This window comes from Fervidicoccaceae archaeon (assembly GCA_038734945.1).
In the GTDB taxonomy this organism is placed as follows: domain Archaea; phylum Thermoproteota; class Thermoprotei_A; order Sulfolobales; family Fervidicoccaceae; genus ARK-14.
Map to the genome: position 1 here is coordinate 342983 of JAVYOA010000002.1, position 57135 is coordinate 400117.

Here is a 57135-nt window from a genome sequence, read left to right on the forward strand (position 1 = left end):
GGCGAACTCATACTTAAACAGGACAGGCTCATAGTTACTGTTAAAAGAGAGGTGGAGCTAAAGATTAAAGACCCAATATCATGGGACACGAACCTCTTAACCTTAGATGGCTTTGATGGTGAAAAGCATTACTCGATAAGCCTGAAGGAAATCTACACAATTCATAGAACCTATGAGCTGAAGAGAAGGATTATCCAGAAGCTACATGGAAAAATGAGGAAGAAGCTCCTGGAGAAGTACCGCTCGAGGGAGAGGAACAGGATTGACGACGCGCTGCACAAGCTGGCCAGGCAGCTCTCAGGCAGGACAAATATCTTTGAAGACCTGAAGAACTTCAAGGAGAGGGTGGCTAGGACGAAGAATAGGAGCATGAACAGGCAGAACAGCAAGCACGACTACATCAAACTGCAAAAGTATGTGGAATACAAATCTGCGTGGAATGGTTATGCTACCATATATGTGAAGGCGAAGGGCACCTCGAAGACCTGCTCCAAATGCGGGTACTACAACAAAGACCTAAGGGGAGCAGTCTTCAAGTGCCCAAAATGCGGACTTGTAATCGATAGGCAGAGGAATGCATCAATAAACATTTGGAAAAAGTTCCTTAGGATGTGGGGATTCATGGGTTCACCCCGAAAGGAGCTAACCCCGATGAGCCCTCCAATGAACCCTGAGGAGGACAAGAGGGATGAAGCTCAAGGACTAAGTATGGATTCCATACGTATCCACACTTAGTTCAGAACCCTCTATGTTTGGAGGATATTCTATTCTGAAAAGCTCTTCATCCTTCCTGCTCACAACTATATGGCTTGGAGCAATTTCCTCAATCTCGTAGTTTGGATAGAGAAGTACCTCCCTGCCACTGATGTTCTTCAAGAAAGTATATTTGAATTTTCCATTGCTGCGCTCTATCCACCCAGGATATAAGTATATATCTTCCACTGGAAATATGTCTTCATAGCCTACTTTTTTCTCTTTTCCTTCCACCCTCATTCTCTCCACTATTTCTACAACTCTCCTTTTTCTCACTTTTCCCTCCTTCAATCCAGTCACACATATTTCCTTATCTTGGAACTTGGATTCCAAGGGAGCAGCCCCAATGCAGATGCTCTTCTTTAAAAGAAGCTGGAGTTTTTGCAGAGCTTTATAAGCGATTCTTTTATTTTGGAGAGGGCAAATGGCAAAAAGGAGCATTTCCTCGATTTTGGTAGCAATCGCCATGACATTGATTATTCTTGGTATGTTCACAGCAATCTACAGCAAACTGGAATTTTCTACAAACGCTCTTCGGGAAAAAACTCAGAGCTCAATATCTATGGCCACAGTCCTAGCTCTCAGGAATGGAGATAGAAACTATGAAGTTATCATATACAATTACGGTGATAGAATCATTGAGAAAATGACAATAGCATATAGCAATGGCACTGCAATTGAGTATGAGAATGTCTCTTCAATAAAGCCAAAATCTCTGGTAACGCTGGTTGTCAGTGGAATCCCAATTTTCTATATGGATGCTGCTGGGGAAACAGGCAGAATAGAGGTGGTCAACTAGTGAGAACCAGGGCCCTTGCAGAAGCCATGGCCATAGTGCTAATAGCGATTGTCTCTCTCCTTTTCACCATTTTTCTGAGCACAGTGAATGAGAGAATCGCTGGAGAAACTGCGGAGAGAGCAGAAATGGTCAGCGATATGTCGCTCAGGAGCGTGGAGACTCTGTACTTAAGCTTAAGCGAGAGTCATCCGTGCATAAAGAGCAATTTGAGGACTCAAATAGTGGCGCTCATTTTCTTCAGTCCAAATACGACGGAGCTATACAGGCATGATTCCAACCCGATCGAGGTCCAAGTAGGCTCCTGCATTCAGCTGAGCGAAATAGAATCGAAATCTCTCAAAGGTGTATGGAAGCTTCTCGTGATAACTGTCCGCGGAAACGTCCACAGCTGGAACTCCACATTTCAGATTCAAGGTGTGAAGATTGAACCATAGGGGAATTGCGGAGGGAATTGGCGTCATTCTTTTAGCCCTGATGCTTACATCCTTCATCTCCATTTTAGCCTACGGAACGAGGCATGCAGAGAGCATAATCAGAACTGAGAGCAGCATCCAGTCAATATTAAGCTTGAGAAGAGCAGAGAGGATAGTATTTGGGGTAAATGGAAGCACATTGCTGGCAAAGAGCACTATTGAAACTGAGGCAGTTATGCTAGTAGTTTTCTGGAGCAATACTGTTTACTATTCCAATGAGAGCAGAATCCCTCTGCAACCTGGAGACTGGACTCTCCTTCCATTGCCACAGGAAGTAGCAGCTCTCATACTTTCATCAGGAAATGCTTCTCTAGGAATAATAACTCGCTACGGGAACTTCTTCGTTTTCACTCCGAATGATCTGGGCTCAATGAATGCATCGGTAAATCAAATTCAATTTCTGAGATCTGGGGTCCTGCAGAGGGCAGGGAGCTTCAGTATTTACTATGTTGGAAATAGCTCGGCAATATATTCCTCATATCAAGCGACTGTGAGCGGTACATATGTAAAAGATTATTCAATGGGAAATGTTTTTGCCTCGCTCTCTATGTCCCTCAGCTCCTTTACTCCAATTTGGTCCCCCATTCTCATATTCTATTCAGGAGATGTCTCCATAACTGAGAAATGGAACTGCAGCATTGTGAACGTGACTGTGGAAGATAGGGCTGGAGGAAAGATCAGCTTCTCTGCCTATGCTAATGGAACGCTTATCAATAAGAGCACTGTGAATACCACGCAGGGCAGGTCGCTCAAGCTATTTTTATTTGATTTCTCATCGCAGAAGTACTCGAGCTCAGACGTGAAGATATTCTCGCTTCCAAGCGGTCCTGAGGTCTATGTCGTTTCAATAGTTCCCGTTCTATTCTCTGGGAGCTTCTACATTTACGCTACTTCGATTCTAGATGGAAGCTTGCTTTCCCTCAGCTACGGATCTCAATCCTCCAGCTCAAGCTCCTATTTATCCCCTCCAGGGAACATGGCTACTCCGAGCTACATATATGCTGGATTTGTGAGCTTGATAGAGGGGGGATCTTACATCTATTATGATGGGAGCTTCAATTCCAGAACATCATCTCCCCACAGCATAAGCATTGAGCTGATAGACCAATCAACTCTTTCTGCCGCGATTGCTACAATCAATGTTGCTACCGCACTGCTTACAGACTACTATGGGGCTGGATATATAAGCTTCTTGGAACCTCCGGTGAATGTCAGCATGACTGGATTCAGCACTGTAATAAATGCGAAATCCTGGGATCTAAACAGGACTCCTGGAAGCTCAAACAGTTACTATCAAGCACAATCTAGCATAACTTTTCCTGGAAGCTGCAGCGCCCAGGTCCTGGGAAAGATCTCGCTCTCAATTTCGTTCACAAATGCGGGAGGAAGCGCTATTAATGGACCTCAGCCTAGTCCTCCACCCTACATCCCTACAGCACCTCCGTCGATATACTACATTCAGACTCCGATGCCAATGAATGGCACATCAATAGCAACGACAGTCTACTTATATGCTGAGAGAATTAACAGCAATCTCACTGCTAACTACATTAAAATAAATTTGGAGGACGGATCTTCTGAGAGCTTTTGGAACGTTCCCTTCTCGATTATTTCCTCTCCGATAGGAGAGGTGTATGGGATAGCAATACCTCTAGATGGAGATTCTCGATATTCTTTGAGCATAACTGTGCTCTTTAACGGACAGAGGCTGGCGTATGGAACATTCTACAATTATCTTGCTCCATCTAATCCTTGAAGGATTTTTTCTAGCTTTTAAAGCTCTCCTTCATCTTCTGGGGATGAAAAATGCATTTGCACTTCTACATTCTGAGCTTCTTCTTAAAGTTAGAGTCCCAGGTATTTACAGTATCTCCGGAGCCTCCTCCTGGAATAAGCGAGGCAATCATGAAGCTGCTTTCATGGTTAGCCTGGATAGGGTGGGTATCAGTTGCTGCTGCTTTAATTGCAGGGGGAATTAGCCTAGTCCTTGGCTACATGGAAAGAGGAAAGAGGCTGATTCTTGGAGCCATTCTTGGAGCCCTGATTCTGGCATTCTACAGCGCTATTATCTCAGGGCTCATAGGATAAATATACAGAGATTTTTTTGCCCTTTTTTAAGCCCCTTTTACTCTCTTGGAGGGATATACTTGAGAAAAATCTGCAGAGCAAGAAAAATGAGGGGGATGAGCTCGGAGCTCATAGTAATGATATCCGTGGTCCTCATAGCGATGGTAGCAGTCTTTGCTCTTAGAGGATGGCTCTCCACCCAGCTAGGGAGGATGGGCAACATAGACATGGCAGAGGCAACCTTCACCAGCACTTCAGTCAATCCAAGTAGCATGGTTATTGTAATTAATGTGAAGAATCTCCTTCCGAACCAAATAAGCATCATAGGATTTCAGATACTTCTCTCCAATGGAACTGTGCTCACTGGAAATTCAGCAGGTATTTCAACTTCGCCTGCCCTTCCAACAGCAGTAGCAGGAAAATCCGATGGACTCTTAACCGTGTTCCTGAACAACATGCAGAATAGCATTCTGAAGATCAGCGTGAATGTTCAAGACAATTCGACTGGACAGACACAGTGGATTTCTGCGGTTGGAAGCTAACTTCTCGGTCCTCATGGGGAGGCTAAAAATAATGGGGATCATCCTGGAAAGAAAATTTTTCTCTGAAAAAGAAAGGAAAGTAGGGACACTTTTTTGTAGTGAGGATAAGCACCTCCCCCCTGAAAGCTCCACCCCGCACGAAAATCTTCCTTTGAGGTATAGAGTAGGAGCATATGATGTTCAAATAGTGAGGAGCAACGGTGTTTATGAGTACCGCATATGTACAAAGAAGGAGCTGGGCGATCTTCATAATCTCATAGAGTCCAGGCTAGAGGAGATAATTCTCCTCATGAGAAAAGGGGCAGATGCAGGAGATGTTCTAACAAGCGTGCTCGGAATTCCTAGAGAAAAGGTCCCTGATGCCTTGTTTGTGCTCAGGAGCATTCTTGAATATGGGAAAATCCAGGCTCTGCTCGGCGATGCTCACATCCAGGATATAAGCATTGAGGGGGCTGATAGAGTATGGATAAGGCACTCGCTCATTGAAAAAATGGATGAGGATCAGGACTTCATTCCTACCAATATATTTTTTCAGAGCGTTGAGGAGGTGCTAGTGCTGCAGCAGATAATTGCAACGAAATGCAATGTCTACGTCTCCATGAGCAATCCCATTGTGGAGGCACAGCTTCCAGCTGCAGATGGAGGACATAGGGTTCACCTAGTCTTCCCATCTATATCTCAGAACAGACCTGAAATAGTAATAAGAAAGAGACTGCAGCGCCCTCCAAGCATTAAGAATCTCTCCGAGAGGGGGGTAATCCCAGATGCTGCTGTGGAGCTTCTAAGGGGAATAATTGCTGCCAGAGCTTCAGCAATAATAGCAGGACCACCTGGTTCAGGAAAAACTACACTTCTCAGAAGCATACTTCACTACTTGGTACCGAGAACATGGAAGGTCCTCGTAATTGAAGATACAGGCGAAATAGATCCGCCTCCAGGGTCTCCTTGGACAAAGTACACAACGTTTGAGCTAGGTTCAGTGAAAATAGATCTTTTCGATCTGGCCAAGGCCTCTCTCAGGGCTTCAGGAACAAAGATCATAGTTGTTGGTGAGACGAGAGGCTCTGAGGCACAAGTCCTCTCCCAGGCAATGCTTGTGGGATTGGGAGCGCTCACAACTTTCCATGGGTCCAGCCCAAGCGAAGTCATCTCCAGGCTCATGAGCCCTCCAATCAACTTGAGGGCTCCCCAGATAGGAATGTTCCAATATTTGTTCGTACTTGGATTTGGAAAATCTCCGAGAAGGCAGCTAAAGTCACTGTCGGAGCTAAGCTACAGCGTAGAGAAGAAAATGGTTGAGCATAGAGTGATTTGGTCCAGGGAAGTTGATGGAATGAAAATTGACCCCGAGGAAATGCTTCGTAGGAGTGAGAGGTGGAAGGAGCTTCTGAAGAGGTCAATGGATGCTTCACATGGTGGAGATGAAGTTGAGGATCTCGCACAAGCTTAGGGAATCCTGCAGAAGGCATCTGATATCACTGTATCCGGGAGTTGAGGAATATGCTGGAGCTAGGAGAAGGCTGAAAATCCTCTGCATTTTAACAGCGACTTCTCTTGTCATGATATCAATTGAGCTTGCTTTTAGAGCAAGCGCCTTCCCTCTCCTTATCCCCCTTCTCCTCTTTCCAATATTGACTGCACTTGAGATTTCTGCTGCTTTTGTGAGGAAAGCTCTGCTCAATGAAAGGCTTGAGCAGGAGCTTCCATTCCTGGTAGTTGCCTCTGCCTCTTTTTCCAGAACTGGGCTCGAGCTATCAGAGCTTCTAGAGCATGTTGCCAAGAGCAGCGTTTTCAGAGGAGCAAGGATGATAGGCGAGAAATACATAATTCTATCGAGATTATTTGGAAGGAATCAGGCCCTGAACTTTATCTCCAAAATTATTTCAGGAAAGAGCAGGTTCCTCCTATCGGAGTACAGCGTTTCTCTTTTAATAGGAACGTCAGTTCAGTTTCTCAGAGAGAGGGCAGGCGATATACTTAAGAGCTCAGAGACAATGGTTGACAGGGCAATCCAGCTCAGAGCAACAATTGCAATGATAGCAATAGTTCTCTATGGCCTATTTCCCAGCATCCTCATTGGAATGGCATTTATCCAGTCAATGAGCATCAGTGAGAGTGAAAACAGCTCTGGCTCCTTGGCCCTGCTCACAATGGGATTGACTTCCGCTAGCTTGCCTGCTGTTTTAGCTGCAATACCAGACTATCCTCTTTCCATGCTAGTTCTACTGTCCCAGAAGGCAAGCAAAATCTTTAGGGCTCTCTTCATAATTGGACTTATTGCTTTGATTTTGCCATCAGTGCTCCTCATCTATTTTCCGGAAGAGAGCTTCTCAGAGTTCGCTGTGATCTCTGCTGCAATCTCATGCATTCTCGGCATCCCATCTTTCTTTTATCCTCTTCTCTCAATTATAACTAGCAAGGTCGATCTCATAGCAGAGGAAATGTTGAACCATGCGAGAGTATGGAGGAGCCTTCACTTATTCAGATCCGCTGAGCTCGAAAGATTGGAAAGAAGGGATGTGAAGCCATGGATAGCAGAATTCATTGCTGAGATGCTGGAATTCTTCAGGGGCCTGGGAGACTGCAATCCCTCAATATTCGAGACTTTCGTTTCATTTATCAGTGAGAGCAGGAGAAGTGCTATGCGATTTACTATGAGTCTAGTACTCCTCATGATAGCTTCCATAGCTTCCCCTATAATGAATGCAATGATTATCAGAATTTCTCCAGCCCCCAATAGCTCTCTATTGCTATCAGGGTATGTGAGCACGATTGCCATGGGATTAATCGCGGGAAAGCTCTCCATAGGTAAAAACATGAGCACTTTTCTCCCGTCCATTTCCGCAATGCTCTATATCATTCTCGCCCCTCTCTGAGCATAATCTACCTGAATTTTCATGGAAGGGGATGGATTTTGCTTTTCAAGAAGCCAATGGTTTATCCCATCCAGAAAAGATTCTCTCATATTTTATCTGCGTGATCAAGATGCTCCTCGAGATATTTCCCAGACTAAAAGGGACAAAGCTCAACATCAACATCTTAGGACCAAGCTTCACATTCTGCATAATGAAAGATTCCGCTAAGCTCCACATACTGCTGGATACATCGACGTCGCCAAACACACTGCGAACCTACTTTGAATCTAGGCAGTTTAGCTACGATAATTTCCTGGAAGCACTAGGAAGATCAGTCTATGCATCTGAGGCAAGGCTCAAGAGAGAGGAAGATTTTTGGCTTGGCAATTTCAGCATCTCAGATCTTCCGGGAACTATGGATTCACTTGACTATCCATCTGCTGTGTGCTTATCTATCTCGAGGAGCTTGGAGCTCAGCAGGATTTTTTTGAAGCATTCAGCAGGACTCATCAAGAGGGCATCGAAAAACGGAGATTACTTTCTCAGATCACAGGCTGAAATCTTTCGAAATATTATGAATAGGGTCCTACTCTTGAAATTAGTTCTGCTGGCTGGGGGAAGAGAAGATATTAGAAAAATAGAGAAGCTGATTGATTCCCTTTCTATCGCTAAGCTCAGCTGGATGCGACACATTGTGAATACAAGTCAAGAAATATCGGAGCTTCTGAAGCCCCCCACAATTAGCCTTTTCGAAACTCTCATTGGGAAGACTAGAAAGATAACAGTTCTCGAGGAAAATTTGAGAGAGATGATTTTCCTTCCGGATCCCTCCATTTACAGAATAGACTTTTCCAGAGGTTCCCCTCTGCCCCTTCTCTCTGCAGAGAGAGTTGGAAAGAGAGCGTTCAGGATTGGTCTGCTTGAGAATGGAAAGGAGTTTAGATTGAGCGTTGAGGATCTCTACAGGCATACATACATAATTGGACGAACTGGCTCAGGAAAAACCAGCTTCATGAAGCTCCTAGTTCACAGGATGAATGATCTGGGCGATCTCTCGCTGATTGTCGTGGATCCTCACGGAGATATGGCTAAGGAGCTTGCCGAGGAAGCTGCAAATTCAAAATATTTCCATCCAATCAACAGCCCGTTTGGCATAAACCCCCTTGATTTGCCGAATATGAATAGCAGAGAGCACGCTGTTTCAATAGCTGTGGATGTTGCTCTAGAGATCTTCAGGGATGTGCTTAGACTCACTGAAAGCGCTGTGAATGTTAAATACATGCTCCAGGTGATCCTCAGAATTCTGTATGAAAAAAATGACTCGCCAACTCTCGCGCAGCTCTATGATATGATATTGGATCTTCATGAGGGGAAAATAGAGAGGATCACAAGCGATGAAAAATGGGAAAAGCAGCTCAGAGTTCTTCAGAGGATGCAGAGCCAGAGCTTCATCTCAGCTCTCTCGAGGCTGGAGCCATTTGCACATGACAAGCTCCTCCTTAGAATAACCAGCAGAACAACTGTTGATTTCAGCGAGCTCATGCAGCCAGGGTCTCTTGCTCTATTCTCTGTTCCCAAGGCTGACCTTGGAGAGCACCTAGCTAAGCTCATTGCATCAGCTATAATTATGAAGCTCTGGTTTCAAATTCTTGCGAGAGCGAGAAGTGATGAGAAGAGAACTCCCGTGTTCTTGGTTGTGGATGAATTCCAATTCATAGCTGATTTCCCGATTATTGATACTATTCTATCGGAAGCTAGAAAGTTCGGGTTGCATTTAGTGATGGCCCACCAACACACTGGACAGATCTCGAGGGAACTATTTCAGTCAATTATGACCAACTGCGCTGTGAAAGTCAGCTTCGCAGTCGAGGGGGAAGATGTAGCAAGACTCTCCACAATGGATGCTGCTTTTTCAGAGGCCATAGAGAGAAGCCTTGGCTCCCTCACTGTTGGAAAAGGCATTGTAAAAATAACTGGAAATTCTGGAGAGCAGCAGCCGCCTCCTGCAATCGTTACCTTTGATTATATTGAGAAATAGCGCTAGGAGAATTTTCGTTTCAGATTTTTCTATTGAACGTTAAAGAATGTCGTACTGCAGAAAAAGCAGTGCGTTTCATCTGAATGAGCAGATTTGACCTCCCCGCACTAAAGGATGAGGCTTTCGATATGTAAAGAGCCATTTTTTAAAAAACAACAATTTCTTTGTTTATCCAACAATTTCCCTTATTTCCTTGATGATCGTGTTCTCAATATGTTGAGTCCAAAGCATTTCAGGTATATCTATAGCGAGGAAGAGCCAAGTTAGAAGGATCGCTTCTGCAGCTGCTACCGCAATATTTTGGATCCACTTTCCTATTCCAATATGAATTGTGAAGTCATTTGGCTGCCCCGCTATTAGAATTGTGAATGCTCTATCTGCTGTTATAATATCACGCAAGATGCCTTCCTTCTTTGCCTGGATCACTATTCCTGCAGGAACAGTGGCCACCTGTGTTTTGTATCCATCGCTCTCTAATTTCTGAGCAATCTGCTGAGCTAACTGATTCAGATCCTTATTTTTGCCTTGGAATCTCAGCACCTTTTCTGAAACCAAATTTAGCACCTCATTGATAAATAAAACAGCTCTTCTATTGTTTAAACTTTTGCTTTTTTCAAAAACTTCAATTCTATTTCATTTTTTCCGATTTAGAAACTATATATATTCTCTCCAATCTTGGGAGTCTTTCTTCTTGGAATTGGTTTCTCAAAAGTGAATGCGGCGGCCGGGATTTGAACCCGGGATTGCCGGCGTGGCAGGCCGGCGTCCTAATCCAGGCTAGACGACCGCCGCTTCCAATAATTCTAGAATCACAAGAGCTTTTTAAATTAATTGCTTTTTCCGCAAAGACAATTAACTGCATTTGACCATGAACACACAGGAGGGATGACGGCATGAGCACTGGAAACTTCAACTACTATTGGAACTGGTTCGTAGAATGGATTGCTGATGGAGATGCCTCGCTCAGAGCTTCCTCAAGAGTATATGCATTTGAAAAAACTCCCTATCAAAGCGTTATGGTTGTAGAGCTTGTTTCCTTGGGAAAAACTCTGATAATTGATGGAAAAGTTCAGTCAAGCCTGTACGATGAGCACATATATCATGAGAGCCTTGTCCATCCACCTCTAATAACTCACGGCCTCCCCGAGAAAGTCCTAATTCTGGGAGGAGGAGAGGGAGCTACATTGAGGGAAGTTCTGAGGTACAGAACTGTCCGCGAGGTGCACATGGTTGATATAGACGAGAAAGTTGTTGAGTTCTCTAGAAACTTTCTGAAGGAGTGGCACAGAGGAGCGTTTGATGATCCAAGAACGAGAATCATAATAGCAGATGGAAGAAAGTTCGTTGAGGAAGCTGCTGCGAGGGGAGAGAAGTACGATGCTGTCATAATAGATCTGGTTGATCCATTGAGCGGAGGACCAGCAGTTAAGCTCTACACAAGAGAGTTCTATCATCTTATAGGAAAAATTCTTGAAGATGATGGAGTGATGGTCACACAGGCAACAAGCCCCATTCTATATCAGAGAATGTATGCTGTGATCCTCAATACTGTAGCTTCTGCTTTCTCAATAGCAAGACCTTATTTAACATACATCAGAAGCTACAACGGTCCATGGGGATTTGTCTACGGTTCCAATAAAAAAGATCCTCTTGCTTTACAACCAGAGGAAATTAACAAGAGAATTTCCTCACTGCTAAGCACCCCCAGCGAATTGAAATTCTACGACGGAGAAACCCATGAAGCTCTATTCAAGATAACAAAGAACATCAGAGATGGTCTAAAAAGCTGGAGAGAAGTTTCAACTGATGAATCCCCAAAGTACATTGACATCTAGTTTTTTGATGACAAAAATTCTTGGTTTTTTAGCAACCTTCCCCTGCTGTTTATTTTTTATAATGATTTAAGCTAATATTCCGTCGAAATCAATATAAAGCCTTCAACTTCTATAATATTAAATGGACTCTCCGGGAGCTCAGAGGCTCGCCGCGGCCTTAGCCCGGCGGCACAGCCGCAACATGGAGCGATTTGCTCCTAGAATGAGCGGGCTGTCTCCGGCTGCGGGAAAACTTCTGCCTCTGGGCGAGTACCGGGGACAGCAAAAATCTTATAAGCCAATTAGAATAATTCGAGTAATCGCAATCAAGATGACGGCTCGAGGAGACCCCGCAGGTGCGGGGAAAACTCGGGTCCGAGATAGGCTGCGCGAGAATCCCCAAAATCAGGTTGGGGGTGGCGCAGAATTCCACCAAGGGATTCATCCCCCCAACCTTGCGGCCGAACTCCGGTTGATCCTGCCGGACCCGACCGCTATCGGGGTGGCGCTAAGCCATGGGAGTCGCACATCCCACCGCTGTGGGGTGTGGCGAACGGCTGAGTAACGCGTGGCTAACCTACCCTCGGGACGGGAACAACTCCGGGAAACTGGAGCTGATTCCCGATAGGTGGGGAGTCCTGGAACGGTTCTCCACCGAAAGGGACTAGAAGGGGCTATCGCTTCTAGTCCGCCCGAGGATGGGGCTGCGTCCCATCAGGTAGTTGGCGGGGTAATGGCCCGCCAAGCCTATAACGGGTAGGGGCCGTGAGAGCGGGAGCCCCCAGATGGGCACTGAGACAAGGGCCCAGGCCCTACGGGGCGCACCAGGCGGGAAACCTCCGCAATGCGGTAACCCGTGACGGGGTCACCCCGAGTGCTCCCCTTATGGGGAGCTTTTCCCTGCTGCAGGAAGGCAGGGGTAATAAGTGGGGGGCAAGACTGGTGTCAGCCGCCGCGGTAATACCAGCCCCACGAGTGGTCGGGACGGTTATTGGGCCTAAAGCGCCCGTAGCCGGCCCAGCAAGTTCCTGCCTAAATCACTGGGCTCAACCCAGTGGCTGGCAGGAATACTGCTGGGCTAGGAGGCGGGAGAGGCCGGGGGTACTCCTAGGGTAGGGGCGAAATCCTATAATCCTAGGAGGACCACCAGTGGCGAAGGCGCCCGGCTGGAACGCGCTCGACGGTGAGGGGCGAAAGCTGGGGGAGCAAACCGGATTAGATACCCGGGTAGTCCCAGCTGTAAACGATGCGGACTAGGTGTTGGACGGACCTAGAGTCCGTCCAGTGCCGCAGGGAAGCCGTTAAGTCCGCCGCCTGGGGAGTACGGCCGCAAGGCTGAAACTTAAAGGAATTGGCGGGGGAGCACCACAAGGGGTGGAGCCTGCGGCTTAATTGGAGTCAACGCCGGGAACTTTACCGGGGGCGACAGCAGGATGACGGCCAGGCTAATGACCTTGCCCGACGCGCTGAGAGGAGGTGCACGGCCGTCGCCAGCTCGTGCCGTGAGGTGTCTGGTTAAGTCCAGCAACGAGCGAGACCCCTGCCCCTAATTGCTACCCATCCCTTCGGGGGTGGGGCACATTAGGGGGACTGCCGGCGTCTAAGCCGGAGGAAGGTGGGGGCCACGGCAGGTCAGCATGCCCCGAAACCCCCGGGCTGCACGCGGGCTACAATGGCTGGGACAGCGGGATCCGACCTCGAAAGAGGAAGGTAATCCCTCAAACCCAGCCGCAGTTGGGATCGAGGACTGAAACCCGTCCTCGTGAACGAGGAATCCCTAGTAACCGCGCGTCATCATCGCGCGGTGAATACGTCCCTGCTCCTTGCACACACCGCCCGTCGCTCCACCCGAGTGGGGAAAGGGTGAGGCCTTGCTCTTAAATGGGCGAGGTCGAACCCTTTCCCCGCGAGGGGGGAGAAGTCGTAACAAGGTAGCCGTAGGGGAACCTGCGGCTGGATCACCTCCTGGTGGCTACAGGAGGTTGGGGGGATATGACCTTGGTGGGACTGCAGAGCCACTTCTCGCGCGGCCTATCTATTTCCATGCAGCTCGAGACAATGTCTCGGGCGAAGGGCTGAGGGAGGAGAGATCATCCTCTCAATGCGGCCATGTACAGGAGCATCTGGACGCCTAATTGGGCGGGCCCTGTCCCAGGAGCGGCACTTAAGCCGTCTGGTGGATGGCTCGGCTCGGGCGCCGAAGAAGGGCGCGGCAAGCGGCGAAATGCCTGGGGGAGGCGCATGCAGCCGTAGAACCCAGGATTCCCGAATGGGACCTCCTAGCGTGGACTAATAGTCCACGCTGCTCCGTAAGGAGCGGGAACCCCCCGAACGGAAACATCTTAGTAGGGGGAGGAGGAGAAACCAAGAGGGATTCCCTGAGTAGGGGCGACCGAAAGGGGAAGAGGCCAAACCAAACCCCTGCGCGATAAGTGTGGGGGGATGTGGTGTTGCGGGCCCATGGCTGAGCCTTGAGCTCAGGGGGCCGACCTAGGATAGCCGAAGTAGGCTGGAAAGCCTCACCGTAGAGGGTGATAGTCCCGTAGGCAAAATCCTGGGGGCCTCTGCCATGGGCCAGAGTACCCCGGTCTGGTTTGACCGAGGGAAGCCGGGAGGCATCAGCTTCCAAGCCTAAATACGTCCCGAGACCGATAGCGAACAAGTACCGTGAGGGAAAGCTGAAAAGAACCCCGGGAGGGGGGTGAAAAGAGCCTGAAACCAGGCGGTTACACAGGATGCAGCCCTCAAGAGATGACTTCCTCCAAAGGAAAGCGGGGTGACCCGCAAGTACGAGGAGGGGGGATCGGGGTTGCATCTTCCGTCTTGAAACACGGGCCGGGGAGTTCACGGTTGTGGCGAGCTTAAGGGGTATACCCCCGAAGGCTCAGGGAAACCGACGGTCCGCAACCGGCTCTGCCGGTGAGGGACGGGGTCCCAAAGGGCCTGGAGTCACAGCCGTGAGACCCGAAACCGGGTGATCTAGGCGGGGGCAGAGCGAAGCCGAGGGAAACCTCGGTGGAGGCTCGAAAGGGTTCTGACGTGCAATTCGTTCCCCTGACCCCCGTCTAGGGGCAAAAGACCAATCTAACCCGGTGATAGCTGGTTCCCGCCGAAGTGGGTCTCAGCCCAGCCTCACTGGAGGTTGGCCGTGGGGTAGAGTTACTGATTAGGGGTGCAGTAGCCGAAAGGCTACGGCTCCTAGTCAAACTCCGAACCTGCGGCCGCCGAAGAAGGTGGGAGTGGGGTTTCCCAGGGGTAAGCCTGGGAGCCGAGAGGGGAACAACTCAGACCGAGGTTAAGGCCCCTAAGTGCCGGCTAAGTGCCATCGAAAGGGCGTCACCAGCCTAAGACAGTGGGGAGGTGGGCCCAGCAGCAGCCATCCTCTAAGGAGTGCGTAACAGCTCACCCACCGAGGCTGGTGGCCCCGAAGATTGGTCGGGGCTAAGCCGGCCGCCGATACCTCGGGGCACCCCTGCAATGCAGGGGTGATCCGGTAGGCGGGCGTCGGGGTGGGGTAGAAGTTGGGCCGTGAGGTCCAATGGACCCGCTCCGAGTGCGGATCCCGGTGGTAGTAACAGCGAAGAGGGGTGAGAATCCCCTCCGCCAGAAAGGGCCAGGGTTCCTCGGCAACGGTCGTCGGCCGAGGGTCAGCCGGTCCTAAACAGGCCCGTAACACGGTGCCTGTGAAAGGGAAACAGGTTAACATTCCTGTGCCGTGGAGGTAGGCTTCGCGGCAACGCAAGGCTCGGTCTCCGACGCTTCGGGGTAGACCGACAGGGGTTGCCACCCCTGCTAACCTGCCGTGGACCGGGGAGTACCGTCATGGTGAGAACCGGTCTAAGGGGGGAATGGCCTGCCTTGTGCAGGTTCGGTCAATCCCTGGAGCCCATGAAAAGGGGACCGAGAACGATCCTCCACGCCCGTACCGAGAACCGACACAGGTGCCCCAGGGTGAGAAGCCCAAGGCGTCTGGGGGGCAGCGCAGGCCAGGGAACTCGGCAAATTGGCCCCGTAACTTCGGGATAAGGGGTGCCTGTGGTTCTGGGCTGAAACCCGGATCCACAGGTCGCAGTGACCAGGGGGACCTGACTGTTTAATAAAAACATAGCTCACCGCTAGCCCGTAAGGGTGTGTACGGTGGGTGAATCCTGGCCACTGGCGGTCCGTGAAACCCGGGTACAACCGGGCGAAGCGCCGCTGAAGGCCGGGAGTAACTCTGACTCTCTTAAGGTAGCCAAATGCCTTGCCGGGTAAGTTCCGGCGCGCATGAACGGATCAACGAGGTCCCCACTGTCCCGGTCTGCGCCCCCGTGAATCTACCTGCTGGTTCACAGTCCAGCAACCTCCCGTAGGGAGAGAAGACCCCGTGGAGCTTTACTGCAGCCAGACGTTGTCCTATGGGCGTGGGAGCGTAGCGTAGGTGGGAGGCGTCGAACCCATCCTTTCGGGGATGGGGGAGCCGATCCTGAAACACCACCCTTCTGCGCCCGTAGGACTAACCCTGGCGCAAGCTGGGGGACAGCGCCTGGTGGGCAGTTCGGCTGGGGCGGCACGCGCGCGAAAAGATAACACGCGCGCCCAAAGGTCGGCTCAAGCGGGTCAGAAACCCGCTGTAGAGTGCAAGGGCAAAAGCCGGCCTGACCGGACCCTGGATAACAAGGGGTCCGGACGGGAAACCGAGGCCTAGCGAACGCTCGTGCCCCCACTGGTGGGGGCCGGGCATGACAGAAAAGTTACCCCGGGGATAACGGAGTCGTCGCGGGCGAGAGCTCCCATCGACCCCGCGGTTTGCTGCTTCGATGTCGGCTCTTCCCATCCTAGAGGTGCAGCAGCCTCTAAGGGTGGGGCTGCCCGCCCATTAAAGGGGATCGTGAGCTGGGTTTAAACCGTCGTGAGACAGGTTGGACTCTACCCACGGGAGGCGTCGGCCGTCTGAGGGGAAGATGCCCCCAGTACGAGAGGAACAGGGCATCGCGGCCTCTAGTCTACCGGTTGTCCGGCAGGGCAATGCCGGGCAGCCACGCCGTTAGGGATAACCGCTGAAAGCATCTAAGCGGGAAGCCCGCCCCGAGACGAGACGGCCGTTCCTGCACGGGGCAACCTGTGCAGGAGGAGGGCCCCCATAGAAGATGGGCTTGATAGGACGGGGGTGTAAGCCCCAAGGGACTTGTTCCCGAGGGGTGAGCCTGCCGTTACTAAAAGCCCGACGCCGCTTAGCTTCCCCTGGGAGCATGCAGGACCGAGAATAGATATGAGCGGTCCGCAGGGCTCGCCCAAGGTTCAGCCCAGGTGCTCCTGTACATGGCTGTTAGAACATAAATTTCTGCTATTCTGATATATACTAGGTCTTTTATTCGCTTTTTCTTTCATAAAGCTTGCGGGGATTCACTTGATTCCAACTCCCATTGAACTCATCAACAAAGTTCATCCAACTCCAATTGTAAAGCTTAGGAACAGGATTAATGATTCTGCTCTCTACGCTAAGCTCGAGTTCTTCAATCCGTTTTCGCAGAGCATAAAGGATAGACCCGCCAAGCGCATTCTCGAGGAAGCCATCAGCTCTTCTCTTCCAAAAAAGATCTATGAGGCAAGCTCTGGAAACTTTGCTATAGCTTTGACACTTCTCTCAAACGCATATGGCATTCCAGTTAGAATATACCTCCCCAAGGGCTCTCCAACGTCCACTCAGTCACTGCTGAAATTGCTTGGAGCTGAGGTAGTAATAACAGATTTTGATAGCATAAATCCTGAAATGATTGAAATGGTGAAAGAGGAAGCCGAGAGAGATGGTGCTGTGAATCTAAACCAGTTTGAGAACGATCTAAATCCTCAGACTCACTATGAGGAAACCGGAAAAGAGCTTGTGGAGCAATTGCTAGAGGAGGGGGTGAAGCCAACTCATCTCATTGTTGGTCTTGGGACTACAGGGACGCTTTGGGGTGTGGTGAGGAGAGTGGAGGAAGTGAGAGAGTGGCGTGGAATTAAGATAATTGGCGTTCAGCCAGCTAAGGGATCAAAAATTCCTGGAATAAAGAGAATAGAATCCAGGCCAAAGTGGATTGGAATGGTAGAGCTAAATGAGATCTTGGATGTCAGCGATCGAGAGGCTGCACTGGGAGCAATAGAGGTTGGCAGAAAAGAGGGATTGCCCATAGGGCTTTCCTCTGGAGCTGTTTATATTGCTTATAAGAAAATAGCAGAAAGAGAGAGGGGAGTTTTTGTGACAATATTTCCCGACTCCATCTACAAGTATGTTGAAGTTCTGCAGAAGCTGGTTGGTGAGGCATTAAGGTGATGGCATCAAAGCTTCTGAGGAGAACAGCCCTGGCAAATATAGGGGATCTTCTCCCCCATGAGATGATAAGCGAGCAAACAGTCAATCTAGTGCAGAAGATGATTGCTAGCGATGGAGCTTTCAAAGTTCCGGTTCTTGTTGACAGCGAGTTTGGAATAATACTCGATGGACATCACAGAGTTGAAGCACTTAGAAGGCTCGGAATAAAGCTGGCTCCTGTCTATATTGTGGACTATCGCTCAAACGACATACTCGTCTTCTCAAGAAGGAAGGAGATAATTGTAACAAAGAATGAAGTTATAAGAAGAGCCCTGAGAGGTGACCTATATCCATATAAGACAACTAGACATGTGGTTGTTGGGGGAAGCATGCCTTGCTCACTTATATACCTAGATGAGCTGAGAGGGGAGAGAGCCCCCCTGCCTATTGTGAGCTTTCAAAGGAAAGCTTTCTCATTGGGATGATGAACGTTTTAAGAATGCTATCTCCTGGATCAAGCCTAGCATAGCCCATGGGAGGGATCCAGTTTGGATAGATCATCCTTATTTCTCTCAGCGAGATGAAGACCTTGTACAGCCTCGGATGCCTAATTTCAATGGCAACAGCACTTTTTGATCCCTGAATGAACATCTTTGACTCCGGAGATATGCCCTCTGGATTCCTCCTTCTTACATATCTCCAAATTTCCTCTGGAGTGCCGATCCTTATTTTTCCTATAGTAAATTCCCCCCAGATCTCCTTTACCCTCCCACTCACATATACTATGGCCACGCTTCCCTCTTCCAGTCCTGTTCCCCTTCCTCTCCTTAGCTCAAACTTTTTTCTTCTATCGAATATTGCTCTTGCATACTCAGGCCGAACCGAAAACATGTAGAATGTGCTCAAAGCACATCGGCCTCCCAGTTTTTCAATTCAGATTCGCAATTTTCATTGACCCTCCTACCAAATCAAAGCTCCTTCCTTTATAATTTCATCCTCTCTCGCCATGAAGCTTAAATCTCCTGACCTCCATAGCTCTAGAGAAAACGGAGCTCATGGCTGCAAAATTTTAATTCAAGGAGTTTAATAAAAGTGGAGTGAATGATTGGAGGATGTGGATTTGAGCAGGAGAATCGTCATAACAAATGATGATGGGATCTATAGCCCAGGGCTCAAGATACTTCATGATTCGGTTTCTGGCCTGGGAGAAGTCAACGTAATTGCACCAGAAACGCCGAAGAGCAGTACTGGACTAGGACTCACCCTGCACAAGCCTCTCAGAGTGATGAGAATTAAGCTCTGGGGAGAAAAACCTCTTATAGCAGTAAGTGGAACTCCTAGCGATATAATACACATTTCGGTCCATATACTAAATGGAAGACCTGACCTCGTTCTCTCAGGGATAAATGTGGGAGATAACACTAGCCTTCAGGTTATTCTTTCATCTGGAACAGTTGGGGCAGCGATGCAGGCATCTCTCCTGGGAATACCGAGCATCGCATTGAGCGCAGATGTCAGATCACCGGAGGAACTATTGAGGAAAAGCTACAGAAAGGGTGTAATGGCTGTGTCAAGAGCAATAGCTACCTATGTGCTTGAGAGAGGAATGCCAAAGGGCTTCGATCTGATTTCTGTCAACTTTCCCTCAGTTGTCGGAAAGAAGACAAGGGTAAAAATAGCTAAGCCTGCTAGAGTTAGATTTGCTCAGTACACGGAGAGAAGAATAGATCCCCAGGGAAGGCCGTACTTCTGGATATATGGAGAGCCCACATCTCCCGAGCAGGGAACAGATGCCTATGTAGTATTGGTAGAGAAGAACATTGCAATCACTCCGCTTTCTCTGAATCTGAGCTCATGCCAAGAGACAGAGGAAATAATTGAGCCAATGAGGGCTGAAGCTGAGAGGGCTCTGGAAACTGGAATCTCCGGCACATAAAAAACAATATTTACTTTTATAAGAAAAACAGGAAAGAGGTATTGTGCCATGAGCATAGTTTATACCTCGCTCGGAGATGTGAAGGTGGGTTCATATATAGTAATAGATGGCGAGCCCTGCAGAGTTGTGGAGATAACAAAGGCAAAGACTGGAAAGCATGGAAGCGCAAAGGCTCACGTTGTAGCAATAGGTCTATTCAGCGGCAGCAAGAAGACGATAACTGCTCCTGTTGATCAGAGGGTTGAGCAGCCGATAATAGAAAAGAGGGTTGCCCAGGTAATTTCGGACCTTGGAAAATCCTTCCAGCTAATGGATCTTGAGACATATGATACATTTGAGGTTCCAAAGCCGGAGGACCCAGAGCTTGCTGGGAAAATAGCACCTGGAAAAGATGTTGAATACTGGGAAGTAATGGGAAGAAGGATCATTGTGAGAACAAGAGGATGAAAGAGGATTGAATGATAGTTGAGCTCGCTGTTTTCTGGGCTTAGGGAAGCAATAAAGAAGTATTTTTCCAGCACCTCTCCCTACGAGGAGAGCGTTGAGGAGTTCATAAAGGACCTTCAGAGAACTCTCATAAAGTCTGATGTGAATGTAAAGATAGTTTTTGAGATGTCAAACAGAATAAAGAAGAGGGCTCTTGAGGAAAAGCCTCCTCAGGGAGCTTCTAGGAAGGATTGGTTTCTAAAGATAGTCTATGAGGAGCTAGTCTCGATTCTTGGAGGAGAGGAAGAGCCTGAGATAATTCCAAGGAAGAGGCCATATGTAATAATGCTGGTTGGGCTTCAGGGAAGTGGTAAAACAACCACAGCAGCAAAGCTGGCATGGTACTTTAAAACCAGGAAGCTCAAGTCTGGCCTTATTGCAGCTGATACTTACAGGGCTGGAGCATACGATCAGCTGAAGCAGCTGAGTGAGAAAGTTGGAGCTCTGTTCTATGGAGATCCAAGAGAGAGGGATCCTGTGGCTATAAGCTTGAGGGGAGTGGAGGAGCTGAAGAAGCAGGGGGTCGATGTCATTATCATTGATACAGCTGGGCGTCATGGCTATGGAAATGAGGCAGATCTCCTTGAAGAGATGAGGCAAATCGCTTCTGCTGTCAAGCCTGATGAAATAGTAATGGTTCTAGACGCTTCCATTGGACAGAAGGCTTCGGAAATAGCTAAAAGGTTTCATGAAGCTACTCCAATAGGAAGCATAGTGATATCAAAGATGGATGGAACTGCAAAGGGAGGCGGAGCTCTATCAGCAGTGGCGATGACGGGGGCAAAGATAAAGTTCATAGGCACTGGAGAGGAAATAAGCGAGATAGAGCCTTTCAGGACTAAAAGCTTTGTATCTAGGATACTTGGACTTGGGGACATTGAGGGACTTCTGGAGAGAATGAGATCGCTGGAGATAGATAAGGAGGAGCTGGAGAAGCAGGCTGAGGAGATGCTCACAAAGGGCCTAAATATGAAGCTCATATACAAGCAATTGATGCAGATAAGAAAGATGGGTCCTCTGAGCAAGGTGCTGAAAATGATTCCCGGGTTTAGCATGAGTATCCCAGATGACAGCGAGCTGGAAAAGATTGGGGAGGAAAAGTTCGACAGGTGGATCGCAGCCATCAACAGCATGACGTATGAGGAACTGGAGAAGCCGGAATTAATTGAAAGGGAGAAGAGCAGGCTGAGAAGAATAGCAATTGGTTCAGGAACAAGGGTGGAGGATGTAAGGGAGCTGCTGAAGTACTATGAGGGGACAAGGAGGATGCTGAAGCAGCTCAAGAGGAAGAAGTCCGTGCTGAAGAAGCTTGAGAAGGAGGGAGAGGGTCTTTTCTGAGCTTTCGTGGTGGGAATTTTGGGATCCATTCTGGAGGAAGCAGCCAATGTCATGAAATCATTTCCTCTCTGTGATTCTTGCCTAGGAAGGATGTTCTCAACTCTGATGAGGGGAATGAGCAATGAGGAGAGAGGAAAAGCTCTGAAGAGAGCTGTTGTAATGGATATACTGTTGAGGATGAAAAGCGGAGAAAAGGATGCCGAAAATAATTTGAGGGAAATTGCCAGATCGCTGGGAGAGGACTTCAATGAGACTCTGAAGTCGGTTGGAATGCAGAGAGATGTTGTGCCATGCTATATTTGCGGAAACAATATCAGGGAATGGAAGAAGCTGTATGAGAAAGCTGTTGAAAGGCTGAAGGAAGTTTCTGCGGAGTCGTTTCTGGTAGGTGTTCGAATACCAAGAGATATTGAGGAAAGGGAGGAGGAAGTTGTGAGAGCTCTCTCCCTTTATACTGCAGAATCAATTAAATCTGAGCTTAAGAGGGAAATCGGAAAATCCATTTCCATGCGTCTTGGAATACCTGTTGAGTTCAAGACTCCTGGGGCCGTTGTATATGTTGATGTTGGGAAAAATGATGTTGAGATTGCTGTGAACCCCCTATTCATAAAGGGAAGATATGTGAAGAGCGGAAGGAACATAAGCCAGATCAGGTGGTTCGATGAGCCATTGAGCAGCGACTCCCTGTCTATAGAAAAGATGATTTCATCGCTTCTGAAAATATACGATGGATCTGAGATTGTCCTTCATGCCTCTGGTAGGGAGGATGTCGATGTCAGAATGCTTGGGTATGGAAGGCCATTTGTGGTAGAAATTAAGAATCCAAGAAAAAGAAGAGCAAATTTAAAGCTTGTCTCGGATATTCTGAACAGATCCTCTCCATATGGTAGATTTTTCATTGAAGGAATTGGAAAGAGGGATGATGTGAGAACCCTTAAGCTTATGGATAGGGCCAAACTGAAAGCATATAGGTTCGTGGCTGTTTCAGAGGAGCCAGTGAATGAAGATGATATTGAGAAAATTGCTGCAGGTTTGAGGGGAGCTACGATAAAGCAGAGAACGCCCACCAGGGTTCTGAAGAGAAGGGCAGACATTGTGAGGAGCAAGAGGATTCACGATATAAGCCTCACAAGAATTGGAGAGAATGCGATTTTGGGGATTTTGGTAGCCGATGGAGGTCTATATGTGAAGGAGCTCATTTCAGGAGATGATGGGAGAACTGTGCCTAGCTTCTCTAGCTTGACTGGAAAGAAAATGAGCTGTGCTGAGCTGGATGTTCTGAAGGTATTTATTTAGATTCACTTTGGATTCTTCTTAGGGCTCTTCTCAGAACGTGATGGACAACGCGAATTTCCATTCTGGATGGAGAAGATTTGTAGATGATTTGTCTGAATGCCCTGCTTGCTCTCTCTACCTTGTGTGGATCTCTGTGAACAAGAGCTGATATTTGGGAAAAAGTTGAAATTGTGCTTTCAATGTCTTCCCTCGAAGCAGTTTCAATAATGGGCTCGGTCTTCTTCTTCGCAGTGAGCTCATACAGGTATATAGCAACTGAGTTTGATAGGTTCAATGCTGGGTATTCTTCCGATGTTGGTATAGTTGATGCCAAATCGCACTTCGAGAGCTCTTCCCTCGTCAGTCCAGTGCTTTCCCTTCCGAAAACAAGGCACACATTTTTGTATTTGGAAACCAGTTCAGGTAGATGCAAGGAGGATACTGTGTTTCTCAATATATCATCAGAAGCCCCTTTAGCTGTAGTGCATATTTTAATATCGCAGCCATTCAGTGCATCTTCAATTGTTACATGCCTAACAATGGAATGATACAGATGCCCTGCTCTTACTGCATATCTGAGAACCTCTTCCTCGTTGTACTCTCTAGTTGATACTATATGAATATCCTTGATGCTGAAATTTGCTGCAAGCCTCAATATCATGCCAAGATTTACTGATCCCTCTGTATCAACTAGCACCAATCTCAGATTATCCATTTTTTTCCCCTCTCAATAGGTAGAGCCTCTCAAAAAAATAATCTCTTTTATCGACAACTTCAGTGATGAAATGTAGAGACCTCATTGTCTTCATGATCTCTTCAGCCCCTCCCAGCGAGGAGGATACTAGGAGAACCGTGTATTTTCCGCTAAGAAGCCCTTCAAGGCTCTTGAGAATTCTCACGGAAGTCTCGGACCCCTTCTTCCCACCATATAAAGCCATATCCAAAAAATAATCTCCAGTTGACTGATCGTATGGCAGGTATGGGGGATTGATCAGAACCAGATCGAAGTGAGTCCCCCTGCGAATTATGCCATCAATATCTCCAGCAATGATCTCCACAGATTCAGCTCTCTCTCCTAGAATTTTTCTTAGGTTGAATTGAGATGTTTCACAGGCCTTTGGAGAAATGTCTACTGACATGACATGTGAGGCTCCTCTTTCGACAGCAAAAATGGAGAGAATTCCGCTGCCGCTGCCTATATCGAGAACCCTAGCATTCTCAAGCAAGCTAACATTTTTCTCTAAATAGGAGAGAATCATGTATGTATCATCGCTTGGGTCATATACTGATGGGGGGATGCATAAGCTGTATCCCCATCTTAGCTTCTCTGGGCTCCCATCAGGGCAGCTCTTGCCAGCTCCTCCATTTGCCATGGTGCTATCTCCCTCACTCTCAGATTCTCGACCTCTCTGAGAATGCTCCTTCCAGTTTCAACATCTATTTTCAAATTGAGCCTCTCCATGCAGAATGGAACCACCTTTCTGGCAACCCTATTTCTCTGGGAAAACAAACATCCGCTGATTTTCTCCAGAATTGAATGCAGAACATTATCATAATCTCTTTTTCTCACAAGTCTGATTACTGTTACGCTAACTTTTGGTCTGGGAGCGAAGCAGTTTGAACTGAAGGTCCCCTTCATTTCCCTCTCAAACAATAGAGAGGAGAGAACGGAAATTCTCCCATAGTTCTCATCTCCAGGAGAGGCAGCAATCCTCATTGCCACTTCACTCTGAACTCCGAGAACTGATTCCCTAATGCTGTTGTTCCTGGCTATCTCCAGAAAAATGGGGACAGAAAGGGAAAATGGTGTGCTGGAAATCACAAGGGGTATTCTTGTCCTTCGAAGAATCTCTATTCCATCTCCCAAAACTAAGGCAACTCTGCTGGATTCTACATTCTTCGATGCAAGCTCGAAGAGCCGGGGATCCTTCTCTACTGAAATTACAAAACCCCTCATTCTGCTTATAAGGAAAGCTGTTAAGAAGCCTATCCCAGTTCCAATTTCTAGAATTTCGTTGTATTGAGAGGAGGCCGAGGAGCTCAATGTCTCAAGATAATCTCTACTTACGGCGAAGTTCTGGCCAAGTCTTCTAGAGGGCCTAATGCCTGCTTCTTTCAAGAAATGTCTTGTTATTTTTCTCAGGCCATCGCTTGAGATTTTTGAAGCAAATTCCTCTGAGATTATAGCTTGAGGATTTCTCATGGAAATCAATCTGCATATATGGACTCAAGAACTCTTAGATATACAGCGTCCTTCTCAGCAATCTTTGGTTTAATGAAAAGATAGTACCTCTCCCCTCCCTCGAGCTCTTTTATTATTCTGCTCGCTATTATGCTCTCAATGTTGTGGAGCTTTACTCCTCTTAGAGCCAGTCTATCCTCGACTTCCTTCAGAGATTTAAACGGTGCCCTCTTTCTCTCATCGAGAATTATGTTTAGGGTTCTCTTTCCTATGCCTGGGAGGAGCTCGAGGGAGTGCATTCTCAGTGTAATTGCTCCCAATGTGTTGAAAATCTTCACGAAGGCCTTCTCGTTCTCCTTAATTATGTTTGAGAGGACAGTGAGGAGATTCGATTTTGAGACAGAAGTTAGATCGGAGTAATCTATCGGTCCAGTAATTGATCTTATAGGACCCTTTCCTATATAATCGGATCCGATGTAGATTTTTTCCCCCACCTCAAACGTTTCTCCTTCCGGAACTACAAGCTCAACAAGCGTAAAGAACTTAACACCAACAGCCTGAGCAAGGGGAACCCTCCTGTGCTCGGGATGCCTATCGAATGGATTCCCTTGGGGGAGGTAATCCAGAATTGCGGCAGTATCATCTGGTATCTCTCCTTTTCTACCGAAATATGGTGGGAATCTTCCTTCACCGGGTCCTCTCTGCATTTCGAACCTCCACCGCCAGCTATTTTTCAATTTGCTAATTCAATCTATATTTGGGCTATAGACATGAATATGGTGTTTTTCCATAAATATCTACTGCATGCAGCACCTCTATATACCCTCCCTATATTTGAGGTGGGGGAGCATAGCTTCCTTGGCAGCCTGTTCTTTTTGCACCTCATTTTCATTTATGATTTCTCTTGCAGTTTTCTCCATATTGCTCGCTCACCAGAGAAGTAAAGTATTTGAGATAGTTTCTCAGTGTTAGCTAGAACATTTGGATAGCGCTTCTGCTATCCTCTTTACATCTTCCAAAGACATGGATTGGCTCTCAGGTGGCAGAAGGGCCCTTATTTCTGCCTCATCTCTGGGGAGAACATTCAGGAGCATGATTGCTAATTCCTTGCTCACGCCTATTTCTTCAAGCTCTTTCAGAACTTCGCGTGAAGTTTCATAGCTACAGTCGAATAGAATGCGGGAGAGAGTTTCGTCGGTTCTGAGAACCAATGGATTGGATTCGGAGGCCTGTGATAACAGCTTCTCCCTAAGGATCTTAATTGCCTCATAGTTGTCGATTGGATGGGATTCAAGAACTTTTTTTATCAAGGTAACCATCTCTCAAATTGATGATGCTTCAAGAAAAAGTAGTACCCTGAACGGGTCTGAGGTGCTCTGGTCTGACAAACAGCGTTTTTCTAATGCTGCCTTCCTGGAGCACTGCTACGTATGCTCTCCCTCTTCTCCCTACTATTTCGACAGTTCTTCCGTGATACCTTCTGTGCGGCATTCCGTGATGAACTGACGGGTTTATCTTTATAACTGCTTTATCTCCAGGCTTGTAATCCAGCATGAGCAAGCTAAGCGGAGGAACTGCCCCCCTTTCCCTTATTTCCTTTTTCAGGAGCTTCCTAGTTCTGTGCCTCAGTCCTCTTGAAGCTCTTACCATGGATTTATCACATCCTTATTGCTAATTGGATAATCCTACCTAGCTTTTCTGAATCAATTACGTGGAAACTGTTTAATAACGTTTATGTTGTGCTCATTGGTGAGATCAGATATTCAAGCTGCTTCTGCCGCTGAATAGAAAGAGCGGAGATAGCCTTTCCAAAATGAATGAAAATATTAATTAACTGAGTAGAGAAATTCTTGCTGTGCGAGTTGATCTATATGCCAATGAGACCTGCCAGATGCTATACCCATTTCAGCTCTCCACCGTATACTAGAAAAGAGTATATCCCGGGAGTCCCGCAGCCGAAGATATCGAAGTTCGAGATGGGAAATCCAAAGGTAGAAGGAGATTATTTGGTAAAATTGATAGTTCTTGAGGATGGACAAATAAGGCATAATGCCCTTGAGGCTATGAGAGTTGCTGCCCATAAGCTCTTGACCTCGAAGCTTGGAGAAGAGAACTTCTACTTGAAGGTTGTCAGGTATCCTCATCACGTCATAAGAGAGAACAAGATGATGGCATTTGCAGGAGCAGACAGGCTCCAGGATGGAATGAGGCTTTCCTTCGGGAAGCCAATAGGCACAGCAGCCAGAGTGTATAAAGGGTATGAAGTACTGGAGGTTATAGTAAAGAAGGAGCATCTAGAGATAGCAAAGAGAGCGGCTAAGGTGGCTTCATCTAAGATCCCCCTGCCATCCAAGATAGAGATCGAGGAAATAGAAAAGAACTGAGCTGCTGTTTTCTTCTGCTGAGAAGCCAGCGTGATAGGTCAGGATTTCTTATATTTACTCTTTGTAATAGTAGAATAGCTACTTTCTGACAAGAGCATGAAGCTAGAAAAAGATTATGAAAAGCAAGTATACTACGAGGTTAACAGCTGTAACCAATGCTCCTACTCTAAGGAACGTTGTGAATTTTATGGTTGTATTGAACTTGCTTTCAACAACCTCAAGTATTATTATGTTAGATGCTGCTCCAAATAGAGTTAAATTTCCAGCAATAGTTGAGGACATTGCAAGGGATACCCATGCCTTAACATCCTCTCCAGTGAATCCAAGAGCATTCATGTAATTTATGAAGAGCTTGACAAAAGGCACATTGCTTAGTAGCTGGCTAAGTATTATTGATGTAGTGGAAATTGCAATGGGCTCGAATAGAGTGTTTGGCTTGCTTTTCATGAAAAGGGATATCAAGTCGCTCGAGACTCCGCTGTTCCATATCCCCTGCATTGCTATGAACATTGTTATGAAGAACATTATTGTCCCCCAGTCAATTTCCTTAATTACTTTTCTGGGCTCCTCTACAAAGAAGTACATGGCTGAAGCTACAAGAAAGGGTATGAATCCTATTTCCTCGATGTGAGGCTCTCCTCTCAACCTAAATATGTCGTTGGCGAGCATTAGAGATATGACTGAAATGAGGGAGAGGGAAGCAATTAGTGCATCCCTTTTGTTCTTCAGGCTCTCCTCTGCTATGAGGCCAATCTCAATCCCTTTCCTTGGGACCTTGAGAAGAAATGAAATGATCAGAGGGGTAATGATTAGATTGATGAGCGTTGGAACGAATAAGTAAGACATGAAAGATATGAAAGGGGCCTTCATGCCAGAGCTCACGGAGATCAGAACGTTCTGCGGATTTCCTATTGGAGTTGTAGCTGAGCCTATAGTTATGGAGAATGCTAGAACAAGGAGGAGGGCTTCAAGAGAAATACCAGTGGCTCTTGATATAGTGTATATTATGGGGGGACCCATTACAGCTATAGTATCATTGACAGCAAATGCTGCCATTAGACCGAATACAATAGAAGAAACAATCATTATGCTATATGTTGATTTGAGCTTTGTTATGAACCAGTACGATAGGAGGCTCAGAAGGCCAGAGGATTCAGCGAGCGAAACAATGCTGAACATGCCGATGAGAAAGAATATTACATTGAGATCTATCACCGTTGGCAGCTCCTCTATGCTGACCAGCTTACCAATGATGCTGAGAAAAGCGAGAAATGACATGAAAGCCCACACGGGCATTTTTGGATTTCTAGATCTGAGCATGAGGAAGGATATCAGCATTATTAGCATCAGCCAGCCCAGAAGATACTGATATGTCAAGAGAGCTCACCGGCTATGAATCAAGAATGGAAAAAGAGCTTATTAATGGTTCATTTGCGACAAAAAGCAATCTGTTAAATTTAGTTATAACGAAAATATATGAATGCAATAGATTGCACAGCGGGAGTGCCTTGGAGGCTGGCAAAATGTCAATTGATGATGAAATGCTCTATGATTTCGAACTGGATTCGCTAATAGAAAAGCTAAGAGGAGCAAAGAGGATCCTCGTTCAGATTCCTGATGGGCTGAAAATGTACTTTCCAGTAATAGAGAAGCAATTATCAAGCTCGCTTGGAAGTGAAGTCATTCTATCGATTAACAGCAGTTTTGGTGGATGCGATCTGGACATACATGAGGCGCTTCTCCTAAAAGCAGATGCATTAGTTCACTTTGGTCATAGCGAGTACTCTCTCCAGGAAGTTCCATACGAGGCTGAGAAATTGAAAGTTCTGTTTGTTCCCGTTTACTATAAGGGAGATATTGGGGATGAACTAATCTTGGAGGCTGCAGAGAAGCTGAGGGCTGCTGGAGCACAACGACCCGTCATCGGCGCTTCCGTACAGCATGTGAGGCTTATACCGAAAGTATATGAGAGGCTGAGCTCCCTCGGATTCTCACCAAGAATTTCGTCTGGAAAAAGAATGTTTTCTGGACAGATAGTAGGATGCGATTATACAGCTCTGATCTCTGCTGTGGATTCCGATTCCGCTCTGATAATAAGCGGGGGACTCTTCCATGCTCTTGGTGCTTCTTTTGCCTTCAGAGGGCCAGTGATTCAAGTGGATCCATATGCGGGAAAGGTGAGGAACATGGAGGAAGAAAGAACAAAGTGGATGAAGAGAAGGTATGCAGAGATGATGAGGGCAAGGGAAGCAAGAATGTGGGGTATTATAATTGGAACGATGATAGGACAGTATAGACCATCTATACTCGAAAGGCTTAAGAGGAGAATTGTTGAGAGGGGCATGAAATACAGATTGTTTGCTTCTCACATTCTGAAGAGAGAGAACTTACTTAACTTGGCAAATTATGATATAGATGCTTTTGTGGTCACATCGTGTCCAAGAATCCCAATAGATGACTTCACGCTTGATCCGATGGAAAAGCCGGTCCTCACTCCTGGAGAAGCTCTATCTGTTATTGAGGGGAAATTGGAGGTATATAGGTTTCCTTGGTAGAAGGAACAATTGATAAAAAGAAATTGGAGATCATGCTAGATAAGCTTGAGGGAAAGCTTAAACCGCTGCCGAATCTTGAGCAGCACAGAACGCCAGGATGGATAGCAGCAGACATAGTTTGGACAGCAAGACAGTCTGGAATGCTCCTAAATAAGAGAATTTTGGACCTAGGGTCTGGAGTAGGGATCTTCTGCATAGCCTCTCTGCTTGCTGGAGCTTCCGAATGCATTTCCATCGAGATCGATCCAGATTCAATTGAGGTCCAAAGAAGGAACTTGGCCATGTATGAATTGCAGGATGATGCGCATGTTATATTGGGGGATGCTAAACATCTTCCATTGAGAGAGAGCATATGCGATTTGGCTCTGATGAACCCTCCTTTTGGGACTGTAAAAAAAGGAGATGATGTTGCTTTTCTTTATTCCGCTGTTTCAGCCTGCAGAGCAGCCTTAAGTCTTCACCTCTCCAGCGAAAAGACCAGGGAATTCATCTACAGAGAGATGGAAAAGATTGGAAAGAAGAGCAAAGTGTTAAAAACGTATAAAATGGAGTTAAAACAAATATTCGAATATCACAGATCTAGAATAAAGAGGATAAGCGTGGATCTATATTTGGTGGAGTGATATGGAGAACAATGATGTTGTCGTACCAGGAGAGGAGCTGGCAGTCATAGAGGAGTTCTCTCCACTGAACGGAACATACAGCGATGAGAATGGCTTCGTGAGAGCCTCGCTTTTGGGAAAGGTTTCGAAAGATCTATTGAACAAGGTAATAAGAGTAAATCCCGTGAAGTCCAGGTATGCTTTTCCCATGGTGAAGGATATCGTTATTGGGTATGTTAGCTTCTTGAGGGGAGAGATAGCCATGGTGAATATTGTGAGAGATGGAAACCTCAGGCCTTTGACAGGACAGCTGGCTGGCTTTCTCCATATCTCACAGACGGGAGCTGAGGGAAGGCACATCAGTGAGCACATTGCCCCAGGGGATCTTATAAGAGCAAGAGTGATATCGTCTGAAAATCCATTTCAGCTTTCAATAAAGCATCCCTCACTCGGAGTCATCCTGGCCTCGTGCTCTCAGTGTGGGGCCATACTGCGGAGAGATGGAGACAAGCTAGTTTGTCCAAAGTGTGGAAACATTGAGAAAAGAAAAATTGCCTCAGGATATCTGAATTTAAAAAGAATAGAGTAGAGATCTTCTAGAGGTTTGTTGAAACGAGAGAGAAGGTGGGTTTTCCGTTTTGACGGTAAAGAGAAAAATTGTTCTGAGGATTTCAGGTGAGATTGAGAAGGAAAAGATCATTGAGGAAATAATGTCGAGAATATCTGCACAGGAGGCATTTTACAGGCTTAAGGGAGACGTTCTAGAACTCAGGCTTATAGGAGATCCCATTAGTGTTGAAAGAAGTGTTGAGGCTGTGAGAAAATTTGCTTCAAGTACGATGCTCGGAGCTGGAGGGAAGAGGGGAGGGACAATCGTTCAGCTATCACAGGCTTCCAAAACTCTCGGAGTTCCTGTTCCAATTGAAGCATTTTCACATCTTCTTGAGGCATTGGGAGTAAAGGTAAAGAAACAGAAGGACGAGATCATCATATATGAGAGGGCGGAAAAAGTTAGAGAAATAGCTAGAGATTTCTTCTTAAGGCTAAGAGAATCCAGAACAATCGCTTTCGGAAAAGCAGCTGAGCTTATTGCTATTCTCAGCTTCCTTCATGATCTTCTTCCCATCGAGATCTCTGAAATTGGGAAGGAGCTGGGAGTTTTGGAAGAGAAGGATGGAAAGGCTCAACTGAGAGTGAGATGGGATGACGCATTTTTAACTCTCAATAGAGAGCTAAGTGAGTCAAAGGGAAAAGAAGGAGAGAGTGGAAAGGCTCTATTTTAAGCCGAAGTTCAAAGAAAATATAGCTCTTAGAACACTTATGGGCTAAAATTAAAAAGGGGAGAATGTAATTGTTTATCATTCACTGGAGAATTGGAATATTAAAGGCTCCAGTGGAAGATATTTTGCTGTTCAATGTCTATGCATTGAGAAGTGATTAAAAATGTCGACAGCACCGAATTATGTTGTTAGAAAAAAGTCGAGCACTGAGCTAGAGCTTGAGATATTCAATGAAGACCACACTCTGGGAAACTTGCTAGCAAAGAGGATATTGGATGAAAGGGGTGTGGTCATGTCCTACTACAGAATAGAGCATCCCCTTAAGAACAGCATTATTCTCTATGTGAAGACCGATGGAAGCATTTCCCCAATTGAAGCTATTAGGAGGGCTGTGAAGGGCACATATGCCCTCATCGATGAGCTGGGTGCTAAGATTGAGGAGAAGCTCAAGGAGGCTCAAGCCTGAGAGCAGAGTACTGGAGCTCTTGGTAAAGGGGGGAATTGCTATAGGGCTCGTTACAAAGGGGAACTTAATAGAGCATTTCCTTATCGAAAGGGTTGACTCCGATCTTCCAGAGAGGCTGAGTGAGAGGGGTTTCATAAAGGAGGTGAGAAAGGTCGTGATTAAGGGGGGGAACAGCGAGCTGCTTTCGAGATTGCTTGGTGCTGAGGCATTGGAAAATCTCCCTCATGAAGAGCTTATGCTGAACATTCTAGATGAATTGGAAAAATTGAGTGGGAGGTGATTTCAGGATGAAGTTCTGCCCAAAGTGCGGCTCACTTATGAAGCCGAAAAGGACTGGGGGGAAAACCTATCTTGAGTGCCCAAAATGCGGATATGTAGAGGAAATGACCACAAGCCAGGAAGGCTATAAGATAGCAAGCAAAATAAAGCACTCAAACAAGGAAAAGTCGATCATAGTTGAAGAGGGAAAAGTTCCGGAGACGCTTCCAAAGTTGAAAGATGCTGTTTATTGTCCAAAATGTGGGTACAATGAGGTCTATTACTGGACCATGCAGACTAGAGCAGCCGATGAGCCTCCAACGAGGTTCTATAAATGCGTGAGATGCGGGCATGTTTGGAGAGAGTATGAGTGAATACAGCATTAAATTGCGATCAAAGAGTATAAAAGAGAGTTGGGCGGATTCTCATATAGGGTTAACGGGAAGGTAGATCTTGGATGAGGCTTCAATTTTCCGATGCTTCACTTTGGAGAGAGGTGTTGGTTGGAGCAAGCAAACTAGTTAAAGAAATAACTGTGGTGCCTGAAGATTCGGGAGTAAGGTTAAGGTCACTCGATCCGAGCCACGTAGTTCTCGTGGACATCTTTTTTCCAAGGGAATCCATGGAAGAATATGAGTCTGGCAGCGAGGCATTTGGAATAGATTTGGAGGAGTTTGCTGAGATCATCAGAAGAGCTAGAAAAGATGATGCCCTCACGATGGAGCTGAAGGAGAATAGGCTGAGAACGGTTTTCAGTGGAAAGCTGAGGAGGGAGTTCATTGAGCCCACCATTGAAGCATCATTCAAAGATCTTCCTGAACCAAAGATAGATCTGAAGGCTGAAGTGAGGATTCTTCCTGAAGCACTGAAGAATGCTCTTGAGGATATAGAAATGATGGGAGATAGTGTGACCTTTGAGGCCAGTGAAGATTCTTTTAGAATATTGAGCGAGAGCGAAGTAGGAACTGCCTCGGTAGTTCTCACCAAGGATGGAGGAGAAATTATATCAATCCAGGCCGAGGAGGTTCAGAAAGCTACATATGGGATCGAATACTTCTCGGAGCTTCTCGGTCAGATAAAGAGAGCTGAAGTAGCCATATTGAGCTTCTCAAATGATATGCCCGCAAAGCTCGTCCTAGAGCTTCCTCAGAGAGCAAGGTTGGTAACGTTTGTCGCACCAAGAACTACCTAGAGAGAGAGCTCTAGAGTGGATAAGAAGAGAGCTCATAGAGTACTATACTGCAGCAGAGCTTGAGCTGCCTGAGAATCTTTCCTCAAGAGAGTTTGCTTTCCAACCTCTAACGTCTCAATTCTATGTGAGACACTTATCATTCAAATCTGCTGATGAGCTGAGAAAGTTCATCTTGAAGAATCCTCCCATGCATCTCTATTATTCATCGGCTGTTTATCTCTTTCCAGAGATCAAGGAAATGGAGAAGAAAGGTTATGTTGGAAGCGAACTTCTGTTCGACATTGATGTTGACGAGATCTCAGGGTGCAATCCCATGGAGCAGCTTCATGTATGTCTCAACTGTGGACATTTAATGTATGGAAGCAAGATAAAGAGATGCATGAAGTGCAACAGCTCAAAAGTTGTTGAGGTTTCCCCGGTTTCAGAAGACTGCATAAGAAAGGGAGCAAGAATGGCTGCTGAGCTGACGAGAGTCTTGAGGAGAGATCTTGGCTTTGATCGTGTTGACATATATTTTTCCGGTAACAGGGGATTTCATGTTAGGCCCAATTGTGATGAAGAATGCATGAAGCTCACCAGCGATGAGAGGAGAGAAATAGTAGATTACTTGAAAGGGACAGGTCTGGATCTCGAGGCTATTCTGGGACCTCTCAAGGATAATTTGCTGGTTCCCTCTCCAAGGGATCCTGGATGGAGGGGGAGAATAGGCAGAGCTATCTATGAGAGGCTTGGCCTAAGAGAGGATGATTCTATAACATGGGGAGAGGCGAAGAAGCGGCTTAAAATTGAGAGAGCTGAAGAAGCTATATTGCTGGCATCAATTGACATAGATGAGAAGGTAACGATAGATGTTCATAGGCTCATCAGGATCCCTGGTTCCATTAATGGCAAACTAGGACTGCCCGTTGTAAAGCTTGGAGAGGCTGAGCTGAAGGATTTCACTATACGATGCGAGCTCTCTCCATTTAAAGTTAAGGTTCCTATCAAAATGCGGGTAAGTATCATCGAAAAAACAATAATGGGTATAAAGGTAAGTGCTAATAAAGGTGAATTGCTGGAAGTTCCTGGCTGCCTAGCATTTCCATTTCTGGTGAAGGGAATAGCAGAGTTGGGTGAGTAGGGTGGATGAAGAGCTCTCAGCTGAGCTAACAAGGGCAGCAACAAGAGGCACTATTGATCTGCATTTATTAAGAAAGAAGCTGTTGCTTGAGATCTCTGAGCTTTGCTATCAGGACGGCAGGATCAGGCTGATTGAGCGGTTTGAAGATGTATGCAGGGAAGCTGCAAAGAGGGGAGAAAAGATTGTCAAGATCATATATGCCATTCAGAAAAGGAGCGGGGCTGGGGAATATACTCCTCTCAACGTAGCTGTTCAGCAATCGGAGGGCAAGACAGTTGCGTGGATGTACAGATATGAGAATGATGCCTTCGAGATCTTCACCTCTCCACCGGATAGAGCTGAACACCTTGCTTATCTTGGAGCTGCCGAATGGCTGAAGATATTCAAGTTCACTCATGACTGAGAACAGCAGCTACATTGTTCAAAGTCGAGAAATATCTATTTAAACCCTCTTGAGCAACAGAAGAGAGAGATTAACTGCCAACAAACTGGATATCAATAGCTAGTTGTGAGGGAAAGGAAGTTGAAGGTTCCAAAGCAAATAAGAACGTACTGTCCAAGGTGCAGGAAGCACACAGTGCACTCTGTAATGCTCTACAAAGGAGGGAAGAGAAGGAAGCTTGCAATTGGAGAGAGAAGGTATAGAAGGAAGCAGGAGGGCTATGGCTCAAAGAGAAGGCCAGAGCAAAAGAGATTTGCTAAAACAACGAAAAAGCAAGTTCTTAAGCTCAAGTGCTCTGAGTGTGGATATATAACACACAGAAGGGGAATCAGGCTAAAGAAGCTCGAAATAACGGAGGTGGCCTGAATGCCGAAGAAGAACAAAATACCTATACCGGAGCCTAGGACTAAATTCATATTGATAAGATGTCCGAGCTGCGGGAATGAGCAGGTTGTCTTCTCCCATGCCACGTTCCCTGTTAGGTGCCTCATTTGTGGAAGCCAGCTTGTCAGGCCTACAGGAGGAAGGGCCATGCTCCAGGCCCAGTTCATAAAAATTGTAGGTTAGGAGGATTATTTTTCAAATATATTATGCAGGAGGATGATGGAGAACGGTAAGGTCTAGGAAAGATTTTCCAGAAGCAAATGAGCTGGTGGTGGCAACAGTCAAGGAAATTTTCGATTATGGAGCCTATGTTGAGCTCGATGAATATAAGAACATGAGGGCCTACCTGCCTTGGAGCGAGGTTGCTTCGAAGTGGGTGAAAGATGTTAAGGATGTTATTAGGCCAGGTGAGAAGATAGTCGCCAAGGTAATACGGGTCAACAGACAGAAGGGGCAGGTCGATGTCAGTTTAAAGAGAGTTTACGATACCGAGAAGAAGAAGAAAATGCAGTGGTACAAGAGAAATCAAAGAGCGGAGAAGGTCCTTCAGCTAGCAGCACAGAGAATTGGAAAGAGTCTAGATGATGCGTACAAGGAAGCTGGATGGCCACTTGAGGATTACTATGGAGAGATTTATTCTGGTTTGGAAGCTGCTGTCATGAGCGGGCCTGAGGCATTGAGGATCCCTGGAGTAAAGGAGGAGTGGATCATCCCACTTCATGAGGAAGCAGTAAAGCACATACAAATAAAGCAAGTAAAGCTAGTTGGAACAGTTACCCTGAGATCGCTTGAGCCAGATGGCATTGAGAGGATAAAAGATGTTCTAATGAAGCTGAAGAGCTCGGTGGGAGATGATGTGAAGATAAATGTCTACACTGTAGGTGCTCCTAGGTACAGAGTTGAGCTGATCACGACTGATTATAAGGTTGGCGAGAGGGCCCTGGAAAAGTCAGTTCATGAAGCAGAGAAAGAAGCTCAGAGGAAAAGGGTTGAGATGATCTTCACAAGGGAAAAAGCATGAGGTGGCTGTTGAGAAAGTGCAGGAGCTGCGGAAGGTACACCCTTGAGCAGAGCAAATGCCCATATTGCGGAGGGGAGCTCCTAGTTCCTCATCCTCCCAGATTTTCTCCTGAGGATAAATATGTTAAGTATAGAGTCCTGGCGAAATCTACCACGGAACGCTCTTCAGCTTCAGCTTGAATGCTATATAGTTTGTTAAAACATGAAGCAGAGGGATAAGTATTAGCCCTAGAACAAAGCTCTCTAAGGACGGGTGAAGGCAGCCTCTGCAAAGAAGAATGGCAAGCGTTGAGCCTAGGTAGAAGTCCAGTTGATCAGCAATAGGTAGCATCCCTCCTCTTTCAATCCCCATTCTCCGCTTGAAAAAGGACTTAATTATATCGCCCAATATTGCACCAACTGATGAGACTATTCCTGTAGTTGCAACTTCGGATATACTCCCAGAATAAAGCCCTAGCAGTGCCGCAGTTATTCCTCCTGCTGCTATTCCACCAAACATCCCCTCGAAGCTCTTCCCATCCCCAAGGATCCTCCTTCCATCTCTCCATTTTTTCCCTCTGTCTATTGGGTGAGTCTTGACTATCTTTGAGATCACTACAGGTGATCCATTAGCAACCATTGGAGGAAGGTATATGAGAAAGAACTCTGCTAGTATTCGCATGAAATCCACTCAAATCCACCCCTTTGAATGCTATAAGTGCCGAAAAATTTTCCGTTTATTTCGGCACTTCCCTCCATCTTCCATCCAACCCTGGAAAATCTCACCATGGAGGTTGAATAATGCTTCAGGGCCTCCTCACCACTTGGAGCTTCTCCTGTTAAGCTTACTTGAGCCGTTGCAAGAACCATTGCTTTTTCAGAGATTATCCGCAGCAGAGAGCAAATGAATGAGAATGCCCTGAATGCTGATTCTATATTATACGAGGCAGAGACCCTGAATATGCTGTTTATACTATCAATAATGAGGAGTTCCTTCGAGCCCCACACCTTTATTATGTCATGCATTATTCCCCATTCGTCCCAGTCATCCGAGAACTCGACCTCCGGTGGAACCCCTATCTGCAGTGCTCTCTCATATGTTGGGCTTCCTTCAGTGTTAACATAGAGGCTTTTCCTTTTGAGGTTCTTCGCTAGGGTCAGAGAGAAGGAGGTTTTTCCGACCCCAGCCTCCCCGTAGAGAACTGCGAAGCCCTTTTCTTCCGGAAATATTTTCTGCTTTAGGGCCTCCCAGCAAGACGGCTGTTCGCTCATGGTTTTGATCTCTTCCTATCTGATTTAGCTGAAACTATTATAACCTTAATTTTGTCCTGTTATATATGAGAGACATGTTGCTTCGGAGAAAAGTAGTTCTGGCAGTAGTTGATCCCAGGAAGTTCTACCTGCTAGCTGAAGGCATGAGAAGTTTGGGAATCAATTTCTCCATACCAGAAGCCCTTCCATTTGTTTGCTCTGAAGAAGAGCTTGTTCTTCTTGATGAAGATAGAGAAGATATGGCAACAGGAGACTGCGAAAAGGTGCTAGTTAAGAGTACAGAAAAAAATTTCATAATGTCTCTGCTTCCTAGGGTTTCTGGAAAAAGGGCTTTTGATGAGTTGGCTGTTGGAGTTGATCTTGGTCTGAACTCAGCATATGTTGTCTATGGTGATGGGCTTCTGCTGCTGAAGGGAAAAGTTGCTATTGAGAAGCTGAGCAGGACCCTGAAAGAGATCTCCATGATTCCTCATGAAAGAATGATTGTATGGATTGGAAGCTGGACAGGCGGGGAGGAAATGTGGAATGTTGTGGGAGAGATACTAGAGCTGGGTGGAATATCAATAGAGATTGTAGATGAGTATGGTACTAGCAGAAATTCTCTTGAGAGGGAGAAAGACCCAGATCTTAGAGCAGCAAAATTGATTCTCAAGAGGGGTAGAGGGAAGTGAAGATAGCTGCAGAAAAAAATGGAGAATATTATTGGATAAAAGGTCCAGCCAGCATAAGCATCGAAGAGGGGAAAGTGGAAATAAATGGAGCTGTTTTCAATCAGGGAGAAAAGATCATAGTGCATTCGAATAGAAGCTACACATTTTTACTGCATGGAGGGTCTTCTGCTGAGGTTCTAGGCGGAGCGGAATTCGAAATTGATAGTGCAAGCAGAGAGGACATTATAGTTTATGAGAACTGGAAGAAAAAAGCGAGTGAGCTAATGGATTTGTGCAAGAAGGGAGAGTGCAGAGTTGTAGTTATTGGTGAAGTAGACAGTGGGAAAACATCATTTGCAACTATGATAGCCAATACGTTTTTACTCAATGGAAAGATTCCGATTCTCATAGATGCTGATCTTGGTCAGAACACTCTTGGTCTTCCTGGATTCATCGCCATGGGAAAATTTAATGAGAAGAGCATATGGCCCAGAGAGCTAGGATGGGATTTCATAGCATTTTTGGGAAGGCTGTCTCCAAGAGGAGTTGAGAGCGAGCTGATTCTCCAAATAAAGAGAATGTCTGAGAAGGTAATAGGGCATCCTCTGATAATAGATACGGATGGATGGATCTCTGGAAGCGAGGGAGAATCGTATAAATATAGGCTAATAAGCAATCTCTCCCCTACTATTGTTATAGCTGTTGGGGAGATAAGCAACACGCTCGAGTCTCTGATTTCTGGAGAAGCTGAGATAGTGAAGGTTGGTTCACCTCCTAGGAGAGCTCGGAGAGATAGGGAGGAAAGGAGGCTAGTGAAGGGAGAGAAGATCCTGAAGTTTCTCTCCAATGCCTCCAAAAGAATCATTGATCTGAGGAATACACCCCTCTTCTTTGAAACCAAAATGATCAATCGCAGTTTTGCTGCATTGGAAAGTAAAGCTGAAGATGGAGAGAGCGATACAGTATTGGAGGGGGTGAGGGGAAAAGCCGATCTGGAAGGGAGAATATGTGCTTTAATAGGAAAGGGTGGGTGGGTTAGAGGAATAGGTATTATCGAGGGACTCAGGAGATGGGAGCTGCTCGTGAGAACAAACTATTTCGAGGACATAAAGATAGTCCAGATAGGTTATATAAAGCTCGCGGGGAATACATTAATCGAGTTTCCACTTTGGGGTGGAGAAGTTGCCAGGAGAGCTGAGGTTGGAAGAGGCATTTACAAGGATCGGAGAAAGGTACGAGGAGAGGGAAAGGGCTTTCAATGAGGAATATGAAATAGCTCTTATAATCAAGAGAGAGCAGGGGAAGAGAGCTGTTCTCTTGAGAGGCAAGCGCAGCCTACCTCTCATAGTATCGAATTTATTCGAAACTAGAGAGAAGATGCTCAGGCTCCTCGGTCTTTCGACAATGGAGGATCTCTATGAGAAGACCACTATGAGAACTATGGAAGAGGAAAAAGCCTTCATCTTCGAGAGACTGGAAGATCACTATGAAAAGATAAATGTGGGATTCGATTCTCTGGGAGCTCTCAAGTACTATGAGAAGGATGGGGGATTCTACTACACTTCCTCAATAATAGTTGTGAAAACTGGAAAGAATCACAACGCGAGCATACATAGAATAATGGTTCTAGATTCAAGGAGGGCTGTTGCTAGGATAGTTCCCAGGCATCTCTTCAAAGTATATGAGGAGAACAGAAAGAGGGGGGAGAACACAGCAATAACTATCCTTTTAGGCTCACATCCGATTGTAGAGCTGACAGCTTCCATCTCCCCTCCATTTGATGAGTTTGAGTTCACTCTCATACCAAACTTCGTAGGAAGGAAGATCTCGGTTGTGAGAAGCCCGATTCATGGTAATCCAGTTCCTCTGGGAACATCCTTCATCATTGAGGCAGAAATAACCCAAGAGCAGATAGATGAGGGGCCGTTCGTTGACATAATGGGGACATATGATAGGGTAAGGAAGCAGCCTCTCATCGAGATAAAGGAGATATGGGCACTGAGAAATGGAGAGCTGTATAGCCATGCTATACTGCCAGGAGGAGGAGAGCATCAGCTCCTCATGGGAATAACAAAGGAAGCACAGATTTGGAAGTCTGTTAGCTCCGTTGTTCCCAAGGTCCACAAAGTTAGGCTCACTCCGGGAGGCGGTGGATGGCTTCATGCTGTCGTATCGATTGAGAAAAATCATGATGATGATGGAAAGAACGCAATACTTGCGGCCCTTGGAGCCCATCCAAGCCTGAAGCATGTAGTAGTGGTGGATAGTGATATTGATCCAGATGATCCATTTCAAGTTGAGTGGGCAATAGCAACTAGATTCCAAGCAGATAAGGATCTTGTATTGATAAGAAAGGCGAGGGGTTCAACGCTGGACCCAAGCGCCGAGGATGGCTCCACTTCAAAGATGGGATTAGATGCTACAAAGCCGGTTTCATCCCCAATTAGATTTGAGAGGGCAAAAATTCCTGGTGAGTAAGACTTGTATTTGAGCAGAGAGGAAGAGGATATATTGAATGGAAAGTTTGGAGAAGCTGCATCCTCTGCACTGAGGGTTATTATAAAGGTTGGAGAGTCTCTGGGGGCCGAGAGACTAATAGAGATATCACACGCTCATGCATCCGGATTATCCTACATGACAATCGGAGATGCTGGACTCACTTTCCTGAGAAGCTTTGCAGAGAGGGGGGCAAGAGTAAGGGTATTCTCTACAGTAAATCCAATAGGAATGGATGTTGAGCTCTGGGAGAGGCTCGGAATCTCAAAGGACTTTGCGAAAAAACAGATGGAAATAATTGATGCAATTCTCAAGATGGGATTTGAGCCGACGTTCACCTGTACTCCATATTTAATAAGAGCGCCCATAAAAGATGAGCACCTCGCGTGGGGAGAAAGCAGTGCTGTTGCTATGGCAAACACTTACTATGGAGCCCGAACGAATAGGGAGGGAGGTCCCCTTGCTCTGATGAGCGCTATAGCAGGGAGAACATACCTTGCAGGGCTTCACCTGGATGAGAACAGAGTTCCCACTCACGAAATAGTTGTTGATGATGAGCTGCCACTCGATGATCCAGCTTTTGCTGGAGCTCTTGGCTATGTTGTTGGGGAAAAGATCAGGAGCGGAGTTGCATTACTCAGAAGGGCAAAAATGGGTTTCAATTCAGTTAAGTCCTATACTGCTGCAGCAGCCGCAAGCGGAGACCTGGCACTCACATATATAGAAGGAATAACTCCTCAGTTCAACTGGGCTGTGAAGAAAGCTGACTCTCCTGAGAGGGTTCACATAGAAAGGAAGGAGGTTGAGGAGCTAATCGCACTGAAGGGAAAGGTGGATGTTGACGCGATCTTTGTTGGATGTCCCCATGCAGATGAGGATGAGGTTCTCGCATTGTATAGATTGATATCCAGGTGTCGAAAGTTGAAGGTTCCAATTTGGATTTCAACTTCGAGAATAACGTATGCTAAGCTGAAGGAAATTGGAATCGTGGATAAGTTGGAAGCTCTGGGTGCTGTGATAATAAGAGATACCTGTCCAGTTGTTTCTCCTTTTGTTGGAGAGAAATTCAGATCGGTTGCTATAACCAGCGGAAAGGGCTTCTTCTATCTTCCCAGAATGCATGGAGCAAGAACAATCATAATTCCATTTAACAGAATAGGTGAGGTAGCATGCGAAAAAAGGAAATAAAGTTGAAGGTGCTCGTGGAGGGGAAAGCTGAGGGAGAAGTGGTAGTTTACCAGAGTCCCCTCTCGTTCTTGGGTGAAGTTGATCCGAAGGAAGGGGCAATATTACTTAGGGGAGGAGATAGGCTCAAGATTGCTGATAAAATTTTCATATTTCCCGGTCTTAGAGGGAGCACTGTAGGCAGCTATGTCATTTACGCTCTAAAGCAATATGGAAAAGCACCTTCTGCAATGATTGTGAGGAAAGCAGATCCAATATTAATAGCAGGGGCTGTTCTGGCCGAGATCCCCCTAGCAGAGGGAATAAATGAGAAGGATATGGAAGAGGCTAAGGAGTTCAGGAGGGGTATATTCGATGGAGAGAGAAGTGTGCTCATGTTTATTGATTAGTCCTTTCTCCTCTCCTTTCTGAGCTCTCTGAGCTTCGCTACAACATCTAGCCAGCTTGCTATAGCTCGGGAGAGCTTCAGATCTTCATCATAGGATGACGTTCTTCCTATGTCTTCCGAGAGAATCTCCAGCTGCTTCAATATCTTTTCCTCCATCCTCGCAAAGAGAGGGGTCGAGATCTCAATGACTGCTTCCGTTTCATCAGAAACGATTGCTACTTTTCCATGAATTGGGCAAACTATATCTCCATTTTTCAAGCGAAAGAGCGGAGAACCACAGATTGGGCATGATTGGGAGAGCATGGCTGCACCTTGCCTCAACAGCTCTGCCCCCTTCTTTGCCGCATCCTCGTGCCCACCCATCTTTATCCTCCCCCTTAAGAAAGGAACCTTGAGCTCAGCATGCTTAAACTAGGGGTCGCTTCTGCAGATGCTCTTCATCGGTTTCCCCTCAATCCGCCCATCGAGCCTCATCCCCCATTTTTTCTGTGGTCCTATGCCATAATAATGTTTTTATCCAAAAACACAGATCGATCTGGAATTGAAAGAAAAATTGTTCGTGTGGAGCTGAAAAAATTGACCGAGAAAGGACTAAAGGATGTACTGGAAGAGGTATTTTCTGAGGCAATGAGATCGAAGATATTCAGAGACAGAGATAAGCTCACACCAGATTATGTTCCAGAGCATCTTCCGTTCAGGGAGGATCAAATAAGGAGGATCGCCTCAGCACTATCACAGGCACTGAGAGGTTCAAGGCCAAACAATCTGTTCGTCTATGGGCTTACAGGAACTGGGAAAACTGCTGCCGTTAAGCTGGTTATAAGAGGACTTTCGGAGAGGGCAGCTGAGCTGAGGATCCCGGTCTTCACAGCATATGTCAATTGCAGGCAGAGAGATACAGGATATAGAGTTCTCGCAGACATTCTCGAGTCACTTGGGGGAAAGGTTCCCTTCACCGGACTGAGCATAGCAGAGCTGCAAAGGAGGCTATCTAAGCGAGTAGAGTCCCTAAAGGGAAGGGTGATAGTAGTTCTGGATGAAATAGATTTCCTAGTGAAGAAGCAGGGAGATGATATTCTTTACAAGCTGATAAGAATGAATGAGGAGCTAAATGGGAGCTCAGTGAGCATTATAGGAATAACAAATGATTTGAATCTAGTTGAAATGCTTGATCCGAGGGTAAAGAGCAGCTTGGGAGAGGAGGAAATAGTATTTCCTCCATATGATGCTCTTCAGCTCCGAAGCATACTTGAAGAGAGGGCGAAGATCGCTTTCTATGAAAATGTCCTTGAAGATGATGTTATACCTCTATGTGCTGCATATGCTGCTAGAGAGCATGGTGATGCCAGAAAGGCGCTGGATTTGCTCAGGATGGCTGGAGAGATGGCTGAGAGGAGAGGGAAAAATAAGGTTTCGAGAGAGGATGTTGAGGCAGCAAGGGGAGAGCTGGAGAAGGACAAGGTTTATGAGGTTGTCTCCTCGCTGCCTCTTCATGCTAAGCTGATTTTAGCCTCAATACTTGATCTCACAGCAAGCAATGATAGTGCTACGACGGGAGAAATATTCATTGAATATTCGAAGAAAACATCATCGCTTGGACTAGAAACAGTAACACAGAGAAGAGTGACAGATATAATAAGTGAGCTGGACATGATGGGGCTGGTTTCCGCTAGAGTTGTCAGTAGGGGGAGATATGGCAAGACGAAGATTGTTAAAATACAGGCTAACAGAGAGAGCATTGAGGCCGCCCTGAGGGAGGACGAGATTGTTGAGCAGCTCATCAGGAGAAAGTGATGTCTTTGTTGGAATAGATGATGGTATGTTCTTGAAGGGAAAAAGCAAGTGGACTGTGCTCGTGGGAGTAAAATTCAATGGCCTTTCTTGGGAAAGGACTGCACTGGAAAAGATCTATGTAGACCAGCTCAACGGAACTGATTCTGCCCTGAGACTTCTGGAGAGGCTGGTTGAAAAGGGAGAGAGATGCACTGTTTTTCTCGACGGAGTGACCTTCGCTGGTTTCAATGTGATCGATCCAAATGCTTTATATGAAAGGACAAAATTCTCCATAGTCTCGATTTTCAGAAGAAGGCCAAACAGAGAAAAAATTGAGAGGGCTCTCAAACTGCACTTCTCTGATTGGATGCTCAGGTGGGAGATAATCTCGAGAGTATCAGATGAGATTGATGAGGTAAGCATAAGAGGGAGGAAGCTTTTTTTCTATTCTCCAAATAACGTAGCTTTAGCATCTTCCATGATAAGGAGAATGGCGCTTGTATCGAAGATTCCTGAGCCTCTGAGAATAGCTGACATGCTAGCAAAGGAATTAGGAAGGTTTTTCCTCTCCTTTACATATACATGAAAAGCCTTCCTTTCCGAATACCATCATTACAGAGAAAATGAAGATCTTTTAAGACATCAAATAATGATGAGTCCTTCTCTTTTGGCCAAGCTTAGTACTTCCTCTATTTCATCCTTTCGGACCCTTCTATTGAGATCTTTCCACCTGCTTTCCTCTAGCAATACTCTATAGGTTGGATAGTACTGATCCATTATGTTTATAACAAGCCAATCCTTTGGCATGTTCTCAGATAACCACTTCACTATGGGCTTGCTGCAGCATTCCACATGTCCAGGAAGAACTAGATGCCTCAAAATTATGCTTCCCTCCCAGCGAACGCTAATCAGGTTCCTGGTAACCACTTCCCTGTATCTCGGGGCTGCTGATAGCACAGAAGCGTGGGAAGGTTCCCAGTACTTGAAGTCCGGAAGCCACAGATCGATTACATCGAGAAGCAGCCTCGTTAGCTTCTCGCTCATGTAGAAATTGCTATTCCATATCTGCGGAACGTCCTCATTGAAGTACTTGAAGCTCTCCACAATTACATGGGCATGAGGTGTTGGTTCTCCCCCAACATGATTAATGTTTATGGCTCCCATTCTCACAAGCTTACTCTGTATTAGAGCAAGGTCTCTGGCATCCACATAGGCCCCCCTTAGAGGAATCTGCTGGGATATCTCGAAATTCTGGCAATAAACGCATCTGAAGTTGCAACCAGTATAGAATATTGTCCCGCTTGGAATCAGAGGATGCTCCTCTCCATAGTGAGGAAAATATGTTGAAACCTGACCTCTGTAGTCTACCCTGCAGTACTTTCCCTTTGCAAGCATTCTATTTGTTCCGCACTTTCTCTCGCATAGTTCACAGCTAAGAATCATTCTATTGAGTATTTCCGTCTTTAGATCTATATAGGAAACAGGTGCTTGAGGAAGAGCTTTTTCGTTGTATTTTACGATTTCATTGAGCCGTTTTCTGAATTCGAACTCCATTTCCCTGTGCAGTGACCAAAGCTCATCATCAGTGAGCATGTTGAGCTCTGCATCGACTGGGATGCTCTTAGCTATTTTATATCTAGGGGGGTACCTTCCCCTGAGCACTCCAAAGTACCAGCTGAGAGCTGTTTCCAGTTTACTCTCAGCACTCATTGTGGCTCAGCTGTTTTAAGCTCAGAACAATACTTCTTTTTATATGATTCGTTTAGCTTCCAGGTCAACCATCTATCCTTGCATACGTCATTGAGTACAGAGAGAATGAAATCACTCAGCATTTCATCCTCGCTCTTCTCTGACCAATTGTAGAATATCCTTCTTGTAGTTCCCTGCACTACATATTCAAAGAATGGGCTGAGCCTCTTTCTCCTAGCTGGGAAGTACACATATATTGGTTTTCCCAGCCTGGCAGCCTCCATTACTTCGTAGAATACACCATAGGATGCATTTTCCGAATAGTGATACACAATTATTGCATTGGCATTTCTAACGAGCGATATGTCCCTTTCCACAACTTGTGACCTTATGAGGTCAATGGATTCCTGAAGCTCATCGAGCTTAAGCTTTATGCCATTTATTTCCACTGCACTCTCATTTCCGCTAAATGCTGTTTCATATTCTGTGATGAGATCCCAATCCTTTATGGTGAGGGGATTTAGAACTATGAAATACTTGGAGATAGCAGATATGAATTTCGAGATTTCCTGCTCAACCTTCTCCAGTGGAATTCCAGTTATTGGGAAGCTCAGATATATCTTTGGTTTCTCCCGCACAATCAGATCTAGGAAGGTTGAAACTGGATGATTCACGCTGAATACGAGCCAATCTATTTTTTTACCATCGCGCCTGCTCTGTATTTCTCTTATGTAGTCCAGAACCAAGTTGATGCTCTCCTTTCTCCAGGTAGCCAAAATGCTCAGCCTGGGCTCAATTCTTCCTCTCCAAGCTTGATCAGATAATAGCCTCTTCTTTACATTTAATAGGTCATCAACTAATATGTAGATCTCTTCAGGATTTATTCTCTCTATATGTTTGATGCTGAGCCCTCTTATAATTCCCTCGGGGTGTGTGTGGCTGGGAGCTATTCTAAATATTGCAGGAGAGCTAATTACGCTGATAACATTTCTCTTAGATGATGCTTCTCTCCTGTTGATCCTCGCTATTATCTCCTCTATGGCTTCATCCCTAATTGTATTGAGCTGCTCTGGAGAAAGGTCCAGGACGTTTTCCCTCGTTATGTTTAGAGAGTACCTCTCTCCAACGAGTTTCATGTAGTCGAAAACCCTGTATATGTCAATGGATGCATCGATATTGCTTTTTGAAGCTAGATCAACTAGTTCATCTAGAAACTCGTCCCTTCTGTTCAGAGGAGGGCTTGTAACAAGAATTCTCCTATGCCCTCCCCTATCTTGGGAGTAAGTGGGTGAGAGGTTGGAAGAAAAAAGCTGCGTTGAGTCACTTAAAACCAGGTTTCCTCACCCTCACCACATCTTTGTTCACGAGATCAGGTGGTACTCTGCCATTGAGGAATTCTATTAAGTTCATTGCTACTTTTTCTGCCATTGCATTTCTAGCTTCATGCGTCGCGCTTCCTATATGAGGGGCAAGCACAACATTTTTCAGCCCTGTGAGCTCATGTGATGCTGGAAGAGGTTCTTCCTCAAAGACATCGAGAGCAGCGCCAGCTATCCATCCTTCTTTGAGTGCCTTCACAAGGGCCCTAGTGTCAACTATGGCGCCTCTTGCAGCATTGATCAGATATGCTGTTGGCTTCATGAGCCTCAATCTCTGCTCGTTTATTAGATGCCTTGTTTGCTCATTCAGATTTGCGTGAATTGTAACTACATCGCTGATTGACAGCAAATCGTCGAGCTCTGCATATTTCGCATTGAGGGCTTTCTCCTCCTCAGGAGATAGCCTAAATTGATCGTAGTAAACAATATTCATTCCAAATCCTATTGCCCTCCTGGCGACCTCTCTTCCTATCCTTCCCATTCCTATTATGCCAAGAGTCTTTCCCTTCAGCTCCATGCCAAGAAGCATAAGAGGGTGCCAACCAGTTCTCGATCTTTCCCAGTCTCCATTTCTAACGAATGCATCGGCTTCCACTATTCTTCTGGTTATTGCAAGCAGCAGAGCCATAGTGAGATCGGCTGTTGCATCTGTTAGGACGCCAGGGGTGTTGGTAATGTATATGCCCTTCTCTGTAGCGTATTTTATATCTATGTTATCAAAACCAACTGCATATTGTGAAATTATTCTTAGATTCCTCGCTTTATCTATGAGCTCCTTATCTATTCTGTCTGTGAGTAGTGTGACTAGGGCATCAACTTCAGATGCCTTTTCCAATAGGATCTCTCTAGGGGGAGCCCAGTACTCCTTCCAAACCTCAATTTCAAATTTATCCCTCAGCTTTTCAATCCCCACAGCTGGAATTTCCCTTGTTATAAAAAGTTTTGGTTTCATTTTACAGCACCGACCATATTTTATTCATTAACAAAAATATAAAATCAATCATTGGCCTTTAGTATTGAGCTCGTTTTTGCTCAACCGAATAGAAATGCTTAATATCTTCCTCTATATTTTTTCCCTTTATGCAGTATGAAAATCGAGGAGGAAAAATGTCCGAAGTTCACATACCAAAGAGCCATCCGCGATATAGAAGTCTTGTCGAAAGGGAGCTCATTGTTGAGGGTCTAAAACAGGGAATAGTTGTACCGCAGGGATTGATTGCTCATGGTAGGGGGGAAGCCTTCGACTATATAATAGGAGAGAGAACGATTCCAGCTGCTATGCATGCAATAGACGTATCGGTAGCGAGAATTCTCCTGGCAAATCATCCAGTTATTTCAGTAAATGGGAACACGGCCGCGCTTGTGCCAAGAGAGATTGTTGAGCTTTCCAGGGAGACTGGAGCAGAAGTTGAAGTGAACCTGTTCTATAGGACAGAGGAGAGGGTGAGAAAAATAGCGGATCACCTGAAAAAGCATGGAGCTAACAGAATCCTTGGCGAAAAGTACGTCGAAGGTATACCGGGGCTAGAAAGCGAGAGGAGAAAGGTTGATCCGGAGGGGATTTTGAAAGCTGATGTCGTTCTCGTCATGCTTGAGGATGGTGATAGGACTGAGTATTTGAAAGCTATGGGAAAATTCGTCATAGCCATAGACCTGAACCCATTCTCGAGGACTGCTAGGAAGGCAGACATAACCATTATGGATAACGTGACGAGAGCACTTCCAGTTATGATAGAAAGGGCGAGAGAGATGAAGAGCTGGAGTAGAGAAAGGCTGGAGAGCCTAGTTAATAGCTACAGTAATTCTGTCAAGCTTTCCGAATATGTTGAGCATATATTGAATAGGCTGAGAGAGGAGGTTGAGAGGCTGAGAGCGATGGAAAAATAGATTAGCAAAAGTCATTCCATCAATTCTCTTATGCTGAGTCCATTTTCAGAAATAGTATGGCTTCTGGCATTCCCAAACAATGAGATAAGTGACTCAAGTGCCTCATTCACTTCGCCTTTTTCGACGACAACTACAATGAGTCCCTTCTTCACGAAGTATCCCAAGGCATCAATCCTTCTGAAAGCTCTCTTGAGCTCTTCATCCATTTCCCTTGTCATCATTCCCACGCTCAAGCTGAATTCTCTCCCGGCTTCAACCAAGTTGCTGAGTGATGGGTTCTCAGCGAATTTCTTGAATATCCTTTCTCCTTCTTTCTTTATCTGTTCTCCGTAAGCCTGGAGCATTTTCTCTGTGCTCATTTTTCTGATGATGGATGTTATCACCCTGTATTTTCCAATGCTTTCGATTAGACTGTCAACAGCTGAATATCCCGGAGCTCCAGGGCTTTGCCTAATAACTATTCCTTTTCCCATGCATATTGCGCTTACATCTCCGAGTCCTGTGCCTGATCTCACTTCCGCTATGTGTGCTGCACGACAAATCTCTCCGAGCATAGTCCTACCTCTGGCATGCATGAGCAGATAGAAGGAATAAGATATCGAGAAGGCTGCACTGACAGCATAGCCTACCGAGTGAGGGAGGGGATCCCTATATTGAAAGGGAATGCTCTCCTTAATTTTGAGTACTCTTCTTATGATGTTTGCTTGCCTGGGAGCTCTTGTGCGGAGAGGACCTCTTCCTGGATAGCATGCTACGGCATTTGGCTTGATAAGAAAGCCCGCTCCAATAGAGCCAGTCCTGAGAGGATCTTCTTCGTAGAAGGGGAGCCAGAAGGCTGAGATGTGGTGAGGAACCTCAATGCAAAGTCTTCGAGGAGCTTCCAAGTCTGAGATCCCTCACCACATCGAGTATTCTTCTAGCTATAAAGCGCTTGAGAGCTTTCTCAACTTTGATGACTTCCCCCCTCCTTGTTATTATTGTGATCTCATTGTAATCGCTGGAAAATCCTATGTCCTTCCTTGCCACGTTATTTGCTACAACGACATCTGCATTGTACTTGTTGAGCTTAGCTCTGGCTGCTTCCATGAGTTGTTCCTCACTATCAACTGTTTCTGCTGCGAATACAACGAGAATGGAGTTCTTCTTTCTCCTGCCAACCTCTTCAACGATTTTTGGCGTTGGTTCCAGGGCTAAGTTCAGAATGCTGCTGCTCGAGATCTTTTTCTCCTCAGAATAAGTTGGTTTGAAGTCGGCGGGAGCTGCTGCCATTATTATTACATCTGGAGAAAAGGCTCCCATTTCACTGAGCACAGCATTCAGGAGCTCATTTGTTGTCTCCACAGATGTTTTGTTTCTTATCACTCTGAGCTCGCTTGACAATATGGGACCATGTATGAGTGAAACCTCTGCTCCCCTGTACATTGCTTCAATTGCCAGGGAAAGCCCCATTTTCCCCGAGCTTGGATTGCTTATGAATCTAACAGGATCCAGATATTCTCTCGTGGGTCCTGAAGTAATCAGCATCTTCATTCCTCTCAGATCATTTCCCCGAGAGAGAATAGCCTCAACGTGCCATGAGAGCTCCCACTCCTCTGGAAATTTTGCTTTATCTCCCTCAATGATTGGTTCATGAAATAGTACACCTAGCTTCCTTAGCTTCTCAACATTTTCTGCATACTGAGGCGCTTTCATGAGCTGAATGTGCATTGTTGGTACAAGAATAACTGGCTTCCCTGCCCCAATGAAAGATAGCGCTGTGAGAGTTACTGGGGAATCGGCAATTCCATTTGCAAGCTTGGAGACTGTGTTTTCAGTCGCAGGTGCTATGAGCATAGCATCGCACTCTTCGGAAAGAGCTATATGTCCTACTTCCCCTCCAAATCGTCCATGGAAAACTCTATTGCCAGTGGCCCATTCAAAAAGCTCGGGTGAGACAAGCCTGGCTGCTTCCTCACTCATCACCACATGAACTTCCAGACCATTTCTCATAAGGGACCTCGCCACATCAATCGATCTGTAGAGGGAGACGCTGGAAGTAACTCCTAGAACTATGCACTTTCCCATCAGCTCCTTTGATTGCTCACCGATTATCTTCTTGGATGGATGCCTAATTCTTTTAATATTCGTGAAGTCCTCCAAGATTAACCCTTTCCGAGGATTTTTCCTCATAAAAAATTGGCAAAGAAAAGAAAATTAATGTTACCTAATAAACCTCTTTTTCCCTCAGAAGTATCTCGCAGCATTTCCTAACAAATCCATAGAATATATGAAAATCGATATAATCGTACTTTGTATTAACGAGTGCATAAATTCCGCTCCTACTTTTCACTTCTCTCAGCAAGAACTTCCCGAACTTCTCCTTTTCCTCAATGCCTGGTATTTCCAGTGCTCTCCCCTTTACATAGAATATTAGCGCTGCACTTCCTCCCCAAGCTATTATCTCATCCCTTATAAGCAGAGCGTCGCTGACCGTCAAATCCTTGATGTTAGATGCTTGAAGTCCTATGAGAAGGGGGTTCATCCAATCATTTAGCTCTAGCTCATGAAAGATCCTCCTGCTAAGCATGCAGTCAAATATGCTGCTTAGCTGACCTCTAAGCCTCTTAGTTCTGCCACTAATATCGAGAAGGCCTAAGTCGCTCAATTTCTTCAGAGCGCTCCTTATTATTTGTTCAGAAGTTGCCAGATTTCTTGCTAGCTGTACCCTTCCTCTCTCAGGGTCCTGCGAGAGAATATAGAGAATTGAGAACAGAAGAGAAGGGCTAGAGGAGTTGCTGCTTCCTGCCATCGCTTCAAGCTCGCTGATTATTCTGCAAATTTCCGCTATCTGAGCTGAGCCACATGTCCTCATTAACATAACCTCCGCTTCTAATTATTTCGATAGCAATTTCCCTCGATGTAATTTCGCTATTTCTTAATATAGCTTCTCTAATAGCTTCAATATTAGGTTTTGTTTTTATCCCGTATTCTTCCCAGAGCCATTCCACTAGTTCATTTAGTTTGTCTCTCTTTAGTTTCAGCAGCTCCTCCACCAAGTATTGCTTTATCTTGTTTTCCTTCCTTTTAAAATCGCGAACATTTTTAATTATATTCACCCCAGAGCTATAATTTTTCGATTGAAGATGCCTGTGTTGCAGTGTGCTTTGGATTTCAAGCGAACAATTTTTCAGGAATCATGGAGTGAGCCTCTCTGGGTCTCTCGGCAGCAGTCTTGCCTCCCTGATGTTCTTTATTCCAAGCATTTGGGCAACCAGCCTTTCAAGTCCAAGTCCTGAGCCTCCATGCGGAGGAGCGCCATAGCGGAAAACTCTTATGAAGAACTCGAAGTTCTCAACCTTCAGTCCCTTCTCTCTTATCTGGCTCTCCAGCACATCTGCTCTGTGCTCCCTCTGACTGCCACTCACAATTTCCATCCCTCTATAGATGAGATCGAAGCTTTTAGTGTAGGTTGGCTCATCCTCTTTCTTCATTGTATAGAATGGCCTCTTCACCCATGGATATTCCGTAATATAGAATAGCTGGGAGCCAAATTCCTTCTCCATTATATCTCCCAAACCCTTTTCTCCCTCACTATCGATGTCGTTAGGATCTGGCTGCTTTATACCATGCTCTCTGAGCAATTTATGAGCCTCTCTGAATGTTATCCTTGGGACGTCTCTGGGAACTTCAAGGGAGATATTGAAGTACTGCCCAATTTCTTTCTTGAATCTCTGAAGCACGACTTCTATTGAATGTATGACAGCTCTTTCAACAACTTTCATTACATCCTCGTGATCATCTATGAATCCCATCTCTATATCTACAGACTCGTATTCGGTTAGATGCCTGTTGGTATGATGCTTCTCTGCTCTATAGACTGGCCCTACCTCGAAAACCCTTTCGAAACCAGCAACAACCATCATTTGTTTATATAGCTGCGGGCTCTGGGCAAGGTAAGCACTTCTGTCAAAATATATTACAGGGAAAACCTCAGCCCCACCCTCCGTTGCCTCAGCTACAATCTTAGGCGTAAAGACTTCCAGGAATCCGTTGCTTCTGTAGAACTCCCTCAAAGCATTAACTGCTACATCCGTCACTTCAAATATGAGCTTGTTCCTTGGAGCTCTGAGGTCCAGAAATCTCCAGTCGAGTCTTGTTGCCAGGTTTGTTTTTTCCCAGTCATCTGGATCGATAGGAACTGGTCGGGCAGCCTGTGAGATTATGTGAATTTCCTCAGCATTTATTTCCTTGCCACCCAGAGAAGCTTTACTGTCCCTCAATACTCCTTTCACAGCAATGACATCCTCTGAACCGAGTTCCCTCGCTAAGCTATAGGCTTGAGGATTAGTATCTTTCTTCGCCACGCACTGAATTGCCCCCGTTCTATCACGAATTATGATAAAGGCTACTCCTCCCACCAATCTAACTGTATGCACCCATCCAGCAACAAGCAGCTTTTCTCCCTCCGTTTTGCGGAGGGCTTCAGAGATGCTTATCCTCTCCTTGAGAGATACTGACATTTAACATCACTTTCCAGAACATTGTTGGCTCTGATGTCTTAGTTCCTTGATACTGAGATAAAAAGGTTTTCTGGCTGAAGGTTCTTTAGTCCACTCAATATTCAAATGAATTTGAAAAAACTGAATTTGCATAAACTGTCCTCTTAAACAATTTTTCCTCTTCCTTTGAAGAAACGGCTGAGCTGTGATCCTACAGAATGTATTTCCCAGTCATGTGAAAGTCGTGTTGCTTCTTACTATATGAAACGAGAATGAGCAACGCTTTTGATTTCCCATAACTTATTAAGCAATTAAATAATAATAGTAAAATTGAGAGGATGTGAAGATCTTTGCTCACAATAATAGAGAAGGAGAATCTGAAAGATCTTTCTGGAAAAACCGTCATAGTAGGCTTTCCAGGAATGGCATTCATAGGGAAAGTTACAGCAGATGTTCTTGTTAACAAGCTTTCTCTGAAAGAGGTGGCTGAGATCTACTCTTACGATGCTCCTGCATCAGTGGGTGTAAGCGAGGGGCTTATACAGCTTCCCTCAATAAAGATATACAGCAATCATGACCTAGATCTGGCAGTTCTTACAGCCTCATATCAGCCTCAGGCTGAGGAAGGGCAGAACAGGCTAGCCCATGAGCTGAGCAGAAAGCTATCGGAGATCGGAGTTAGAAGAATTATCTCTGCCGCTGCCTATGTGACTCCAGAGGTTCCGGAGAAGAGAAGGGTGTTTGTGGCTGCCACCGAGAAGCGCTTGGTGGAGGAGTTCAGCGCTCTTGGCTGCATTCCCATGGATGGCGGGATTTCTGGTTTGAACGGACTGCTTCCAGGGCTCGCTGAGATATATGGCATGGAGGGAGCAGCTTTGTTGGGAGAAACTGGGGAATTCTTCGTTGCTGGAGGAATGGTTGATTACCTCTCGGTGGCTGAGATTGTTAAGGTCATTTCATCATATCTTCAGCTCAATATAGCAGTAGATGAGCTCATAGAGAGAGCAAGAGAAATAGAGGAGGGAGTGAAAAGGGCAATAGCAAGAAGCATGACTATGGAGGAAAAGAAGGAGAAAGAGCCATCGACACATATGTAAAATAAGGAGAATGCTGTGATGATTGGGGTTCGTTGGGGTAAAAATGAACTTTCGAAGACCCATCGATATATCTTCGCTCCTGGATCAAACATCTTTTAAAATAGTGGATGGTAAGAAGCTAGCAGTTAAGAACTATACAAAGCCCAGCGGGATAATAAAGTGGCTTTTGCTGAACTTTCCTCCAATCCCATTTTACTATCCGCTTACTCTGGATCCTGCAGAGAGAATGAGAAGGGAAATAGATTTTTTCTCGCATGAGGCGGAAGGATTTCTCATTCCAAAAATTTACAATATTGACTGGAAAAAAATTGTGCTTGAAAGGGAATATATTGAGGGGAGGCATCCATCATTTGAAGATGAGAAGGACCTGAAATCCGTGGGAATGGCTTTATCATTCATTCATAGGGCCGAAAGATGTCTTGGAGATACGAAGCCTCAGAACTTTCTCATAGCTGAAAATGGTGTATATGTCATAGATGCTGAACAAAGCCTGCTGTCCTGCCAGAAGAGGAGATTTATAGGCTGGGATGTAGCGCTATCAATCCTATTCATTTTCTGGAACAATCCCCTCATAAGCCCAAATGAGTTCTCCTCAAAGGTGAGATCTTTTCTGAACGGCTACAAGGAGGCTGGCAGCAAAATAAGCTGGGAAATCGTTAGAGAAGCGCATCCACTCATACTTTTGACACCTCCCCAACTTCTTCTAATTGTAAGGGAGTCTTTGAGCTTAGAGAATAATGTCTAGAACTAAAAATTGGTAAATAAAGCGACGAGGCTAGTGTTTGGAAATCATTCTGTAGAGCATTATTGCTGAACCTGAGTTTACTGCGAGGGAATAGATAACTGCCGCAAAGGGATGCAGCGAATAGAGAACGGCGAAGAAGATTGAGCCTATTCCGAAAGCTATGGCTTGGGCAACTGCATATGCTCCAAAGCCTCCAGCATAGTCCTGTACGGATAGCTCGGATATTGTTGCCCTGAATGCAGATTCGAAATAGCCTGTCACAATTCCCCAGAGCGTTGCTCCCAAGGCATATTGATATATGCTACCTCCATTGTTAATGAGAAGATAGGTAGCCAAGGCGCTTGCCGGCGGAACAGCTATGTATATGAGAAGCTTCGCTCTTTCATAAACAAAGCCAATTGATATTGCTGCCAGAGCATCAGTAATCATTGCGATCATGTACATGAGAGCAACAACGTTGCTTCCAACTCCTGTATTAACCATGTGATAGGAAACAATCCCCCATGGGACATATGCAGCAGTTATCAAGCCGAAGAGAATGATGAAATCTCTCAGCTCTCCTCTGATTTCCCTTATTTTTATTTTCATGCTTATTTCGAGCGATGACAGCCTTGGATAGAGTATGAATGCGGTGAGAACCAGAAAAATGCTAATTGATGCTGGAATTGCCAAGAACTTGAAACCTGCCGAATAGCCCCCGTGTCCGCTCAAGAAATATGCTATTATTAAAGGACCAGTAACTGCACCTATTTGATCCAAGAACTCATGTATTCCGAAAGCCCTTCCCTTCCCTATTTCCTCTGTGACCTCGGAGAGAATCACGTCTCTTGAGGGGGTCCTCAAACCCTTTCCAACTCTTTCAAACATGAGCAAAGCGAAGGCTATCTGCCAGCTTCCAGCTATTACAAGTGCCGGGATAACTGCCAGATTCAGAATGTAGCCAAGTATTACAGTAAGCCAAAGGAATATGCTACCTCTATAATTGGAAATAATGAGCCCAGTAATTCCTCTGGCAACATATGAAATGAGCTCACCCAGTCCCAGAAGACCTGCAAAGAGAGCAGGGGCTTCTAGGTACTCCAGAAAAGCTCCTCCCACAGATCTGGCTCCTTCATAGGTCATATCTGCAAAGAGGCTGACAAAGCTAAGAATCAAAAAAATTAGAATCTTTCTGCTTATATTCAAAACTAAGATCACCTTTCGTTTTGCTAAAAAAATTCTCCTTAATTAATATGAGCTTTTATTAGTGGAAAAAAGTTTTCAGGTCTCCTGAGATGCAGTGAAGCTAGAATAGGTTGCTTTATAGAGAGGATGTATCCTGAGCTCCTTGATGTTGGGTACATATTTATCGCTGACCCCATATTTGTGCCCCCGCCACTTCTTCGACCATTCATCTAAGGACATGCCGTTTTTCTTCAGGATAGAATCTCTGTATATATCGCTAAGGACGTTGTATGCGCAGAAAGGTATCACTCGTCCATCGGGAGAGGTGTAATGTATGTTGCATCTCATAACTCTCTGTACATCGTAGTTGTATTGATCCATGAAGTGCATGAGTCCCAGGAATAGTAAGCTGTAGTGG

At 45.7% G+C, this 57135-nt stretch carries 63 protein-coding genes, 1 tRNA gene, 2 rRNA genes and 1 pseudogene (2 of these 67 only partly in view); 43 read left to right on the top strand and 24 right to left on the bottom strand.

The window, feature by feature from the left end; genetic code table 11:
* On the top strand, positions 1-735 hold the 3' portion of the coding sequence (locus QXR92_03170; protein MEM0319007.1) for a zinc ribbon domain-containing protein. Its footprint begins 456 nt before the window's first position; the window shows 735 of its 1191 coding nt (coding positions 457-1191); the start codon falls outside the window, past its left edge; the stop codon is at positions 733-735.
* Here the strand turns inward: QXR92_03170 and QXR92_03175 are convergent.
* The gene (locus tag QXR92_03175; protein ID MEM0319008.1) at positions 703-1086 is read right to left on the bottom strand and encodes a hypothetical protein; all 384 of its coding nucleotides are present in this window, start codon (positions 1084-1086) and stop codon (positions 703-705) included. The two genes, QXR92_03170 and QXR92_03175, sit on opposite strands and share 33 nt — an antisense overlap.
* A gap of 91 nt (positions 1087-1177) precedes the next feature.
* Between QXR92_03175 and QXR92_03180 the strand changes: the two genes are divergently transcribed.
* From QXR92_03180 to QXR92_03215, 8 genes are all read left to right on the top strand, one after another.
* Positions 1178-1552, top strand: coding sequence for a hypothetical protein (locus QXR92_03180; protein ID MEM0319009.1), 375 nt, complete (start codon positions 1178-1180; stop codon positions 1550-1552).
* Positions 1552-1986 carry a hypothetical protein gene (locus QXR92_03185; GenBank protein ID MEM0319010.1) on the top strand — a complete coding sequence of 145 codons (435 nt, stop codon included), beginning with the start codon at positions 1552-1554 and terminating at the stop codon, positions 1984-1986. Before QXR92_03180 ends, QXR92_03185 begins: the two co-directional genes overlap by 1 nt.
* Entirely contained in the window at positions 1976-3781 is a 1806-nt protein-coding gene (locus QXR92_03190) for a hypothetical protein (GenBank protein ID MEM0319011.1), read from the top strand. The genes QXR92_03185 and QXR92_03190 overlap by 11 nt, the downstream gene beginning before the upstream one ends.
* 50 nt (positions 3782-3831) lie before the next feature.
* Positions 3832-4113 (top strand): hypothetical protein, encoded by a 282-nt coding sequence (locus tag QXR92_03195; protein MEM0319012.1) that lies wholly within the window; start codon positions 3832-3834, stop codon positions 4111-4113.
* A 59-nt stretch (positions 4114-4172) separates the two neighbouring features.
* Positions 4173-4634: a hypothetical protein gene (locus QXR92_03200; protein MEM0319013.1), complete on the top strand. Its 462-nt coding sequence runs from the start codon at positions 4173-4175 to the stop codon at positions 4632-4634.
* Positions 4635-4785: 151 nt separating this feature from the next.
* Entirely contained in the window at positions 4786-6084 is a 1299-nt protein-coding gene (locus QXR92_03205; protein MEM0319014.1) for a type II/IV secretion system ATPase subunit, read from the top strand.
* Positions 6047-7510 carry a hypothetical protein gene (locus QXR92_03210; GenBank protein ID MEM0319015.1) on the top strand — a complete coding sequence of 488 codons (1464 nt, stop codon included), beginning with the start codon at positions 6047-6049 and terminating at the stop codon, positions 7508-7510. Before QXR92_03205 ends, QXR92_03210 begins: the two co-directional genes overlap by 38 nt.
* 31 nt (positions 7511-7541) lie before the next feature.
* Positions 7542-9527 carry an ATP-binding protein gene (locus QXR92_03215; GenBank protein ID MEM0319016.1) on the top strand — a complete coding sequence of 662 codons (1986 nt, stop codon included), beginning with the start codon at positions 7542-7544 and terminating at the stop codon, positions 9525-9527.
* Positions 9528-9695: 168 nt separating this feature from the next.
* Here the strand turns inward: QXR92_03215 and QXR92_03220 are convergent, their stop codons facing one another.
* Together QXR92_03220 and QXR92_03225 are read right to left on the bottom strand one after the other, a co-directional pair.
* A complete protein-coding gene (locus QXR92_03220) occupies positions 9696-10082 on the bottom strand; it encodes a hypothetical protein (GenBank protein ID MEM0319017.1) in 387 nt (128 codons plus the stop codon).
* 161 nt (positions 10083-10243) lie between these two features.
* Positions 10244-10319: transfer RNA gene (locus QXR92_03225), tRNA-Gly, on the bottom strand.
* Positions 10320-10420: 101 nt separating this feature from the next.
* Here QXR92_03225 and speE point away from each other — a divergent pair.
* The 5 genes from speE (at position 10421) to QXR92_03250 (ending at position 18100) form a co-directional block, all read left to right on the top strand.
* A complete protein-coding gene (speE, locus tag QXR92_03230) occupies positions 10421-11362 on the top strand; it encodes a polyamine aminopropyltransferase (protein MEM0319018.1) in 942 nt (313 codons plus the stop codon).
* Between the two features lie 444 nt (positions 11363-11806).
* Positions 11807-13308: ribosomal RNA gene (locus QXR92_03235) — 16S ribosomal RNA — on the top strand.
* A gap of 184 nt (positions 13309-13492) precedes the next feature.
* A 23S ribosomal RNA gene (locus tag QXR92_03240) occupies positions 13493-16560 on the top strand.
* The 16S and 23S rRNA genes sit together here, the layout of an rRNA operon.
* A gap of 170 nt (positions 16561-16730) precedes the next feature.
* Positions 16731-17636 (top strand): cysteine synthase family protein, encoded by a 906-nt coding sequence (locus QXR92_03245; GenBank protein MEM0319019.1) that lies wholly within the window; start codon positions 16731-16733, stop codon positions 17634-17636.
* Entirely contained in the window at positions 17636-18100 is a 465-nt protein-coding gene (locus tag QXR92_03250; GenBank protein ID MEM0319020.1) for a ParB N-terminal domain-containing protein, read from the top strand. Before QXR92_03245 ends, QXR92_03250 begins: the two co-directional genes overlap by 1 nt.
* Here the strand turns inward: QXR92_03250 and QXR92_03255 are convergent.
* A complete protein-coding gene (locus tag QXR92_03255; GenBank protein MEM0319021.1) occupies positions 18060-18521 on the bottom strand; it encodes a hypothetical protein in 462 nt (153 codons plus the stop codon). The two genes, QXR92_03250 and QXR92_03255, sit on opposite strands and share 41 nt — an antisense overlap.
* 208 nt (positions 18522-18729) lie before the next feature.
* Between QXR92_03255 and surE the strand changes: the two genes are divergently transcribed.
* The 4 genes from surE to QXR92_03275 are packed head-to-tail and all read left to right on the top strand — an operon-like array spanning position 18730 to position 22671.
* Positions 18730-19551, top strand: coding sequence for a 5'/3'-nucleotidase SurE (gene surE, locus QXR92_03260; GenBank protein ID MEM0319022.1), 822 nt, complete (start codon positions 18730-18732; stop codon positions 19549-19551).
* Between the two features lie 48 nt (positions 19552-19599).
* On the top strand, positions 19600-19998 hold the full coding sequence (locus QXR92_03265; protein MEM0319023.1) for a translation initiation factor IF-5A: 399 nt from the start codon (positions 19600-19602) through the stop codon (positions 19996-19998).
* Between the two features lie 18 nt (positions 19999-20016).
* Positions 20017-21375 carry a signal recognition particle protein Srp54 gene (locus QXR92_03270; GenBank protein MEM0319024.1) on the top strand — a complete coding sequence of 453 codons (1359 nt, stop codon included), beginning with the start codon at positions 20017-20019 and terminating at the stop codon, positions 21373-21375.
* Positions 21376-21393: 18 nt separating this feature from the next.
* Entirely contained in the window at positions 21394-22671 is a 1278-nt protein-coding gene (locus QXR92_03275; protein ID MEM0319025.1) for a tRNA pseudouridine(54/55) synthase Pus10, read from the top strand.
* Here QXR92_03275 and QXR92_03280 read toward each other — a convergent pair.
* From QXR92_03280 to QXR92_03305, 6 genes are all read right to left on the bottom strand, one after another.
* Positions 22664-23365: a TrmH family RNA methyltransferase gene (locus QXR92_03280; GenBank protein ID MEM0319026.1), complete on the bottom strand. Its 702-nt coding sequence runs from the start codon at positions 23363-23365 to the stop codon at positions 22664-22666. The genes QXR92_03275 and QXR92_03280 overlap by 8 nt on opposite strands.
* Positions 23358-24023 carry an RsmD family RNA methyltransferase gene (locus tag QXR92_03285; protein ID MEM0319027.1) on the bottom strand — a complete coding sequence of 222 codons (666 nt, stop codon included), beginning with the start codon at positions 24021-24023 and terminating at the stop codon, positions 23358-23360. The genes QXR92_03280 and QXR92_03285 overlap by 8 nt, the downstream gene beginning before the upstream one ends.
* Positions 23969-24853, bottom strand: coding sequence for an rRNA adenine dimethyltransferase family protein (locus tag QXR92_03290; protein MEM0319028.1), 885 nt, complete (start codon positions 24851-24853; stop codon positions 23969-23971). The genes QXR92_03285 and QXR92_03290 overlap by 55 nt, the downstream gene beginning before the upstream one ends.
* 5 nt (positions 24854-24858) lie before the next feature.
* Positions 24859-25539 (bottom strand): DUF655 domain-containing protein, encoded by a 681-nt coding sequence (locus tag QXR92_03295; GenBank protein ID MEM0319029.1) that lies wholly within the window; start codon positions 25537-25539, stop codon positions 24859-24861.
* A 261-nt stretch (positions 25540-25800) separates the two neighbouring features.
* Complete coding sequence (locus QXR92_03300; GenBank protein ID MEM0319030.1) at positions 25801-26142, bottom strand: hypothetical protein; 342 nt, start codon at positions 26140-26142, stop codon at positions 25801-25803.
* A gap of 28 nt (positions 26143-26170) precedes the next feature.
* On the bottom strand, positions 26171-26482 hold the full coding sequence (locus QXR92_03305) for a 50S ribosomal protein L21e (GenBank protein MEM0319031.1): 312 nt from the start codon (positions 26480-26482) through the stop codon (positions 26171-26173).
* 221 nt (positions 26483-26703) lie between these two features.
* Between QXR92_03305 and QXR92_03310 the strand changes: the two genes are divergently transcribed.
* Positions 26704-27216 (top strand): 50S ribosomal protein L16, encoded by a 513-nt coding sequence (locus QXR92_03310; protein MEM0319032.1) that lies wholly within the window; start codon positions 26704-26706, stop codon positions 27214-27216.
* Between the two features lie 102 nt (positions 27217-27318).
* Here the strand turns inward: QXR92_03310 and QXR92_03315 are convergent, their stop codons facing one another.
* On the bottom strand, positions 27319-28593 hold the full coding sequence (locus tag QXR92_03315; protein MEM0319033.1) for an SLC13 family permease: 1275 nt from the start codon (positions 28591-28593) through the stop codon (positions 27319-27321).
* Between the two features lie 131 nt (positions 28594-28724).
* Here QXR92_03315 and dph2 point away from each other — a divergent pair, with 131 nt between their 5' ends.
* The 14 genes and pseudogenes from dph2 to QXR92_03385 all read left to right on the top strand — a co-directional run bounded on the left by dph2 (position 28725) and on the right by QXR92_03385 (position 36715).
* Positions 28725-29771, top strand: coding sequence for a diphthamide biosynthesis enzyme Dph2 (dph2, locus tag QXR92_03320; GenBank protein ID MEM0319034.1), 1047 nt, complete (start codon positions 28725-28727; stop codon positions 29769-29771).
* The gene (locus tag QXR92_03325) at positions 29765-30394 is read left to right on the top strand and encodes an METTL5 family protein (GenBank protein ID MEM0319035.1); all 630 of its coding nucleotides are present in this window, start codon (positions 29765-29767) and stop codon (positions 30392-30394) included. The genes dph2 and QXR92_03325 overlap by 7 nt, the downstream gene beginning before the upstream one ends.
* A 1-nt stretch (position 30395) precedes the next feature.
* Positions 30396-30962 (top strand): exosome complex RNA-binding protein Csl4, encoded by a 567-nt coding sequence (locus QXR92_03330; GenBank protein ID MEM0319036.1) that lies wholly within the window; start codon positions 30396-30398, stop codon positions 30960-30962.
* Positions 30963-31011: 49 nt separating this feature from the next.
* A complete protein-coding gene (locus QXR92_03335) occupies positions 31012-31656 on the top strand; it encodes a DUF2067 family protein (GenBank protein ID MEM0319037.1) in 645 nt (214 codons plus the stop codon).
* Positions 31657-31816: 160 nt separating this feature from the next.
* Positions 31817-32119, top strand: a complete 303-nt coding sequence (locus QXR92_03340) for a DNA-directed RNA polymerase subunit L (GenBank protein ID MEM0319038.1) — start codon at positions 31817-31819, stop codon at positions 32117-32119.
* Positions 32088-32399, top strand: a complete 312-nt coding sequence (locus QXR92_03345) for a hypothetical protein (protein ID MEM0319039.1) — start codon at positions 32088-32090, stop codon at positions 32397-32399. The genes QXR92_03340 and QXR92_03345 overlap by 32 nt, the downstream gene beginning before the upstream one ends.
* A 7-nt stretch (positions 32400-32406) precedes the next feature.
* Complete coding sequence (locus tag QXR92_03350; protein ID MEM0319040.1) at positions 32407-32751, top strand: transcription factor S; 345 nt, start codon at positions 32407-32409, stop codon at positions 32749-32751.
* A gap of 83 nt (positions 32752-32834) precedes the next feature.
* Positions 32835-33569, top strand: coding sequence for a DNA polymerase sliding clamp (locus QXR92_03355; protein ID MEM0319041.1), 735 nt, complete (start codon positions 32835-32837; stop codon positions 33567-33569).
* Entirely contained in the window at positions 33547-34689 is a 1143-nt protein-coding gene (locus tag QXR92_03360; protein ID MEM0319042.1) for a DNA primase small subunit domain-containing protein, read from the top strand. The genes QXR92_03355 and QXR92_03360 overlap by 23 nt, the downstream gene beginning before the upstream one ends.
* A 1-nt stretch (position 34690) precedes the next feature.
* Entirely contained in the window at positions 34691-35092 is a 402-nt protein-coding gene (locus QXR92_03365; protein MEM0319043.1) for a hypothetical protein, read from the top strand.
* 120 nt (positions 35093-35212) lie between these two features.
* Positions 35213-35497 (top strand): 50S ribosomal protein L44e, encoded by a 285-nt coding sequence (locus QXR92_03370; GenBank protein ID MEM0319044.1) that lies wholly within the window; start codon positions 35213-35215, stop codon positions 35495-35497.
* Entirely contained in the window at positions 35498-35698 is a 201-nt protein-coding gene (locus QXR92_03375) for a 30S ribosomal protein S27e (GenBank protein ID MEM0319045.1), read from the top strand.
* A 61-nt stretch (positions 35699-35759) separates the two neighbouring features.
* Positions 35760-36536 (top strand): annotated as a pseudogene (locus QXR92_03380) (translation initiation factor IF-2 subunit alpha).
* Positions 36533-36715 (top strand): RNA-protein complex protein Nop10, encoded by a 183-nt coding sequence (locus tag QXR92_03385; protein ID MEM0319046.1) that lies wholly within the window; start codon positions 36533-36535, stop codon positions 36713-36715. Before QXR92_03380 ends, QXR92_03385 begins: the two are co-directional and overlap by 4 nt.
* Here QXR92_03385 and QXR92_03390 read toward each other — a convergent pair.
* Positions 36684-37196 (bottom strand): CDP-2,3-bis-(O-geranylgeranyl)-sn-glycerol synthase, encoded by a 513-nt coding sequence (locus QXR92_03390; protein MEM0319047.1) that lies wholly within the window; start codon positions 37194-37196, stop codon positions 36684-36686. The two genes, QXR92_03385 and QXR92_03390, sit on opposite strands and share 32 nt — an antisense overlap.
* The gene (locus tag QXR92_03395) at positions 37184-37786 is read right to left on the bottom strand and encodes a hypothetical protein (GenBank protein MEM0319048.1); all 603 of its coding nucleotides are present in this window, start codon (positions 37784-37786) and stop codon (positions 37184-37186) included. The genes QXR92_03390 and QXR92_03395 overlap by 13 nt, the downstream gene beginning before the upstream one ends.
* Positions 37787-37851: 65 nt before the next feature.
* Here QXR92_03395 and QXR92_03400 point away from each other — a divergent pair, with 65 nt between their 5' ends.
* From QXR92_03400 to QXR92_03420, 5 genes are read left to right on the top strand one after another with little or no spacing between them, the layout of a single operon-like run.
* Positions 37852-38457, top strand: coding sequence for a hypothetical protein (locus QXR92_03400; protein ID MEM0319049.1), 606 nt, complete (start codon positions 37852-37854; stop codon positions 38455-38457).
* A complete protein-coding gene (locus QXR92_03405) occupies positions 38454-39698 on the top strand; it encodes a Clp1/GlmU family protein (protein MEM0319050.1) in 1245 nt (414 codons plus the stop codon). Before QXR92_03400 ends, QXR92_03405 begins: the two co-directional genes overlap by 4 nt.
* On the top strand, positions 39619-40914 hold the full coding sequence (locus QXR92_03410; protein ID MEM0319051.1) for a UbiD family decarboxylase: 1296 nt from the start codon (positions 39619-39621) through the stop codon (positions 40912-40914). Before QXR92_03405 ends, QXR92_03410 begins: the two co-directional genes overlap by 80 nt.
* 3 nt (positions 40915-40917) lie before the next feature.
* Positions 40918-42120, top strand: a complete 1203-nt coding sequence (locus tag QXR92_03415) for an aconitase X catalytic domain-containing protein (protein MEM0319052.1) — start codon at positions 40918-40920, stop codon at positions 42118-42120.
* Entirely contained in the window at positions 42102-42506 is a 405-nt protein-coding gene (locus QXR92_03420; GenBank protein MEM0319053.1) for a DUF126 domain-containing protein, read from the top strand. The genes QXR92_03415 and QXR92_03420 overlap by 19 nt, the downstream gene beginning before the upstream one ends.
* On the opposite strand, the gene QXR92_03425 is transcribed toward QXR92_03420, so the two are convergent.
* Positions 42503-42868, bottom strand: coding sequence for an Sjogren's syndrome/scleroderma autoantigen 1 family protein (locus tag QXR92_03425; protein MEM0319054.1), 366 nt, complete (start codon positions 42866-42868; stop codon positions 42503-42505). The genes QXR92_03420 and QXR92_03425 overlap by 4 nt on opposite strands.
* 213 nt (positions 42869-43081) lie before the next feature.
* Here QXR92_03425 and QXR92_03430 point away from each other — a divergent pair, with 213 nt between their 5' ends.
* Positions 43082-44299, top strand: coding sequence for an orc1/cdc6 family replication initiation protein (locus QXR92_03430; protein MEM0319055.1), 1218 nt, complete (start codon positions 43082-43084; stop codon positions 44297-44299).
* Positions 44274-44864, top strand: coding sequence for a DUF99 family protein (locus QXR92_03435; protein MEM0319056.1), 591 nt, complete (start codon positions 44274-44276; stop codon positions 44862-44864). Before QXR92_03430 ends, QXR92_03435 begins: the two co-directional genes overlap by 26 nt.
* A gap of 56 nt (positions 44865-44920) precedes the next feature.
* Here the strand turns inward: QXR92_03435 and QXR92_03440 are convergent, their stop codons facing one another.
* The 3 genes from QXR92_03440 to gyaR all read right to left on the bottom strand — a co-directional run bounded on the left by QXR92_03440 (position 44921) and on the right by gyaR (position 48298).
* Complete coding sequence (locus QXR92_03440) at positions 44921-45988, bottom strand: radical SAM protein (GenBank protein MEM0319057.1); 1068 nt, start codon at positions 45986-45988, stop codon at positions 44921-44923.
* The gene (locus QXR92_03445) at positions 45985-47103 is read right to left on the bottom strand and encodes a hypothetical protein (GenBank protein MEM0319058.1); all 1119 of its coding nucleotides are present in this window, start codon (positions 47101-47103) and stop codon (positions 45985-45987) included. Before QXR92_03445 ends, QXR92_03440 begins: the two co-directional genes overlap by 4 nt.
* Positions 47104-47287: 184 nt before the next feature.
* On the bottom strand, positions 47288-48298 hold the full coding sequence (gene gyaR, locus QXR92_03450) for a glyoxylate reductase (GenBank protein MEM0319059.1): 1011 nt from the start codon (positions 48296-48298) through the stop codon (positions 47288-47290).
* A 155-nt stretch (positions 48299-48453) separates the two neighbouring features.
* Between gyaR and QXR92_03455 the strand changes: the two genes are divergently transcribed.
* Positions 48454-49233 carry a 4-phosphopantoate--beta-alanine ligase gene (locus QXR92_03455; GenBank protein ID MEM0319060.1) on the top strand — a complete coding sequence of 260 codons (780 nt, stop codon included), beginning with the start codon at positions 48454-48456 and terminating at the stop codon, positions 49231-49233.
* A gap of 11 nt (positions 49234-49244) precedes the next feature.
* On the opposite strand, the gene QXR92_03460 is transcribed toward QXR92_03455, so the two are convergent.
* From QXR92_03460 to aspS, 5 genes are all read right to left on the bottom strand, one after another.
* Positions 49245-50117 carry a hypothetical protein gene (locus tag QXR92_03460; protein ID MEM0319061.1) on the bottom strand — a complete coding sequence of 291 codons (873 nt, stop codon included), beginning with the start codon at positions 50115-50117 and terminating at the stop codon, positions 49245-49247.
* A complete protein-coding gene (gene coaBC, locus QXR92_03465) occupies positions 50089-51372 on the bottom strand; it encodes a bifunctional phosphopantothenoylcysteine decarboxylase/phosphopantothenate--cysteine ligase CoaBC (protein ID MEM0319062.1) in 1284 nt (427 codons plus the stop codon). The genes QXR92_03460 and coaBC overlap by 29 nt, the downstream gene beginning before the upstream one ends.
* 64 nt (positions 51373-51436) lie before the next feature.
* The gene (locus tag QXR92_03470) at positions 51437-52084 is read right to left on the bottom strand and encodes a hypothetical protein (protein ID MEM0319063.1); all 648 of its coding nucleotides are present in this window, start codon (positions 52082-52084) and stop codon (positions 51437-51439) included.
* Entirely contained in the window at positions 52026-52328 is a 303-nt protein-coding gene (locus tag QXR92_03475) for a hypothetical protein (protein ID MEM0319064.1), read from the bottom strand. Before QXR92_03475 ends, QXR92_03470 begins: the two co-directional genes overlap by 59 nt.
* A 78-nt stretch (positions 52329-52406) precedes the next feature.
* A complete protein-coding gene (aspS, locus tag QXR92_03480) occupies positions 52407-53732 on the bottom strand; it encodes an aspartate--tRNA(Asn) ligase (protein ID MEM0319065.1) in 1326 nt (441 codons plus the stop codon).
* 329 nt (positions 53733-54061) lie between these two features.
* Between aspS and QXR92_03485 the strand changes: the two genes are divergently transcribed.
* Together QXR92_03485 and QXR92_03490 are read left to right on the top strand one after the other, a co-directional pair.
* Positions 54062-54808, top strand: coding sequence for a PAC2 family protein (locus tag QXR92_03485; GenBank protein MEM0319066.1), 747 nt, complete (start codon positions 54062-54064; stop codon positions 54806-54808).
* Between the two features lie 43 nt (positions 54809-54851).
* Positions 54852-55553 carry a hypothetical protein gene (locus QXR92_03490; protein ID MEM0319067.1) on the top strand — a complete coding sequence of 234 codons (702 nt, stop codon included), beginning with the start codon at positions 54852-54854 and terminating at the stop codon, positions 55551-55553.
* A gap of 30 nt (positions 55554-55583) precedes the next feature.
* Here the strand turns inward: QXR92_03490 and QXR92_03495 are convergent, their stop codons facing one another.
* Positions 55584-56738, bottom strand: coding sequence for an MFS transporter (locus QXR92_03495; protein ID MEM0319068.1), 1155 nt, complete (start codon positions 56736-56738; stop codon positions 55584-55586).
* A gap of 75 nt (positions 56739-56813) precedes the next feature.
* Positions 56814-57135, bottom strand: partial view of a radical SAM protein gene (locus QXR92_03500; protein MEM0319069.1) — the 3' end only. Its footprint extends 1457 nt past the window's final position; the window shows 322 of its 1779 coding nt (coding positions 1458-1779); the start codon falls outside the window, past its right edge — the gene reads right to left on this strand; its stop codon occupies positions 56814-56816.

Excerpts from the sequence above, each read along its gene's own strand:
- QXR92_03215 (MEM0319016.1), top strand. The coding sequence starts at position 7,542 with ATGGATTTTGCTTTTCAAGAAGCCAATGGTTTATCCCATCCAGAAAAG.
- QXR92_03385 (MEM0319046.1), top strand. The coding sequence starts at position 36,533 with ATGAGGTGGCTGTTGAGAAAGTGCAGGAGCTGCGGAAGGTACACCCTT.
- QXR92_03355 (MEM0319041.1), top strand. The coding sequence starts at position 32,835 with ATGAGGCTTCAATTTTCCGATGCTTCACTTTGGAGAGAGGTGTTGGTT.
- QXR92_03305 (MEM0319031.1), bottom strand. The coding sequence starts at position 26,482 with ATGGTAAGAGCTTCAAGAGGACTGAGGCACAGAACTAGGAAGCTCCTG.
- speE (MEM0319018.1), top strand. The coding sequence starts at position 10,421 with ATGAGCACTGGAAACTTCAACTACTATTGGAACTGGTTCGTAGAATGG.
- QXR92_03285 (MEM0319027.1), bottom strand. The coding sequence starts at position 24,023 with ATGGCAAATGGAGGAGCTGGCAAGAGCTGCCCTGATGGGAGCCCAGAG.
- QXR92_03455 (MEM0319060.1), top strand. The coding sequence starts at position 48,454 with ATGTCCGAAGTTCACATACCAAAGAGCCATCCGCGATATAGAAGTCTT.
- QXR92_03490 (MEM0319067.1), top strand. The coding sequence starts at position 54,852 with ATGAACTTTCGAAGACCCATCGATATATCTTCGCTCCTGGATCAAACA.
- QXR92_03440 (MEM0319057.1), bottom strand. The coding sequence starts at position 45,988 with ATGAGTGCTGAGAGTAAACTGGAAACAGCTCTCAGCTGGTACTTTGGA.
- QXR92_03195 (MEM0319012.1), top strand. The coding sequence starts at position 3,832 with ATGCATTTGCACTTCTACATTCTGAGCTTCTTCTTAAAGTTAGAGTCC.
- QXR92_03280 (MEM0319026.1), bottom strand. The coding sequence starts at position 23,365 with ATGGATAATCTGAGATTGGTGCTAGTTGATACAGAGGGATCAGTAAAT.
- aspS (MEM0319065.1), bottom strand. The coding sequence starts at position 53,732 with ATGTCAGTATCTCTCAAGGAGAGGATAAGCATCTCTGAAGCCCTCCGC.
- QXR92_03250 (MEM0319020.1), top strand. The coding sequence starts at position 17,636 with ATGGCATCAAAGCTTCTGAGGAGAACAGCCCTGGCAAATATAGGGGAT.
- gyaR (MEM0319059.1), bottom strand. The coding sequence starts at position 48,298 with ATGAAACCAAAACTTTTTATAACAAGGGAAATTCCAGCTGTGGGGATT.
- QXR92_03420 (MEM0319053.1), top strand. The coding sequence starts at position 42,102 with ATGCGAAAAAAGGAAATAAAGTTGAAGGTGCTCGTGGAGGGGAAAGCT.
- QXR92_03375 (MEM0319045.1), top strand. The coding sequence starts at position 35,498 with ATGCCGAAGAAGAACAAAATACCTATACCGGAGCCTAGGACTAAATTC.
- QXR92_03395 (MEM0319048.1), bottom strand. The coding sequence starts at position 37,786 with ATGAGCGAACAGCCGTCTTGCTGGGAGGCCCTAAAGCAGAAAATATTT.
- QXR92_03400 (MEM0319049.1), top strand. The coding sequence starts at position 37,852 with ATGAGAGACATGTTGCTTCGGAGAAAAGTAGTTCTGGCAGTAGTTGAT.
- QXR92_03295 (MEM0319029.1), bottom strand. The coding sequence starts at position 25,539 with ATGCAGAGAGGACCCGGTGAAGGAAGATTCCCACCATATTTCGGTAGA.
- QXR92_03340 (MEM0319038.1), top strand. The coding sequence starts at position 31,817 with ATGTCGACAGCACCGAATTATGTTGTTAGAAAAAAGTCGAGCACTGAG.
- QXR92_03425 (MEM0319054.1), bottom strand. The coding sequence starts at position 42,868 with ATGGGTGGGCACGAGGATGCGGCAAAGAAGGGGGCAGAGCTGTTGAGG.
- QXR92_03210 (MEM0319015.1), top strand. The coding sequence starts at position 6,047 with ATGGTGGAGATGAAGTTGAGGATCTCGCACAAGCTTAGGGAATCCTGC.
- QXR92_03445 (MEM0319058.1), bottom strand. The coding sequence starts at position 47,103 with ATGAAACTCGTTGGAGAGAGGTACTCTCTAAACATAACGAGGGAAAAC.
- QXR92_03350 (MEM0319040.1), top strand. The coding sequence starts at position 32,407 with ATGAAGTTCTGCCCAAAGTGCGGCTCACTTATGAAGCCGAAAAGGACT.
- QXR92_03470 (MEM0319063.1), bottom strand. The coding sequence starts at position 52,084 with ATGAGGACATGTGGCTCAGCTCAGATAGCGGAAATTTGCAGAATAATC.
- QXR92_03310 (MEM0319032.1), top strand. The coding sequence starts at position 26,704 with ATGCCAATGAGACCTGCCAGATGCTATACCCATTTCAGCTCTCCACCG.
- QXR92_03290 (MEM0319028.1), bottom strand. The coding sequence starts at position 24,853 with ATGAGAAATCCTCAAGCTATAATCTCAGAGGAATTTGCTTCAAAAATC.
- QXR92_03330 (MEM0319036.1), top strand. The coding sequence starts at position 30,396 with ATGGAGAACAATGATGTTGTCGTACCAGGAGAGGAGCTGGCAGTCATA.
- QXR92_03390 (MEM0319047.1), bottom strand. The coding sequence starts at position 37,196 with ATGCGAATACTAGCAGAGTTCTTTCTCATATACCTTCCTCCAATGGTT.
- QXR92_03180 (MEM0319009.1), top strand. The coding sequence starts at position 1,178 with ATGGCAAAAAGGAGCATTTCCTCGATTTTGGTAGCAATCGCCATGACA.
- QXR92_03265 (MEM0319023.1), top strand. The coding sequence starts at position 19,600 with ATGAGCATAGTTTATACCTCGCTCGGAGATGTGAAGGTGGGTTCATAT.